This is a genomic window from Streptosporangium sp. NBC_01755 (genome assembly GCF_035917995.1).
GTDB lineage: Bacteria > Actinomycetota > Actinomycetes > Streptosporangiales > Streptosporangiaceae > Streptosporangium.
In genome coordinates this window covers 2,053,513-2,110,222 of the sequence record NZ_CP109131.1, presented here as the reverse complement: position 1 = coordinate 2,110,222, position 56,710 = coordinate 2,053,513, and the positions used below count along the sequence as shown (strand labels likewise).

The 56,710-nt window shown below is 69.0% G+C and carries 54 protein-coding genes and 1 pseudogene (1 of these 55 cut by a window edge); 32 read left to right on the top strand and 23 right to left on the bottom strand.

From position 1 onward, the window contains the following. Window positions 1–111: 111 nt before the first annotated feature. The 4 genes from OG884_RS09565 to OG884_RS09550 all read right to left on the bottom strand — a co-directional run bounded on the left by OG884_RS09565 (window position 112) and on the right by OG884_RS09550 (window position 4,926). Window positions 112–282 (bottom strand): VOC family protein, encoded by a 171-nt coding sequence (locus OG884_RS09565; protein ID WP_326644206.1) that lies wholly within the window; start codon window positions 280–282, stop codon window positions 112–114. Window positions 283–498: 216 nt separating this feature from the next. Further along, window positions 499–2,709, bottom strand: a complete 2,211-nt coding sequence (gene glgB / locus OG884_RS09560) for a 1,4-alpha-glucan branching protein GlgB (protein ID WP_326644204.1) — start codon at window positions 2,707–2,709, stop codon at window positions 499–501. A gap of 300 nt (window positions 2,710–3,009) precedes the next feature. Next, a complete protein-coding gene (locus OG884_RS09555; RefSeq protein WP_326644203.1) occupies window positions 3,010–4,248 on the bottom strand; it encodes a copper amine oxidase in 1,239 nt (412 codons plus the stop codon). Between the two features lie 3 nt (window positions 4,249–4,251). Continuing rightward, window positions 4,252–4,926 (bottom strand): hypothetical protein, encoded by a 675-nt coding sequence (locus OG884_RS09550; RefSeq protein ID WP_326644201.1) that lies wholly within the window; start codon window positions 4,924–4,926, stop codon window positions 4,252–4,254. Window positions 4,927–5,424: 498 nt separating this feature from the next. Between OG884_RS09550 and OG884_RS09545 the strand changes: the two genes are divergently transcribed. Together OG884_RS09545 and OG884_RS09540 are read left to right on the top strand one after the other, a co-directional pair. After that, window positions 5,425–7,872, top strand: coding sequence for a M14 family metallopeptidase (locus tag OG884_RS09545; RefSeq protein ID WP_326644200.1), 2,448 nt, complete (start codon window positions 5,425–5,427; stop codon window positions 7,870–7,872). Window positions 7,873–7,903: 31 nt separating this feature from the next. Continuing rightward, a complete protein-coding gene (locus tag OG884_RS09540; RefSeq protein ID WP_326646886.1) occupies window positions 7,904–8,062 on the top strand; it encodes an N-acetyltransferase in 159 nt (52 codons plus the stop codon). A gap of 139 nt (window positions 8,063–8,201) precedes the next feature. Here the strand turns inward: OG884_RS09540 and OG884_RS09535 are convergent, their stop codons facing one another. Then, on the bottom strand, window positions 8,202–8,654 hold the full coding sequence (locus tag OG884_RS09535) for a GNAT family N-acetyltransferase (protein ID WP_326644198.1): 453 nt from the start codon (window positions 8,652–8,654) through the stop codon (window positions 8,202–8,204). Window positions 8,655–8,799: 145 nt separating this feature from the next. On the opposite strand from OG884_RS09535, the gene OG884_RS09530 reads away from it, so the two are divergent. Both OG884_RS09530 and OG884_RS09525 read left to right on the top strand, forming a co-directional pair. Continuing rightward, a complete protein-coding gene (locus OG884_RS09530) occupies window positions 8,800–9,174 on the top strand; it encodes a hypothetical protein (protein WP_326644197.1) in 375 nt (124 codons plus the stop codon). 353 nt (window positions 9,175–9,527) lie between these two features. Continuing rightward, complete coding sequence (locus OG884_RS09525) at window positions 9,528–9,863, top strand: TraR/DksA family transcriptional regulator (protein ID WP_326644195.1); 336 nt, start codon at window positions 9,528–9,530, stop codon at window positions 9,861–9,863. A gap of 109 nt (window positions 9,864–9,972) precedes the next feature. Here the strand turns inward: OG884_RS09525 and OG884_RS09520 are convergent, their stop codons facing one another. The 3 genes from OG884_RS09520 to OG884_RS09510 are packed head-to-tail and all read right to left on the bottom strand — an operon-like array spanning window position 9,973 to window position 13,642. Then, complete coding sequence (locus tag OG884_RS09520; protein ID WP_326644193.1) at window positions 9,973–11,145, bottom strand: MSMEG_0565 family glycosyltransferase; 1,173 nt, start codon at window positions 11,143–11,145, stop codon at window positions 9,973–9,975. Beyond that, a complete protein-coding gene (locus OG884_RS09515) occupies window positions 11,142–12,689 on the bottom strand; it encodes an FdrA family protein (RefSeq protein WP_326644191.1) in 1,548 nt (515 codons plus the stop codon). The genes OG884_RS09520 and OG884_RS09515 overlap by 4 nt, the downstream gene beginning before the upstream one ends. Next, entirely contained in the window at window positions 12,686–13,642 is a 957-nt protein-coding gene (locus OG884_RS09510; protein ID WP_326644189.1) for a carbamate kinase, read from the bottom strand. Before OG884_RS09510 ends, OG884_RS09515 begins: the two co-directional genes overlap by 4 nt. A gap of 72 nt (window positions 13,643–13,714) precedes the next feature. Between OG884_RS09510 and OG884_RS09505 the strand changes: the two genes are divergently transcribed. From OG884_RS09505 to OG884_RS09495, 3 genes are all read left to right on the top strand, one after another. Then, a complete protein-coding gene (locus tag OG884_RS09505; RefSeq protein ID WP_326644188.1) occupies window positions 13,715–14,398 on the top strand; it encodes a hypothetical protein in 684 nt (227 codons plus the stop codon). Between the two features lie 124 nt (window positions 14,399–14,522). Next, the gene (locus OG884_RS09500) at window positions 14,523–15,683 is read left to right on the top strand and encodes an MSMEG_0568 family radical SAM protein (protein WP_326644186.1); all 1,161 of its coding nucleotides are present in this window, start codon (window positions 14,523–14,525) and stop codon (window positions 15,681–15,683) included. Beyond that, window positions 15,652–16,149, top strand: a complete 498-nt coding sequence (locus OG884_RS09495) for an MSMEG_0567/Sll0786 family nitrogen starvation N-acetyltransferase (protein WP_326644184.1) — start codon at window positions 15,652–15,654, stop codon at window positions 16,147–16,149. Before OG884_RS09500 ends, OG884_RS09495 begins: the two co-directional genes overlap by 32 nt. A 32-nt stretch (window positions 16,150–16,181) precedes the next feature. Here the strand turns inward: OG884_RS09495 and OG884_RS09490 are convergent, their stop codons facing one another. Further along, window positions 16,182–17,141, bottom strand: a complete 960-nt coding sequence (locus OG884_RS09490) for an AIR synthase related protein (protein ID WP_326644182.1) — start codon at window positions 17,139–17,141, stop codon at window positions 16,182–16,184. 84 nt (window positions 17,142–17,225) lie between these two features. On the opposite strand from OG884_RS09490, the gene OG884_RS09485 reads away from it, so the two are divergent. The 6 genes from OG884_RS09485 to OG884_RS09460 are packed head-to-tail and all read left to right on the top strand — an operon-like array spanning window position 17,226 to window position 24,152. After that, complete coding sequence (locus OG884_RS09485) at window positions 17,226–18,068, top strand: phosphosulfolactate synthase (RefSeq protein ID WP_326644181.1); 843 nt, start codon at window positions 17,226–17,228, stop codon at window positions 18,066–18,068. Next, entirely contained in the window at window positions 18,065–19,000 is a 936-nt protein-coding gene (locus tag OG884_RS09480; protein WP_326644179.1) for a DUF7714 family protein, read from the top strand. Before OG884_RS09485 ends, OG884_RS09480 begins: the two co-directional genes overlap by 4 nt. Then, entirely contained in the window at window positions 18,997–20,220 is a 1,224-nt protein-coding gene (locus OG884_RS09475; protein WP_326644177.1) for a class-II fumarase/aspartase family protein, read from the top strand. Before OG884_RS09480 ends, OG884_RS09475 begins: the two co-directional genes overlap by 4 nt. After that, complete coding sequence (locus OG884_RS09470) at window positions 20,190–21,176, top strand: 1-aminocyclopropane-1-carboxylate deaminase/D-cysteine desulfhydrase (RefSeq protein WP_326644175.1); 987 nt, start codon at window positions 20,190–20,192, stop codon at window positions 21,174–21,176. The genes OG884_RS09475 and OG884_RS09470 overlap by 31 nt, the downstream gene beginning before the upstream one ends. Then, window positions 21,173–22,726, top strand: a complete 1,554-nt coding sequence (locus OG884_RS09465) for an argininosuccinate lyase (protein ID WP_326644173.1) — start codon at window positions 21,173–21,175, stop codon at window positions 22,724–22,726. Before OG884_RS09470 ends, OG884_RS09465 begins: the two co-directional genes overlap by 4 nt. Continuing rightward, a complete protein-coding gene (locus tag OG884_RS09460; RefSeq protein ID WP_326644171.1) occupies window positions 22,713–24,152 on the top strand; it encodes a DUF1116 domain-containing protein in 1,440 nt (479 codons plus the stop codon). The genes OG884_RS09465 and OG884_RS09460 overlap by 14 nt, the downstream gene beginning before the upstream one ends. Window positions 24,153–24,196: 44 nt before the next feature. On the opposite strand, the gene OG884_RS09455 is transcribed toward OG884_RS09460, so the two are convergent. The 5 genes from OG884_RS09455 to OG884_RS09435 form a co-directional block, all read right to left on the bottom strand. Next, window positions 24,197–24,610: an OsmC family protein gene (locus tag OG884_RS09455; protein ID WP_326644169.1), complete on the bottom strand. Its 414-nt coding sequence runs from the start codon at window positions 24,608–24,610 to the stop codon at window positions 24,197–24,199. A gap of 131 nt (window positions 24,611–24,741) precedes the next feature. After that, window positions 24,742–25,575, bottom strand: coding sequence for an amidohydrolase family protein (locus tag OG884_RS09450; RefSeq protein ID WP_326644167.1), 834 nt, complete (start codon window positions 25,573–25,575; stop codon window positions 24,742–24,744). Beyond that, on the bottom strand, window positions 25,575–26,066 hold the full coding sequence (locus OG884_RS09445; RefSeq protein WP_326644165.1) for an MSMEG_0572/Sll0783 family nitrogen starvation response protein: 492 nt from the start codon (window positions 26,064–26,066) through the stop codon (window positions 25,575–25,577). Before OG884_RS09445 ends, OG884_RS09450 begins: the two co-directional genes overlap by 1 nt. Before the next feature lie 65 nt (window positions 26,067–26,131). Then, window positions 26,132–26,386: a hypothetical protein gene (locus OG884_RS09440; protein WP_326644163.1), complete on the bottom strand. Its 255-nt coding sequence runs from the start codon at window positions 26,384–26,386 to the stop codon at window positions 26,132–26,134. Between the two features lies 1 nt (window position 26,387). Beyond that, window positions 26,388–27,725: an FAD-dependent oxidoreductase gene (locus tag OG884_RS09435; RefSeq protein ID WP_326644161.1), complete on the bottom strand. Its 1,338-nt coding sequence runs from the start codon at window positions 27,723–27,725 to the stop codon at window positions 26,388–26,390. Window positions 27,726–27,876: 151 nt separating this feature from the next. Here OG884_RS09435 and OG884_RS09430 point away from each other — a divergent pair, with 151 nt between their 5' ends. After that, entirely contained in the window at window positions 27,877–28,452 is a 576-nt protein-coding gene (locus OG884_RS09430) for a helix-turn-helix domain-containing protein (RefSeq protein WP_326644160.1), read from the top strand. 172 nt (window positions 28,453–28,624) lie between these two features. Here the strand turns inward: OG884_RS09430 and OG884_RS09425 are convergent, their stop codons facing one another. Next, a complete protein-coding gene (locus OG884_RS09425; protein ID WP_326644158.1) occupies window positions 28,625–28,942 on the bottom strand; it encodes a winged helix-turn-helix transcriptional regulator in 318 nt (105 codons plus the stop codon). Between the two features lie 2 nt (window positions 28,943–28,944). Here OG884_RS09425 and OG884_RS09420 point away from each other — a divergent pair. Further along, a pseudogene (locus OG884_RS09420) lies at window positions 28,945–29,082 on the top strand (Scr1 family TA system antitoxin-like transcriptional regulator); the annotation flags it as partial. Window positions 29,083–29,327: 245 nt separating this feature from the next. Beyond that, window positions 29,328–30,269 (top strand): DUF5996 family protein, encoded by a 942-nt coding sequence (locus OG884_RS09415; RefSeq protein ID WP_326644156.1) that lies wholly within the window; start codon window positions 29,328–29,330, stop codon window positions 30,267–30,269. Window positions 30,270–30,416: 147 nt separating this feature from the next. Here OG884_RS09415 and OG884_RS09410 read toward each other — a convergent pair whose 3' ends face one another. The 3 genes from OG884_RS09410 to OG884_RS09400 all read right to left on the bottom strand — a co-directional run bounded on the left by OG884_RS09410 (window position 30,417) and on the right by OG884_RS09400 (window position 32,939). Further along, on the bottom strand, window positions 30,417–30,935 hold the full coding sequence (locus tag OG884_RS09410) for a nitroreductase family protein (RefSeq protein WP_326644155.1): 519 nt from the start codon (window positions 30,933–30,935) through the stop codon (window positions 30,417–30,419). A 757-nt stretch (window positions 30,936–31,692) separates the two neighbouring features. Next, entirely contained in the window at window positions 31,693–32,520 is an 828-nt protein-coding gene (locus OG884_RS09405; RefSeq protein ID WP_326644154.1) for an ATP-binding protein, read from the bottom strand. Beyond that, window positions 32,517–32,939, bottom strand: coding sequence for a hypothetical protein (locus OG884_RS09400; RefSeq protein WP_326644152.1), 423 nt, complete (start codon window positions 32,937–32,939; stop codon window positions 32,517–32,519). The genes OG884_RS09405 and OG884_RS09400 overlap by 4 nt, the downstream gene beginning before the upstream one ends. 458 nt (window positions 32,940–33,397) lie before the next feature. On the opposite strand from OG884_RS09400, the gene OG884_RS37445 reads away from it, so the two are divergent. The 6 genes from OG884_RS37445 (at window position 33,398) to OG884_RS09380 (ending at window position 37,138) form a co-directional block, all read left to right on the top strand. Continuing rightward, the gene (locus OG884_RS37445; RefSeq protein WP_442811657.1) at window positions 33,398–33,976 is read left to right on the top strand and encodes a Scr1 family TA system antitoxin-like transcriptional regulator; all 579 of its coding nucleotides are present in this window, start codon (window positions 33,398–33,400) and stop codon (window positions 33,974–33,976) included. Beyond that, a complete protein-coding gene (locus OG884_RS09395; RefSeq protein WP_326635026.1) occupies window positions 33,864–34,877 on the top strand; it encodes an IS630 family transposase in 1,014 nt (337 codons plus the stop codon). The genes OG884_RS37445 and OG884_RS09395 overlap by 113 nt, the downstream gene beginning before the upstream one ends. A 34-nt stretch (window positions 34,878–34,911) precedes the next feature. Beyond that, window positions 34,912–35,343, top strand: coding sequence for a DUF5753 domain-containing protein (locus OG884_RS37440; RefSeq protein WP_442811719.1), 432 nt, complete (start codon window positions 34,912–34,914; stop codon window positions 35,341–35,343). Next, the gene (locus OG884_RS09390; protein WP_326644150.1) at window positions 35,334–35,546 is read left to right on the top strand and encodes a DUF397 domain-containing protein; all 213 of its coding nucleotides are present in this window, start codon (window positions 35,334–35,336) and stop codon (window positions 35,544–35,546) included. The genes OG884_RS37440 and OG884_RS09390 overlap by 10 nt, the downstream gene beginning before the upstream one ends. A gap of 161 nt (window positions 35,547–35,707) precedes the next feature. Then, complete coding sequence (locus OG884_RS09385; RefSeq protein WP_326644149.1) at window positions 35,708–35,845, top strand: hypothetical protein; 138 nt, start codon at window positions 35,708–35,710, stop codon at window positions 35,843–35,845. A gap of 360 nt (window positions 35,846–36,205) precedes the next feature. Continuing rightward, entirely contained in the window at window positions 36,206–37,138 is a 933-nt protein-coding gene (locus tag OG884_RS09380) for an HNH endonuclease (RefSeq protein WP_326644148.1), read from the top strand. A gap of 41 nt (window positions 37,139–37,179) precedes the next feature. On the opposite strand, the gene OG884_RS09375 is transcribed toward OG884_RS09380, so the two are convergent. Continuing rightward, a complete protein-coding gene (locus OG884_RS09375; protein WP_326644146.1) occupies window positions 37,180–38,994 on the bottom strand; it encodes an NERD domain-containing protein in 1,815 nt (604 codons plus the stop codon). Window positions 38,995–39,454: 460 nt separating this feature from the next. Here OG884_RS09375 and OG884_RS09370 point away from each other — a divergent pair, with 460 nt between their 5' ends. Next, on the top strand, window positions 39,455–40,138 hold the full coding sequence (locus tag OG884_RS09370; protein ID WP_326644144.1) for a hypothetical protein: 684 nt from the start codon (window positions 39,455–39,457) through the stop codon (window positions 40,136–40,138). Then, the gene (locus OG884_RS09365) at window positions 40,135–40,419 is read left to right on the top strand and encodes a hypothetical protein (protein WP_326644142.1); all 285 of its coding nucleotides are present in this window, start codon (window positions 40,135–40,137) and stop codon (window positions 40,417–40,419) included. Before OG884_RS09370 ends, OG884_RS09365 begins: the two co-directional genes overlap by 4 nt. Before the next feature lie 125 nt (window positions 40,420–40,544). Here the strand turns inward: OG884_RS09365 and OG884_RS09360 are convergent, their stop codons facing one another. From OG884_RS09360 to OG884_RS09345, 4 genes are read right to left on the bottom strand one after another with little or no spacing between them, the layout of a single operon-like run. Continuing rightward, on the bottom strand, window positions 40,545–40,913 hold the full coding sequence (locus OG884_RS09360; RefSeq protein WP_326644140.1) for a hypothetical protein: 369 nt from the start codon (window positions 40,911–40,913) through the stop codon (window positions 40,545–40,547). A 53-nt stretch (window positions 40,914–40,966) separates the two neighbouring features. After that, on the bottom strand, window positions 40,967–42,286 hold the full coding sequence (locus tag OG884_RS09355; protein WP_326644138.1) for a maltokinase N-terminal cap-like domain-containing protein: 1,320 nt from the start codon (window positions 42,284–42,286) through the stop codon (window positions 40,967–40,969). Between the two features lie 4 nt (window positions 42,287–42,290). Beyond that, window positions 42,291–43,994 carry a maltose alpha-D-glucosyltransferase gene (gene treS, locus OG884_RS09350; protein ID WP_326644136.1) on the bottom strand — a complete coding sequence of 568 codons (1,704 nt, stop codon included), beginning with the start codon at window positions 43,992–43,994 and terminating at the stop codon, window positions 42,291–42,293. A 46-nt stretch (window positions 43,995–44,040) separates the two neighbouring features. Then, window positions 44,041–46,161 (bottom strand): alpha-1,4-glucan--maltose-1-phosphate maltosyltransferase, encoded by a 2,121-nt coding sequence (locus OG884_RS09345; RefSeq protein ID WP_326644135.1) that lies wholly within the window; start codon window positions 46,159–46,161, stop codon window positions 44,041–44,043. Window positions 46,162–46,511: 350 nt separating this feature from the next. On the opposite strand from OG884_RS09345, the gene glgP reads away from it, so the two are divergent. From glgP to OG884_RS09305, 8 genes are all read left to right on the top strand, one after another. Continuing rightward, window positions 46,512–49,091: an alpha-glucan family phosphorylase gene (gene glgP, locus OG884_RS09340; RefSeq protein WP_326644133.1), complete on the top strand. Its 2,580-nt coding sequence runs from the start codon at window positions 46,512–46,514 to the stop codon at window positions 49,089–49,091. A gap of 308 nt (window positions 49,092–49,399) precedes the next feature. Next, window positions 49,400–51,520, top strand: coding sequence for an amylo-alpha-1,6-glucosidase (locus OG884_RS09335; protein WP_326644131.1), 2,121 nt, complete (start codon window positions 49,400–49,402; stop codon window positions 51,518–51,520). Window positions 51,521–51,552: 32 nt separating this feature from the next. After that, on the top strand, window positions 51,553–52,719 hold the full coding sequence (locus OG884_RS09330) for a glycosyltransferase family 4 protein (protein ID WP_326644129.1): 1,167 nt from the start codon (window positions 51,553–51,555) through the stop codon (window positions 52,717–52,719). Between the two features lie 75 nt (window positions 52,720–52,794). Next, on the top strand, window positions 52,795–53,565 hold the full coding sequence (locus tag OG884_RS09325) for an enoyl-CoA hydratase/isomerase family protein (protein WP_326644126.1): 771 nt from the start codon (window positions 52,795–52,797) through the stop codon (window positions 53,563–53,565). 77 nt (window positions 53,566–53,642) lie between these two features. Beyond that, the gene (locus tag OG884_RS09320; protein WP_326644124.1) at window positions 53,643–54,035 is read left to right on the top strand and encodes a hypothetical protein; all 393 of its coding nucleotides are present in this window, start codon (window positions 53,643–53,645) and stop codon (window positions 54,033–54,035) included. Window positions 54,036–54,037: 2 nt separating this feature from the next. Continuing rightward, window positions 54,038–55,255 (top strand): DUF6395 domain-containing protein, encoded by a 1,218-nt coding sequence (locus OG884_RS09315; protein WP_326644120.1) that lies wholly within the window; start codon window positions 54,038–54,040, stop codon window positions 55,253–55,255. Further along, window positions 55,252–56,094: a M55 family metallopeptidase gene (locus OG884_RS09310; protein WP_326644118.1), complete on the top strand. Its 843-nt coding sequence runs from the start codon at window positions 55,252–55,254 to the stop codon at window positions 56,092–56,094. The genes OG884_RS09315 and OG884_RS09310 overlap by 4 nt, the downstream gene beginning before the upstream one ends. 200 nt (window positions 56,095–56,294) lie before the next feature. Continuing rightward, on the top strand, window positions 56,295–56,710 hold the 5' end (the start) of the coding sequence (locus OG884_RS09305) for a flavin monoamine oxidase family protein (RefSeq protein ID WP_326644116.1). The gene runs 1,183 nt beyond the window's last position; 416 of the gene's 1,599 nt are visible here — the first part of the coding sequence; its start codon is at window positions 56,295–56,297; its stop codon lies beyond the right edge, outside the window.

Here is a 56,710-nt window from a genome sequence, read left to right as displayed (position 1 = left end):
CGTTCACGGATATAAGGCCGATTTAAGGTTTCGGGGAAGCGGGTGGTGAACAGGGGGCTGAGTCCGCGGCGGTCTTCTGGAGTGAGCCGCTCAGCCCCCTGCTGCTGGGGCTCACGCCAGGGTGGGAGGAGAGAACACCCCGAACAGGTTGCCGGCGGGGTCGCGTAGATAGGCGTTCGCAGGTCCATCGCCGGAGGCCGCTTGCTGGAGCACCACCGTGCCGCCGAGCCGTTCGACCGCCGCGCACACGGCCGCCACGTCGCGCACCGCGATCGAGAACACGGCGTGCCCCGAGGTTGCGCTGCCGACACCCAGGATGCCCCCGGCCGGTGCGCCGCCGTGCCCGGTGGTGAATCGCAGACATCGGCGAGGCTTCGGAAGCCGGGGGTTCGGCGGGGCCGGATGTTGAGCTCGGCTATCTTGCCGGTCGCGGCCGGAACTTCGGAAGATGATCTCTAGTAGTGCGGATGGTGAGAAATTTCTCACCATCCGCACTGGTCAGAGCGTTTCGTCGGCGGCCTGAACGATCTCCACCGCGGGCTCCGCCGTGGACTCCGGTGCGCCGGGGTGGCGCAGCCAGAGGGCGCCCAGCGGCGGGACACGCAGCGTGGTGGAGTACGGCAGGCCGTGGCGCTGCTCCTCGACGGCCTCGACGGCGCCGAGGTTGCCCACGCCGCTGCCCGCGTAGTCGTAGGCGTCGGTGTTGAGCACCTCCTCCCACTGGCCGGGGAAGGGCAGGCCGAGGTGGTAGTCATCGTGCGGGGCGCCGGAGAAGTTGGCCACGCAGGCCACCGCCGAGCCGTCCTCGGCGTAGCGGAGGAAGGAGAACACGTTGCCCAGCGCGTCGTCGGCGTCGATCCAGCGGAACCCTGCCGGGGAGGCGTCCACGCTCCACAGGGCGGGAGAGTCCTTGTAGACCCGGTTGAGGTCGCGGACCAGCCGCTGCACCCCCTTGTGCCCGTCGAAGCCGAGCATCCACCAGTCGAGCCCGCGCTCCTCCGACCACTCCGAGCCCTGGCCGAACTCACCGCCCATGAACAGCAGCTGCTTGCCGGGGTGGGCCCACATGAAGGCGAACAGCGTGCGCAGGTTCGCGAACCGCTGCCACTCGTCGCCGGGCATCTTGCCGAGCAGTGACCCCTTGCCGTGCACCACCTCGTCGTGCGACAGCGGCAGCATGAAGTTCTCCGAGTACGCGTACATCAGCGAGAACGTCATCTGGTGGTGGTGATACTGGCGGAAGACCGGCTCGTGCTTGAGATAGGCGAGCGTGTCGTGCATCCAGCCCATGTTCCACTTGAACCCGAAGCCGAGCCCGCCCAGGTGCACCGGGCGTGAGACGCCCGGCCACGCGGTCGACTCCTCGGCGACGGTGACGATGCCCGGCGCCTCGCGGTAGACGACCGCGTTCATCTCCTTGAGGAACTCGACCGCGTCGAGGTTCTCCCTGCCGCCGTACTCGTTCGGCGTCCACTCGCCCTCGCGCCGCGAGTAGTCCAGGTAGAGCATCGAGGCCACCGCGTCGACGCGCAGCCCGTCGACGTGGAACTCGCGCAGCCAGTACACCGCGTTGGCGACCAGGAAGTTGCGCACCTCCCTGCGGCCGAAGTCGAAGATGTAGGTGCCCCACTCCGGGTGCTCGCCCCGCGCGGGGTCGGCGTGTTCGTACAGCGGGGTGCCGTCGAACCTGGCCAGCGCCCAGTCGTCCATCGGGAAGTGCGCGGGCACCCAGTCGACCAGCACTCCGATGCCCGCCTCGTGCAGGCTGTCGACCAGGTGGCGGAAGTCGTCGGGGGAGCCGAAACGGGCGGTCGGCGCGTAGTAGGACGTCACCTGGTAGCCCCAGGAGCCGCCGAACGGATGCTCGGCCACCGGCATGAACTCCACGTGCGTGAAGCCCATGTCCACCACGTAGTCGACCAGCTCGACGGCCAGCTCCCGGTACGACAGGCCGGGCCGCCACGAGCCGAGGTGCACCTCGTAGACGCTCATCGGCTCCCGCACCGCGACGCTGTCCGCGCGGCGCCGCATCCACTCCTCGTCCCGCCAGGTGTACTCCGACTTGTCGATCACCGACGCGGTCGCGGGCGGCGTCTCGGTACGCCGGGCCATCGGGTCGGCCTTGGCCCGCCAGATCCCGTCCGCGCCGAGGATGCTGAACTTGTAACGGTCGCCGGGGCCGAGGCCGGGGATGAACAGCTCCCACACGCCCGACCTGCCGAGCGAGCGCATGGGGTACGCGCCGCCGTCCCAGAGGTTGAAGTCGCCGATGACCCGGACGCCGCGGGCGTTGGGCGCCCACACGGCGAAGGCCGTGCCATCGGTGTCCTCGTGCCGGATGACCCGCGCGCCGAGGGTCTCCCAGAGCCGCTCGTGGCGCCCCTCGCCGATGAGGTGCAGGTCCACCTCGCCCAGCGTGGGCCAGTGCCGGTAGGGGTCGGTCGTCTCGTAGGGCTCGGCACCGGGGTAGGTGATCCGGAGCCGGTAGTCGGGAATCTTGTCGCGGCCGGGGAGCGTCACCGCGAAAACGCCGTGGGCCACGTGCCTCATGTTGTGGGCCTCGCCGTCCACGAGCGCCTCGACCTGCTGCGCCAGCGGGCGCAGCGTCCTTATCGTCACACCCTCGGGCTCCTGGTGCGCCCCGAGGATCGAGTGCGGATCGTGGTGCGCTCCGCCCGCGAGTCGGTCCAGATCCAAGTGCGCGTTCATGGCTACTCCTGTAGATCGATAGCCCCTACCTTGCCCTATTCGGGTGTCCCAACCCATGCCCATGTCCGCTATCACCATGCGTGTCGGGAAAACGTGCAGATCTGGGTGAGATAAAAGTAGCGATTTGTCGGTTATATGGGTAGGTCGGAACGCGCTCCGCCGACCGTTTCCAGCCATCGGAGGCGCCGGGCACGGACCCTTGGCGGTGCCCGGCACGGGCTTTTGAAGGTGCCGGGCACGGGTTCTCGGTGGTGCCGGGCGCGGGCTTTTGAAGGTGCCGGGCGGAGGTTCTCGGCGGCGTCAGTACGGGTTCTTGGCGGTGACGTCGCGGGGGGTGATGCGGAAGCCCTGCCAGTGGCTCGGCATGGGGTCGGCGTCCTCGTCGCGGGGGACGTGGTGGTAGCCGACGTTGACCCACAGGACCGGGTCGGTCAGTCGCTCGCCGTTGGTGTAGCGGTCGACGGACTTGGCACACTGGGGGGTCGGGTTGACGCTCGCCAGGCGCTCGCAGGAGCGGTAGTCGGTGACGTAGAGATCGGCCCGGGTGAAGGCCTCGTCGGCGGGGCCCCGGTACTGGGCGCTGTCGGAGTTGTTGATCTCCCAGGAGACGCGGTGCCCGTCGGCGTTGCGCACCTTGCGGTCCACCACCCGCCACCAGCGCATCGGCCTGCTGACGGCCTTGGCCTCGGTGGTGAACGTCGTCCGCTCGATCCGCCGGCTCGCGGTGCCCGAGCCGCTGAAGTCGTACTGCTCCACGACGTCGTCGGCCCGGCCCGCCACGTCGAAGTCCAGGCGCCAGAAGATGTTGTGCGTGTGGCTCGCCTCGAACTTGTCGTCGCCCACCCCGATGGGCCAGCCGTGCTCCGGCGTGGTGGTGAATCCGGCGAGTGACCCGGTGGCCCCCACCCGCGGGGTGATCGTGCCGTCGTCGGAGAAGGCCCATTCGGCCAGGTAGGTGTACCAGCCGACCTGGAAGGCGGCGAACACCACCAGGTCACGCCCCTGGGCGGTCAGGTTCGGCTGGTCGGGGACCGACTTCAGGTACGCGTGGCCGCGGGCCCTGGTCGTCACGCAGACGAACTGCTCGCGACGCTCGCCGAGCGGGCAGTCGGCCGCCCGCAGCGGGACGGCGGTGTAGCCCAGCGATCCGATGTCGTGGTAGCGCGGCCGGCCCCTGTCGTAGGGCACGTGGATCTGGGCCAGCGAGGTGCTGCGCAGCACGGCGATCGCCCGCTGGTTCCTCGGCGTGTAGACGACCCTGGTCAGGGTCAGCCCCTCGACGTTGCGCATCTCCCAGCACAGCTGCCAGCGCGCCCCGTTGGGCAGGGTCTTGTCGATCCGGTACGGCGCGTTGCACGGTGCCGTCGCGGGCTGCGTGGCGGCCGCCCCAGCCGGAGCGCCGGAGGGGGCGCCGGACAGTGCGCCGGACGGAGCGCCGGAGGGGGCGCCGGGTGCGGGGATCGGCGGTATCGGTGCGTACCGCGGTGCGGTGAGGGCTCCGGCGAGCAGGGCGCAGGAGAGGGCGAGGCGGAGGAACACTGATTACCACTCCAGGGTGTGGATCTTCTTGGCGGACAGGTCGACGACGAGCCGGCTGGTGTCCAGCCAGGTGCCGTCGGGCAGCCGGACGAACAGCCGCAGGCACCGGTGGACCTCACATCGCCTGGCCGGTCCCTTCTCGCCGGACGGGGTGAAGATCAGCCCGCGCAGCCCCAGGTCCGCCGCCGACCCCAGCCGCCCGCCCCCCGCCCTGGCGTACGCCTCGCGCGCGACCTTGCCGTATCCGGGGTGGGCCAGCAGGAGCCCGGCGGCCGTCGTCTCCTCCTCCTTCGACGGCGGCGGCTGCACCCCCCGCGCCACGGTCTCCCGCACGACGGTGCCCTGGCCGAGGTCGACGGTCCGCACGATGAGCCTGTCGCTGCCGTAGTCGTAGAGGTACGCGTCGGCGCGTCGGCGGTCCGAGATGTCCTTGTCGTCGTCGCGCTCCACGTAGAGCAGCTTGATCCGCCCTGCGGCCATGTGCGATCTGGAGCCCGCCGACGCGATCGTGGTGGCCCGGGCGACCTCCTGACCGGTCAGCGGATCCTCTCGCGCGGGCATCTGCGGGACGGACCTCGCCGCCTGCGACCCCTGCTCGCCGGAGACGAACAGCAGTGCGCCGGCGACGACGGCCACCCCCGCCCCCGCGATCGCCGTCACGATCAACCTTCGCCCCATGAACGTCCTCTTTACTCACCGTTGACTTTTAATTGCGAAGGGTAGCGATCGAGGAGGGGGGTGGCGGGTCTAAAGGCGTATTGCGTTTTTGGTGGGTGTTACTGAGGTTTGTGGAACTTTGATGGCCTTCTTGTGCTGCGAGGGCCTTGGGGGCCGCCCCGGCCGCTCGGGGCGCCTCGCCGATCGCTGGGAGCGCGTCCGGTCGCGATAGCGACATTCGGCTACTAAAGGCTATAAACCGCCTGGTCAGCCATCAATTACGTGATGTACTTACTTGACAGGCTATTGATCTTTGCTATATACCACAGCCCCGGACTGAATGGCATAAGTCATATATAACCTTCATGTGAATATTTGCTTACAGCATTTAAGTGTGCCTGGTATGACCTTTTGGGGCCTTGGTGAATATTTGGCCTCTGGTGAGGATTCTTGCCAATTGCGCACTTCATTCCAGAATGACCAACTACCTGGGGTGTGCGCGAACTGGAGGAATCTTTCATGAGGAGCCCCCTCAACGGGAGGAGAGTCGGTCGCGCCGCGGCCGTACTCGCCCTGCCCCTTGCCTTCAGCCTCAGCGCGATGCCCGTGCTGGCCGACCCGGCCCCGCAGGCCAGTGAGGTGGCACCCGACCGGGAGTCCAGCACAGAGCAGAACGGTGTGGCGCTGCTGCGCGTCCTCGTCCCCGACCAGGAGGCCGTCGACCGGCTCAACACCATGGGCGTCGACCTCGCGGAGTACAAGAGACCCGTCGACGAGGGGCTGGAGGTGCACGCCGTACTGAGCCCCGAGGAGGCTCAGGAACTACGCGTCCTCGGCTTCGACGTGCGCGGTGCCATCTCCGACCAGACCGATGTGGCCGAGAACCGGGCCACGCGGCAGGAGGCGCTCACGAAGGCGGCGGAGGCGGCGGCGGACGTCGACAGGCTCACCCCGCTCCGCGCCGAGTGGTTCACCAGCCTCGACGGCAAGCACTTCCTCTCGGTGGAGGTGAAGTCGAGCGCCACCGACGCGCAGACCGTGCTCACCGCCACCTGGGACAGCGGAAAGAAGACCGCCCCCGACTCGGGCGGCACCACGACGATGTCGCGCTTCACCGACGCCGGCCAGTACATGTACCACCGGTTCAACTCGCCTCTCGCCCTCACCGCGGTTCCCACCAAGGTCACGATCACCGGCAACCGGGGCGGCTCGGTCACGGTCCCGGTGACCAAGTGGCTGGGGGAGAGGCGCAAGGCTCCGAGCAAGCACTACGTCGCGGACTTCGTCGACCGCTACATGGACCCCACCGAGCTCACCAACCGGATCACCGCCCTGGCCGCGGAGTTCCCGAAGATCAGCCAGATCGTCGACCTGCCCAACAAGACGAACGGCTACCGCCGACCGGCGCAGGCCCAGTTCGGCACGGTCGCGGCGAGCACGTTCTACGTGAGCTCGAAGGCCTACGGGCACCAGGGCGGCAACGACATCAGCGTCGCCCTGGTGAAACCGGACGCCGCCTCGGTCGCGCCGAGCGTCTCGGTGAGCGGCAAGGACGTCCTGGTCAACCTCGGCACCGACGCGTCCGGTGCGATCAACAGCACCGCCGTCCAGGTGGTCACGGCGCTCAACGCCGACGCCGCGGCGTCGGCGCTGCTGACCGCCGCCACCTACCGGGGCAACGCCGGCACCGGCCTCGTCGCCGCCGCCGCGGTGACGAAGCTGACCGACAACCTCAAGGCGCCGGCCACCGTCTCGCGTGATCCGTTCCAGATGAAGGCGCTGCGCATCGGCAAGAAGCGCGACGGTTCGAAGACCGGCGTGTTCCTCTACTGCCAGGAGCACGCCCGCGAATGGGTGACCCCGCTGGTCTGCCTGGAGACCGCCGAGCGGCTGCTGCGCAACTACGCCGGTGACGGGCAGACCAGGAAGCTGGTCGACGACCTCGACATCTTCATCGTGCCCACGTCCAACCCCGACGGCGGGCACTACAGCATGTACGACTACAACATGCAGCGCCGCAACATGTTCAACCACTGCGACGTGACCAATGGCGACCCGGCGCGGCGCAACTCCTGGGGCGTGGACCTGAACCGTAACTTCTCGGTCGGTTCGGTGTTCGACGGCTACAGCGGCGCCTCGACCACCTGTACCAGCGACACCTTCGCCGGCCCGGCCGAGCTGTCCGAGCCTGAGGCGCGCAACCAGGTCTGGCTCACCACCCGGTTCCCGAACATCAAGTTCGCGATGAACACGCACTCCTACGGCGGCTACTTCATGTGGCCTCCGGGTGCCTACAAGGCCGCCGGGCGCGAGCTGCTGCCGAGGGTCGACTACGGCATGGAGAACTTCTTCTGGAAGGCCTCCGACCGCATCCTCTCCGCGGTCCAGTCCTGGCGTGGTACGGCGATCTGGCCGGGGCGCACCGGCCCGGTGCCGGACGTGCTGTACTCCGCGGCCGGTAACAGCGCCGACGAGCACTGGTACAACCGGGGCATCATCGGCTGGGACTTCGAGGTCGGCGCGGACATCTACCACCCGGAGACCAAGCGCTTCCAGGCGGTCGGCTTCCAGCCGCCGTTCACCGAGGGCCACGAGGAGGCGATGGAGTTCGCCGCCGGTCAGATCGGCATCCTGGAGGTCGCCGGCTCCTTCTCCGACGACAACGAGCAGCCGAAGTCGGAGCTGAGCGTGACGGGGCGGACCAGCACCTCGGCCACCTTCACTTTCAAGACCGACGAGCCCGCCAACGTGTACTACACGCTGGACGGCAGCCGCCCGACGCTGAGCTCCACCAAGCTCGCCGCCGCGGGAATGCGCGAGGGCGCACAGCAGATCACGGTCGACAAGACCACCGAGGTGCGCTGGTTCGCCGTCGACATCGCCGGCAACGTCGAGAACGGCTACAAGCCTGACGGCAAGGGCGACAACTTCCGCAAGGAGAAGTTGAAGGTCCGCGACGCTCGCTGACCCCGTCTGACGTTCGCACGGCCGCCGGTTCATCGACCGGCGGCCGTCGCTCGTTCGCGTCTCCCCGGACGCGGCGCGGGAGGCGGGGCTGAGTGTGCCGGCCGTCTGCCCCTTCTACCTGGCCTGGATCAGCCGCCACCCGGAGTACGCCGATCTCCTCTTCCAGAACCGCAGCCGGGTCAGCGACTGAACAACCGGAACAAGGCGGCGAAGGAGGCCGGCACGAGGGGCGGACCCGGGGCGGGCCGACCGGCAAACCACATCCGGCGGTGGATCCTCGGTGGAACCTTGCCGCCCTGGTCCGGCTCTCATGACTCACCGGACAGGCCTCAGGGCGCGTCGGGCAGGAGATCCCACTCCTGCCAGGAGATCTCCCTGCCAGGCCAGCGGACCGAGGCGTACGGCCACGCCTCGCGCAACCAGGTGCGGATCACCGGATCCAGTTCCTCCTCCAGGCCCGTGCCCTCCTCGTCGGCCCGTACCCAGAACGACACGTCGGCGTCGGCCCCCCGCTTCTCCGGGGGATCGATGTAGACGCACCCGAGCAGGCGAGATCCCTCCGGGCTCATCACCGCGTAGTTGAACGACCTGCGCAGCAGTGCCTCCTTCTGGTGCCAGGCCAGATCGATCAGGTTGTCCTCCAGCGTCATGTCGTCGAGCGGCCAGCCGCCCCACAGCGGGAAGTGCTCCCGCAGCCGGGCGGCGCTGCTCATCACGGCGTCGAAGTCGCGCACCGTGTCGTGCACCGTGATGGGCCGGATGTGGAACCGCTCATGTTTCACGCCCGAGGGGATCTTGTGGGTTCTCGGTAGGAATGACATACGGAACAGCCTGACGCGTCCGCCTTGGCACCTGCTGAACTCCCGCTTGCCCGAGCACCGGGCTGGGCATGTGCCTGTTTCCCCTGGTTGGGCTATGGTCAGCATCATGGCGACCTCGTGGCGAACCCCACGTGAGTCCACCGCCCTGTCCGTGGTGGTGGGCTTGGTTCTGGCCGCCCTCCTGCTCGCCGCCCTGGCTCCGGCCTCGTACGGCAGCGGTCCCGCCCAGCGGTCCGCCGGAGTGATCGGCGATGTCTGGGAGCCAGGGAACTGGCTGGAACAGTCGTCGACCATGCCGCGGGCATCCGCCGGCGCCTTCGAGCACATGCCGGCCTTCCGGCGGCTGTACCAGCGGTCCGCCTCCGATCTGGCGAACCTGCTACCGCTCCTGTCCCCCGCGTGGCGGGATCCGGACATGGTACGCAGCCCACAGCTGGCCACCCACCGGACCTCGGGCTCGCGCAGCCCGCCCCTGAGCTAGCCGATCCATTCCCCTTCACCACCTGCCGGGCCACGCGCTCGACCGGAGGGTGGCGTACGCGCGCCGGTGTTCACCGAACATCCCGGTGCGCGCTCTGCCGCCCGCCGTGTCCTTGTGTCCCCGTGTCCCCGTGTCCCCGTGTCCTTGTGTCACCGGACAGAGCCGCGGAACGGCCGCGGCTTCGCGAACGCCGCCATTGAGGCCGACACCCCCGCAGGTTCCATCGGGCCGTACCCCGGCCCGTTTCACGCCATGCCCGCAGGGCCGCGACCAGGCCCCGGCGGGCGGACTCGACGACGAGCGCGGTCACATGCGCCGCTTGGCGTTCTCAGCTTTGGAAAGGACTTCCGATCATGTCAGTCAGTAGTGAGGGCACCCGCCTCAGCAGCGTGCAGGTCCGGATCATCCGCGAGGAGCTGGACGAGCAGCTCCTGTGGCGTACCACCCGGTTGAACGAGCTCGAAGCCTCTGTGGAGGATGAGGAGGTCTCGTCCCGGCAGGATGTGCTTGTCGCCATCGCCGTCGCCGGCCGGGATCTCGCGGAGACCAGGCGTGCCCTGGAGAGCCTCGCCGCCGACACCTACGGCCGGTGCGTCGGCTGCGACGCGGACATTCCCTTCGAGAGACTGAAGATCCGTCCGCTCGCCCGGTACTGCATCGCCTGCCAGCGGCGCCACGAGGCCCGCTGACCTCCTGGCGGTCCCGCCCGGTGTCCACCCCACCGGACGGGGGCGGGGCCGCCACACCGGCGGGGAGACCGGTCCGGTGCCCGGCAGTAGAAGAAGACCGGGCAACGGGTCAGGGCGCGACCGGGGGAATCTCCGCGTATATCTTGAGGTGTCGCCGGGCGCTCGCCGTCCAGGTGTACCTGTCCGCCAGTCGCAGTGCCGCGGCACGTAGCCGGGTGCGCAGGTCCTGGTCGTCCAGGGCGTCCGAGAGGGCGTCCGCCAGTGCCTCGGGGTCACCGAGGGGGACCAGAAGGGCGTCGCGGCCGGGAACCAGCCACTCGCGGAACACGGGGAGGTCGCTGGTGACCACGGGAACGCCGGCCGCCATCGCCTCCAGCGCGGCCAGGCCGAACCCCTCCTTCACCGAGGGGAACGCCAGCACGTCAGCTGCCGCGTACCAGGCCGCCATCTCGTCCTCGGGGACGGTGCCGAGCTCGATGATGTCCTTGCCCAGGGTCAGATCGAGGGCGTCGAGGCTCGCCAGTACCCTGTCCCGGTAGGCACGGTGGTCCTGGAAGGAGTGGCCGCCGAGCACCGTGAGCACCGGTGCCGGGGTGCGCTTCTTGACCAGCCTGGACAGGGCGGCCACCAGGGTGTCCGTGCCCTTGCGCGGCTCGATCCCGCCGACGGCCAGCAGCATCGGACGGTCGCTCGCGCCGACGCGGGCGCGTAGCCGCGCCACCAGTTCCGGTGAGGCCTGACGGTATCGGCGAGTGTCCACCCCGTTGGGCACGACGTCCGCGCGGACACCGTACTCCTGCCGCAGGATGTGTTCCCAGATCCGGGTCACCACGAGGATCCGGTCCGGTTCGAGGATGGCCCGGGTCTGGCAGTCCATCAGGGACTCGCTGTCGAAGTCGTCGACATGGTGGACTGTGCGGACGACCCTGCTGGGAATCCCGGCGTCTCGCACCCGCGCCGCCGCACGCGCCGAGATGCAGTCCTGCGTGTGCAGGATGGGGTGCGTGGGGGCGATGTCCGTCAGGGCGGTCTCGAGCGCGTCGATGTTCGCCGCCACCTTCTCCTCAAGCCCCCCGAGGGTGGTGGGAGCGGGGACGACATGGGTCGGGGCGGCGACCGGCCGGAAGAATCCCTGCTCCGGGTCCCCGAGGCCGACGATCAGAACCTCCTGGCCGAGAGCGTGCAGAGCCTCGCCCAGCGCGAGCGTGTGTGCGACTCCGCCCCGCGGCTTCGTGCTGTAGGTGACCAGGGCGACGGGCGGCAGACTGGGGCTCTCGGTCACCGGTGCACCTCTGCGATCTCGGGTCGGCGGCTCGCGATCGCCGCCGCGGCGTATGCGGCGCGTGCCGCGGTCTCGGTCACCAGACAGCCGATCCGCTCAAGTGCGGCGCGTTGCCCGGCGTAGCCCTGTGGATCGGCGCCGGAGCCGAGGACGTAGGCGACGACACGGGGGCCGCCCTCCGCCATGATCTCCTGGAGGACCGGTGCCAGCTGTCCTGCCGGGTCCTCGTGCGAGCCGTAGCCGAGCACGACGTCGAGCAGTACCACCGCGACATCCGGGTCGCGAGCCTCGCGGCGCATGATCTCCAGACGGGTACTGGGATCGATCATCGGGTGGGGCCGGCCGACGGTGTACTCCTCCGCGCCGAGGTCGAGCAGCACGTGCGTGTGGGGGGGAGCCGGAAGCGTATGGCCGGGCAGGAGCGGCTCGTTGGAGTACACGTTCCCGAGCAGCTCTCCGATGATCAGTTGGGCCTCGTAGCACAGCGTTCCGCCGGAGTAGTACCCGCGGATGGTGCGCCGCTCGTCGCTCAGCCCGGCGAGCCTGTCCTCCACCTGCCTGCGCACCCCCTCCGACGTCGTCGCCGGCGTCGTGCCCACCAGCTGTGCGGCGGCGAGCGCGCCCTCCTCCAGCGTCCGTGCCATCTTCACGCCGGGGGGCGTCTCCAGCTCGGTGAGACCGAGGAAGGTGGCCACCGCCGGGGTGGACGTGCACTGGCTCAGCACGTCGCGGGCGACCGCCTCGCTGGGCGGCTTGGACACCAGCAGGATCGCCTTGGTGGCGGGGTCCTCGTCGAGAGCGCGTACGGCCGCCCTCGCCATCCGCCCGCCGATGCTCTCCGACAGGTCACGGCCACCGACGCCGATCACGTGTGAGACGCCGACGCCCCAGCGATCGAGCAGTGCCGAGACCTCCTGTGCCCCGGTACCCGCGGCCGCGACGACGCCGACCGGCCCCCGGCGTACCGCGTTCGCGAAGCCGAGGCCGACACCCGAGATCACCGCGGTGCCGGCGCCGGGCCCCATCACCAGCAGGCCGAGCTCGTTCGCGCGTTTCTTGAGCTCCGCCTCCTCTTCGACCGGCACGTTGTCGCTGAACAGCAGGACGTGCAGCCCTTCGGAGAGCGCGTGGTGAGCTTCCAGCGCCGCGTAGTCCCCCGGCACGGAGATGATCGCCACGGAGGCGTCCGGCATCTGCTCCACGGCTCGCGCCGTGGACCGGGGCGCGGCGACGGCGCCACCCTGCTCGGCCGATGCCTCCGCGTACGCGCTCTCGGCGCCGGAGTCGAGAGCGGCCTCCGCCGCGGTCTCATCGCTCGCGCGCACGGCGAGAACGAGGTCGTTGGAGCCGACGGCACCGGTGACCTCCTCGCCGAACCCCTCGGCGGCGAGGCTCTCGCGCCCCGAGGGGGTGGCCATGACCGCGCCGGCCCAGGAGACGTCCTTACCTTCGGACATGACCGAGGTGGCGACGAGCAGGCGTAGCGAGTCGCAGTACGTGCCGCGGACGACGCGGACTCGGGCGATGTGGTTCGTTGTGTTCATGCGATGCTCATAGCTGTCTCGGGAAGAATGCGGGTGCCGACCTTGCCCGCCGGATCCAGTGCTTGGAGCATGTGCTCCGCGGATGTGATGACGGCCGCCTCGCCGCCGTCACGGACGAAGTCGATCCCCGCCCGCACCTTCGGTCCCATGCTGCCGGCGGGGAACTGGCCTTCCGCCAGGTACTTCTCCGCGAGGGCGAGGGGCAGCTCGTGGATCACCCGGGCCTGTGGGGTCCCGAAGTCGATGGAGACCGCGTCGACCCCGGTCACCAGGATCATCACCGCGGCCTTGACGGACCGGGCGAGGCGGACGGCCGCCGAGTCCTTGTCGATCACGGCGTCGACGCCCCGGTAGCGTCCGCCGTCCTCACGCGATACGGCGATGCCGCCACCTCCGGCGGCCAGCACGACCTTGCCGGCCGTGAGCAGGGTCTCGATGGAGGACGACTCCAGCATCTCCAGGGGGCGAGGAGAGGCGACCACCCGCCGGTATCCGCGTCCGGCGTCCTCCTGCATGTTCCATCCACGCTCCTCGGCCAGGGTGAATGCCTGCGCCTTGGTGAAGAACGGGCCGATGGGCTTGGTCGGCGTCTCGAATGCCGGGTCCTTGGAGTCCACGGTCATGTGTGAGATGAGGGCGACCGCCGTGTCGGCGCCCCGGATGGAGTCGATCGCGCGTACCAGGACGCTGCCCAGCTGCCCCTGGGACATCGCGTTCAGGGCGTGCAACGGCTGGGGCGGCACGAGATCGGCTCCTCCCTCCTGCTGGATGGACAGGTTGCCGACCTGGGGGCCATTACCATGAACGACGACCACTCTCCATCCCGCATCGCATAGATTTGCGATCCCCTCAGCCATCTGGGCGGCATTGTCCTCGATCTGTTCGGGGGTGCCCTCCTGATCTGCTCGGGTCAGGGCGTTCCCGCCAACTGCCACCACAGCGACATCGCTCACGAGTCGTCCCGTCTCAGTATCCGATACTAGATGAATTGTTTACTATAGTGAACCTTACGGGAGGAATTATCAATGTCAGAGCCTGATCCGAGATCCACGGCGGAGTCCCGGAAGGCCGCCGAAGACCTCTCCCGCCTGTGGACCGCGGCCTCCGAGCGGGCGTTTCCCGCGAGCATCCATCAGCCGGAGATCTACCTCCGGACCACGCGGCTGGTCGGTGCGGTGGCGCAGGAGCTTCGCGGGAGCGGGCGAGGTGTCGACCCCCTGCTGGAGGCGTGGTCCGAGCGCGGTGACCTGGTCCGCAGGGTGGCCGACTCCGACGACCTGCTGACCGTCGACGGCCTGGACGTCGAGGTGGTCGCGGGCGTCGCGTTCGCGATGCGTTACCGGGAGGTCCTTGAGGAGGTCGCGCTCGACGATCGGCTGGCCGCCTTCGCGGCGGCCCCGCCGGGCGCGGGCTGGCTGGTGCTGGAGGAGTCCGGCTATCGCCCCGGGGATCCGTTCGTTCCCTACCGGCGGCTGGAGGCCGATGCCCGCAGCGGACGCGCGCTGCTCGTGACGACGCGGCCGGACGAGACGCTCACCGCCTGTGTTCACGTTGTAGAGCAGGGGTTCATCGACCTTGAGACCGGGCGGCTCGTCGCGCGCGATCCCGACGACCCCGGGCGGGGAACCCGGGAGGTGCGTTCCGGTGAGGAGCGAGAAGCGCTGGTCGAACGGCTCAAGTGTCTACCCGAAGGTGATGGCTCCGACTGAACGGCGGAGCAAACTGTTGCCACTATGTGGGCCTTTACTATAGGAATTTCCTATAGTAGATGAAAAGTCTCAAGATGGTGCAGGACAGGCACCGTCACGAGTAGGCCCGACAAGGAGCCACATCATGACCGAGGCGAACGACCGTGTACTCGATGCGACCGGGCTCGCTGAGCTGATCACCAAGCTGCAGAGCCTCGGGTTGCGGACCGATGTCTCAATCGGGGCGCGCAACGGGGGCGCCGGTCCCGCCGACGCGGGAATGCTGTGGATCGATGGCGCGCCTGCCACCGTCCCGACCACGGCCGCCTATGTGCAGGATTCGCCGTACACGCTGCGGCAGGAGGACAACGGATTCGGCATCTACGAGGGCTCGCTCCGGCTGGCGGACGCGTCGCCGGCACCGCGGCCGAAGTACTACGACATGGAGACCGCGGACGGCGTCCCGTACTGGAAGATCGCCCTGATGCACCTCGACTCCATGGCGAGTACGGTCCTGCAGACCTGCGCCTACTGGGGGAACTCCGATCAGTGCAAGTTCTGCGGCATCGGGGTCTCCCTCGACGCCGAGCGCACCATCGCGAAGAAGACGCCCGAGATGCTGGCGGAGGTGTCGGTGGCGGCACGGGATCTCGACGGCGCCGTCGACGCGACGCTGACGACCGGTAGCACCGCCACTCCGGACCGCGGCGCGCTCTACGTGGGCAGGTGCGCCCAGGCCGTGAAGGAGGCGTCGGGACTGCCGGTGCAGGTCCAGTTCGAGCCCCCCGCCGACCTCGACGTGATCAACCGCGTCCGCGACATGGGCGTGGACTCCGTCGGCATCCATGTGGAGACCTTCGACGCCAAGGTGCTCGCGGAGATCGCGCCGGGTAAGGCGCGTTGGGGCATCGAAGCGTACTTCGCGGCGTGGGAACGCGCCGTCGAGGTCTTCGGCGCGGGCCAGGTGTCCACCTACGTCATCCTGGGGATGGGCGAGGACCCCAAGGTCACGGTCGATCTGTGCAGGCGCGCGGTGGACATCGGCGTCTACCCGTTCATCGTCCCGCTGCGTCCGGTGCCCGGCAGCCTGATGGAGGACGTGCGTCCCCCGTCCGCCGAATACGTCGAGAAGATCTACCGGCAGGTCGTCCCGCACATGCTGCGGCGTGGGCTCACCGCCACCGGGGTCATGGCCGGCTGCGCACGTTGTCAGGCATGCTCCGGGGTGGCGGCCCTGGAACGTGCCGGTTCGGCTTCGGAGAAGGGGCTTCCTGATGGGCGCGTATCCCTCCCGCTCCTCGTCTGACGTGATCGCACCGACCCTGACCTGTCGTTCGGTGGTGTCGGCCGGCGAACTCGCGCAGCATGCCCGGATCCGGCACTCGGTCTTCGTCGAGGAGCAGGGGTTGTTCGAGCGGACCGACCAGGACGAGTTCGATCACGACCCCACGACCCACCACGTGGTCGGGTACGCGGAGGGCGTTCCGGTCGGCACGGTGCGGCTGTACCGGGTGCCCTCGCCGGACGGCGACGAGGCGCTGTGGCAGGGGGATCGGCTTGCGGTCCTGTCCGGCCACCGGCACCTGATGCTGGGCGGTCCGCTGGTCAGGTACGCGACCGAGACCGCGGCCGCGGCGGGCGGTGACCGTATGATCGCCTTCGTGCAGCCGGCCAACGTGACCTTCTTCCGGCGGCTCGGCTGGTCGCCGGTCGGCGGGCCGGTCGCCTACGTGGGCGTGCCTCACCAGCAGATGAGCATCGACCTCACGTGATGATCTCGTACAACGGGCAGGCCCGGGTCACCTCAGCGACCCAGCCGGGTCACCGACTCCCGCTTCAGGTCGAAGACGACCGCCGACCCCGAGGCGTCGCCGATGCGCACCTCACCGGTGTCGTCCAGCGTGCCGATTCGCTGAGCGGTGAGGCCGCGGGAGGTGAATGCCTCGACGCATTCCCCGACCTTCTCGGCCGGCGTCGTGAGCAGGAAGGCGAAGCAGGGGAAGCAGGACAGCCAGTCCACGATGGGCACCCCCGCGGGCACCGGGAGCACGTCCAGGTCCACCTGGACGCCGAGCTTGCGCGCCTCCAGAAGCATGGCCAGCGAGCCGATCATCCCGGCCATGCTGACATCCTTGGCGGCCACCGCGGCGCCCCGCTCGGCCACGTCGGCCAGGACGCGTACGTCACCGGCGAGGCGCTCACCTCGCTCCTCGAACGACGGGTAGAACAAGAAGTCCTCCCGCATCCTGCCGTCGAGACAGCAGGCGAGCACCAGTGCCTGGCCGGGCGCGGCGTGCGTCGCCGAAAGCACGAGCTCGGCGGCGCCCAGTCCGAACGCCGACAGGCTGGGCGGGCCGTCCGTCTCGGTGAGGTGCCCGCCGACGATCGGCACCTGGTACGCCTCGCCGGCCCACTTCAGGCCCTTCAGGACCTCCTTGACGACGCTGCGCGGGCCGGTCACCGTGTCGACGAGCGCGAGCGGCCGGGCGCCCATGGCGGCGAGGTCGTTCACGTTCGCGAGGACGGCCGCCACACCCGCGCCGTACGGGTCCTGTTCCACGAAGGCGGGCAGCATCGCCTCCCCTCCGACGATCAGAGTGCGTCCCCGGTCGTGCACGACGGCTCCGTCGTCACCGGGACCGGACCACCAGTCCCCGCCGCCGAACACATCGGCGACCACACCGATGGAGCTCTTGGCCGTGACGCCGGGAAGGCTCCGCAGTCTGCGCGCCAGTTCTTCGAGGTCGTGGGTGTTTTCGGGCATGGTGAACTCCCTTGTGTTCGGGGGGGTCCGGCAGACGTACCAGCCGTTGACGGCGTCATCCTAGCCAGTGAGGAATCCGTTTCCGTGACAGGACAACCTAGTCGTGACCGTACCTTCCCCCTGGACCTGACCGCGGCGGAGCCCGACTTCCTCACGCTTCCGCCTCGCACGGAGAAGCCTCGCCGGCACGGCGTCTCCCATGTCCTGGACAACGGCATGTCCGTGGCCGAGGTCGAGCAGCGGCTGAAGGCCGCCGCCGCGAGCATCGACCTGTGGAAGTTCGGGTGGGGGACCGCCTACATCGACTCGTCGCTCGGCGAGAAGCTCGAACTGCTGGCCGAGCACCAGGTGCTGGCCTGCACCGGCGGCACGCTGCTGGAGATCTCCTGGCAGCGGGGCGTGGTGGACAGGTTCATGGATTGGGCCGAGTCCGTGGGATTCCCGTGCGTCGAGGTGTCCTGCGGCTCGGTGGAGATGTCGCGCGCCGACAAGGACAAGATCATTGACATGGCGGCCTCCCGGTTCGTCGTCCTGTCCGAGATCGGGCTCAAGGATCCCGACGTGGCCCCGTCGGCCGGGAAGTGGGCCGCCGACGCGCGGGCCGACCTGCGGGCTGGCGCCCACTGGGTGGTGACCGAGGGGCGTGAGAGCGGCACCGTCGGGCTGTTCAACGCCGAGGGCAGGGTACGCGCGGACATCGTGGACGCCGTCGTCTCCGCCGTCGGCCTGGAGGCCACCTTGTTCGAGGCCCCGCGCAGAGCGCAGCAGGCGTGGCTCATCCGGCGCTACGGCGCGAACGTGAACCTCGGCAACATCCAGCCCGCCGAGGCACTGGCCGTCGAGACGCTCCGGCTGGGTCTGCGTTCCGACACCATCGGGACGTTCTCCCAACTGGGAGAGGTGTACGCAGGAGTGGAGAGACCATGATGATCCCGTATCAGTATCGAACCGTGGCGTTCACCGACGTCGTGGTGGATCTCGACGGCGACTCCCTGCGGAAGTTCTTCCTCAGCCGGCAGGTCTACCGCAGGACTCGCTTCGTCGTGGCCCGCAACCAGGACAGGTACGCCGTTGTCGAACTGACCAAGGCCGACGAGGTCGAGCTGTTCGTCGACGTCACCGACGTGCGCGTGCTGGCCGGGCCGCACGAGACGCTTTTCGTCGACCGGCCCGACATCGACACCGCCGTGCCCAGCCAGTTGCTCCGCGCGGCACACGACATCGCCGCGGCACACGACATCGCCGACGCGCCGCGCTGCGTGGTCGTGCGCGGGCGCTACGAGCACGTCAACTTCATCCTGGACGCCGCCCCGCACCGGGTCCACGTGCTCGACGTCGGGCCGCCCTGGCCGGCGAAGCTGAACGACCAGGTCCAGCGCGTCGTCGACACCGCCGAGGAGCTTCCCGCGACGGAGTACGTGCCGCAGGTCGTCGACCTGGAGGAGATCGCCGCCGGCGAGCCGGCCGGGCACTACCTGCTTCCCTGTCGCGGAGGCGGCATGTCGGTCCCGGGCGCCGAGATCTCCTATCTCGACGAGGTGCCGCCGCAGGCGGACTGGGTCCTGCTCGGATGCGCTCGCTCGCGTGCGATCCACGACCACTTCTATCCGGAGAAGGCATCGAGCGTGCGCCAGGTCGACACCTGCCCGGCAGCCCTGGCGACCCGGATGCCACTTCCCCCCGGCGAGGCCCGCCTCACCAAATGCTGCCTGCTGGAGGAGAGCATCGAGACCCGCGGCGACACGGTGGTCGTGCCCTGGGGAGCGTCGTTCACGCTGGTCGCGGAAGGTCTGGCCGCGGCGTCCGAGCTGGCCGGGAGGCTCCGGTCCGGCACGGAGCGGGACGGGGGCACGGCATGAGCGCGCGCATCGCGGACTCATCGGCCTACGCCCACCTGTGGGGCACGGACGAGCTGCGGCAGATCTTCGAGGAGAGGGCCCGGCTGCAAGGGTGGCTCGACGTCCTCGCCGCACTGGCCAGGGCACAGGCGGCGGAGGGGTTCATACCCGCCGACGCCGCTTCGATCATCACCGACGCACTGCGTGTCGACCGGCTCGACCTGGACCGGATCGCGCGGGGAACCCGCGAGACGGGGCACTCGACGCTGGGCCTGATCCACGAGTTGCGTCGCATGCTGCCCGAAGCGGCACGCGAGCACGTCTACGCCGGGGCGACCGTGCAGGACGTCACCGACACCTGGACCTCGCTGGCGATGCGCGCGGTCGGCGGCATCGTCTGGCGTGACCTGCGCCGCATCGAGGAGCGGCTCCTCACCCTGGCCGTCGAGCATCGCGAAACGCCGATCGCCGGCCGGACCCACGGCCAGCCGGGAGCGCCGGCGACCTTCGGCTGGAAGGCGGCGTCCTGGGCGGACGAGATCCGGCGGCATCTCGACCGGCTGCGCGAAGGCGCTCCGCGATGGCTCGTGGCACAGCTCGGCGGGGGCATCGGCACCCTGGTCGCCTACGGTGACCGCGGACTGGCCATCCGGGCGCGCTTCGCCGCGGAGCTCGGGCTCGACGACCCCGTCATCTCGTGGTTGAGCGCACGTGACCGGATCGCGGAGTTCGGGAACGTGCTGGCCCTGGTCACCGGCACGCTCGCCCGGGTCGGCGAGGAGGTCTACGAGCTCCAGCGCCCGGAGATCGGGGAGCTCGGCGAGCCACGACCGGCCGGAGTGGTCGGCAGCATCACGATGCACCACAAGCGCAACCCGGAGGGCAGCGAGCACCTGAACACGCTCGCCCGTCTGGTCCGCGCCCACGCCGGCGTTCTCATGGAGTCGGTCGTCAGCCAGCATGAGCGCGACGGGCGGGCCTGGAAGGCGGAATGGGTCGCCCTGCCGGAGGTCTGCCTGCTGTCCGGTACGGCGCTGGCGCTCGGCGTCGGGCTGGTCGAGGGGCTTGAGGTGCACTCCGATCGGATGGCGGCCAACGTGCGCACCTACCTCGGCGACACGCAGAACCCGTCCGACACCGGTTCCGCCACCGGCATGGTCGACCTGGTCGTGGCACGCGCCCGGCGTATCAGAACCGAGGAGCCGCACTCATGGCCGTCACACCGGATCACCCGGGAATGACCCTTCCCCGCGCCGAGCTCGGCGTGCTGCCCACCCCCCTTCATGCGGCTCCGAAGCTGGCGGAGGCACTCGGCGTTCGCGGCCGGCTACTGCTGAAGCGCGACGACCTGAGCGGCTTCGCGGTCGCCGGCAACAAGACACGCCCGTTGGAGATGCTCATCGCCGGCGCGTGGGCATCCGGTGCCCGATTCCTGGTGACCGGGGGGACCCCCGGTTCGAACTTCTGCCAGGCGGCGGCCGCGGCCGCCGCCTGGGCGGGCCTGCGGTGCGTGCTCGTCTACGCCGGCTCTCCCTCGCCGGTCCGGCACCCCAACGAGGCCGCCGCGATCCACTGGGGCGCCCGGATACGGTGGACGCACGACCCGGACCGCGCCTCGGTGGACGCCGCGATCGAGAAGACGGCGGCCGAGCTGACCGAGGAGGGCCAGACCGCCTTCCCGGTGCCGCGCGGCGGTGCCACCCCGCTCGGCGCCACCGGGTTCCATCTGGCCGCGCTCGAACTCGATGCCCAGCTCGACGGCCCCGCCACGGTCGTCGTGGGCACCGGTTCCGGAGGGACGCTGGCCGGTCTCGTCTCCGGGGCGGTGGCACTGGGACGACGGCTGCGGATGCGGGGGGCGTCGGTCAGCCGGCCACCGGAGGAGACCGCTCGGCGGGTTCTCGAACTCAGCAGGGGGTGCGCCCGGCTGATGGGAACAGAGCCTCCCCGGGAGGCGGACGTCGTCCTCGACGACGCTCGCGGCCCCGGGCACGGGCGCCCGTCCGAGGAGGGCGAGCGCGCGGCGCGGCTCGCGCTGCGCGCCTCGGGAGTCGTCCTCGACCCGGTGTACTCGGCGAAGGCGCTGGGCGCCCTCGCACGGATCCTCGGGGACCGGCGCGCCGACCCTGACCTCACAACAGTCTTCTGGCATACCGGCGGCCTGCTCGACGCCGTCGCGGGATGGGAGTCACGATGATCGATAATGGACTGCCGTCCGCCCCTTCGGCACACCATCGGGGCGGGCTCGACCGGCTGGGGCCACCGATGGGAGGTCCGGCCCAGGAACTGATCGACAGCGGGTTCGCACTCGAGAACGCCGACGCGCCGCTACTGCACACCGGCCTCAACCTCGCCGACATCGCGCATGTCATCGATCTTCACGAGCGCGGGGTGATCCCCCACGCCGCCGCCGAACAGCTCATGCGGGTGCTGCTGAAGGCGGTGCGCACCTCCGCCGAGGACTTCCCGTACGACCCCGCGTTCGGCGAGCCGTACAACTCGCGGGAGCGGTACTTCACCGCGCAGATCGGGAGCGACGCGGGCTGGCTGCACGCCGGGCGGCCCCGGCGGGAGGCCGTACGCATCGCTCTTCGCCTGCACGTGCGCAGCGTCCTGGAGGATCTGGTCGAGGACGCGGCGGAGCTCGCGCACGCCATCGCGACGGTGGCGGCAGAGCACAGCAGGACCTGGCTGCCCGACCAGACCTATCTCCAGCATGCGCAGCCCTCCACGTTCGGCCACTACCTGGTGAGCTTCGCCTACCCGGTTCTGCGGGACGCGGAGCGGCTCATGGACGCCTTCGAATGGGTCAACACGAGCCCGGGCGGGGCGGGCTGCGTCAACGGGAGCCGGCTGCTGGCCGACAGGAGCAGGGTCGCCTCGCTGCTGGGATTCGAGGGCTTCATCGAGCACACCCGCGACGCCATGTGGCAGATCGACGGTCTCATCGCGGCGCTCTCGCACGCCTCCAGCCTGCTCACCACGCAGAGCAAGCTGGCCGAGGACCTGGAGATCTGGGCGAGCAACGAGTTCGACTACGTGACCATCGCCGACGGGTTCAGCCGCTCCAGCGTGCTCATGCCGCAGAAGCGCAACCCGTACGCCCTGTCCATCATCCGTGGTGCCGCCGGCACGCTGATCGGCCGCCTCACCGGGTTCCTCGCGGTCAGCAAGAGCCCGTCGGCGCGGAGCGACAACCTGATCTACGCGTACGGCGAGATCCCCCGCGCGCTGGACCTGGCCCGCCGCACGACGCGGCTGACCAGCGGGGTCGTCCGCAGCCTCACGGTCAACGCCGACCAGATGTGGGCCGCCCTCGAGTCCGGTTTCAGCCAGGCGACGGACCTGGCGGAGTTCGTCATGCAGACCTGCCACCTCGACTACAGGACCGCGTACCAGGTGGTCGGCATCGCCGTTCGCGAGGCGAGCCGGGAGGGACTGCGCGGAATCGATCTCGACGGGGCCCGGCTGGAGGCCGCGGCCCAGCAGCACGCGGGGATCTCCCTGGGGCTGGAAGGCCAGGACCTCAGCGACATTCTCGATCCGCGGCACATCGTGGAGACGCGGACGCTGGCCGGCGGGGCGGCGCCGCCCGTGGTCGAGACGATGGCCGCGGAGTGCGTCAAGAAAGCGAAATCGCTCCGGGACCGTGCGAGAGCCCAGCGCACTTCGTTCGAACAAGCCGAAGCCGCACTGGTCGCCGAAGCGGGCGACTTCATCGAAGGAGAGAGTGATGACCGCAGTTGAGACCGCCGCCTTGGTGCGCCTTCCGGAGGAGGTCAACGTCCTCAACCTCGGCCTGCCGCTGTTCGCCGAGGCGATCGGCCGGCAGGGACGCCCGGTGGTCCAGGTGGACTGGCGCATCCCCGGCGGCGGAGATCTCGCCGTGGTCGCCGCCCTCCGGCGTCTGTACGGCCCGCACGCGCGCACGGTCGACGCCGCCAACCAGGAGGTCTTCCGGCGGCTGGACCGTGGGACACCCCACCTGGTCGCCGTGCGGACCGCCGCCGACGTGATCCCGGTGTTCGCGCAGGGGAGGGTCCTGCTGCACTGCGGGCCGCGCATCTCGATCGAGAGAACCACGGACCCGCTGCGTCGTTCGATGCGTGCCGCCGTCTGCGCCGAGGGTTGGGCGGGAACGCCCGAGGAGGCGGACGCCCTGCTCCGGGACGGCACGGTTCGCCTGGAGCCGGCCAACGAGCATGGCGCGGTGGTCCCGATGGCGACGGCGATGGGGCCGCGCACGCCTGTCTGGGTGGTCGAGCTCGCCGACGCGGGCATCCGCACGTACGCTCCGGTCGGGCAGGGGTCGGGGGATGTAGCGTGGTTCGGCCGGGACACCCCGGGCGCGATCGCGCGTCTCGTCCTGCTGCGGGAGGCGGTCGGTCCGGTGCTGGCCGCCGCCGTGCAGGAGTACGGGCCGGTCGACGTGATGTCCCTCGCGGCGCAGGCGATCGCGATGGGGGACGATGTCCACGTCCGGACCCAGGCCGCGACCAACCTGCTGTTGCGCAACCTGCTGCCCGCGCTGGTGGCGGGCGACCATCCACGCCGGCACGAGGCGGCGACCTTCCTGTCCGGCAACCACCTGCTGTTCCTCAGCCTGGCCATGGCGGCCGCGCGAGCCCTGACCACCTGGGCCGCCCAGGTCGAGAACAGCTCGGTCGTGACCGGCATGGCCCGTAACGGCACCGACTTCGCCGCCTGGCTCGCCGGACCCTCTTCCGAGTGGTTCATCACCCCCGCGCCGATGGTGGGGCGGGCGCTCTACCAGCCCGGCCGCGGCCAGGCCGACGCCGCCCCGGACATCGGGGACAGCTCGGTGCTGGAGCTGGTCGGGCTCGGAGGCGCGGCCGCGGCCGGGTCGCCGGCGGTGGCGCAGCTGGTCGGTGGCACCATGGCGCACGCCGCCGAGCTGACCGCGCAACTGGACGAGGTGTGCGTCGGCAACTCCAGCCGCTTCATGATCCCGACCTGGGGGATGAAGGGTTCTCCGGTGGGCGTCGACGTGCGCAAGGTGGTCGAGCTGGGCATCACTCCGCAGGTGACGACCGGCATCCTGCACAACGCCGACGGCAGTGGCCAGGTCGGTGCCGGAGTGGCCGAGGCGCCGATCCAGGTGTTCGTCGACGCGTTGCTGGCGCTGGACGCGAAACTGACCGGCGAGGCCTGACCGAGCGGTGAGGGCCCGGTGAACCGTTCAGGTTCACCGGGCCCTCACCCATCGGCGTCGTTCCTGTTCACCTCGACCCGGGGCGAGCGGGCCAGCGTGTTGGAGACATAGCAGGCCCGGGAGGCCGGAGCGAGCAGCGGTTCGAGCTTCTCCGCGGGGAGGCTGGAGCTCACGCGCAGCCGGATCCCGCTGAAGCTCGGGCCGTCATACTCCCCGATCGCCGAGACCGACAGGTCGGGTAGCTCGATCCCTCGCTTGCGCGCACACCACGCCAGCGCCAGTGCGTAACAGGAGGCGGCCGATCCCAGGAGGTACTCGGTCGGCATCGGACCGGTGAAGGTTCCGCCGACCTCCTCGGGCTCGTCCACCGCGAACGAGAACGGTCCGGCGGTGACGGTCGCGCGCCAGCCGCCCTCCCACCGCGCGACGACTTCGTTCGAGTCTCCCGACCTTGCCAAAGCTCGCTCCCTTCGATGTTCGGTCGCTTCGACGTTTGGTCGTTTCGACGTTTGGTCGTTTCGACGTTTGGTCGCTTCGACCGCAGACAGCACGGGTCCCAGGCCGACCGGCCTGGGACCCGTGCCTTCGATCAGCCGTAGAGCCGGTCGAAGTTTTCGTGGAAGACCATCTCGGTCAGCTCTCCGCCACCCGTGGCCTCGACCAGGCGGTGGTACTCACCGGCGAATTCGCCCCACGGCTGGTCAGAGGCGAACAGCACACGGTCGCCGCCGATGCCGCGCCGGTCGATCTCGCGGGCGAGCCACTGCGGCGCGAAGCCCACGGACCAGGTCAGGTCCGTGTAGACCTTCTTGCCGGACTCGATCCAGTCGAAGAACCGCGTGCCGATGAGCTTGATGTGGCCGCTCACCCCGCCACCGAAGTGGACGAGATGGATCGGCGTCTCATCCGCGTAGCGCTCCACCAGCAGGCCGACCTTGTCGATGTCCGATGCCGCACCCGGTGAGGTGTGCACGTGGACGATGAGGTCGTTGGCCTTCGCGGCGGCGAAGATCTTGTCGAGATGGATCAGGCACTCGGGGTCCTCGGCGGATCCGCCGAGAAGAAAGCTGATCTTGAGGGCCTTCACCCCGCTTTCGGACGCGAGCGCCAGCGCCTTGTCGGTGAACTCGGCGTCCTGCGGTCGCGGTGACGCCCAGAGTGCGGCGCTGAGGCGGTCGCTCCGGCCGGCCGCCTCAATGACGAGCTCGTTGAGCGCGAACGAGTGGCTGGGGTCGGGGACCCCGTAGTTCGGGATCACCAGGGCCCGCTCGGTGCCCTCCCTGTCCATGTCGGCGATCAGCTCGTCGATCGTGGCACGGGCGTTCACATCCGGGTTGACCGGCGGTCCGCCGTAGAACGGGAATGCGGGCAGCACGCCGATATGGCGGTGAGCGTCGACGTGCCGGGAGGGTGCCTTGGCCATCACATGGTCCAGGTGTTGAGCTGGAAGTGGCCCTCCCGCCAGGCGGTCAGCGCGGAGTCGAGCACGTCCAGCGGGTTGAAGGCCTTGACGCCCGGGATCAGGTCGTCCTCACGCATGCCGTACAGGGCGCCCATGGCGAAGCGGCAGGCGTAGATCGTGGCACCCTCGTCGAGGAGGACCTTGAGCTGCTTGTTGACGGACAGGTTGCCGGGGAAGCCCTCGGTGCCGACGGCCGGGTAACCGCGGCCGGCGGCGGCCAGCAGCACGGCGGGTCCGTAAAGGACGATCGTCAGCTTGAACCCCTTGCGCTGGAGGCGCGTGGAGGTCATCAGGTTGACGAGAGAGACCGATCCCTCGAACGGCACCGAGTGGATGAAGACCGTCGCCTTCTGTCCCTCGTGGGCCCGGATGTCGTCGAACACCTTCTCACTGGTGTCCCACAGAACGTCCCCTGCCTGCGGCGTGGCAACGGTTACAGTCTTGGTGGACATGTCACTCCTTTGTGGCGTTTGCTGGTCCGGTAGGGGACCTGCGACGTATCAGATCCCGCGTCGTGTCAGATCGCGGGACCCTTGGACGGCGGCTGTGGCTTCCAGGGTTTCCGGTGGCTTCCCGGCATGCGGGCGATGACCGACTGGCGCAGCCTCAGGGGCAGCCGGTGGAAGATCGGGACATAGACCCGGCGCCAGAAGATCTCGGCTCCACGCGGTGGCCTGGGGCGCCCGGCACCGAGGCGGGCGCCCACCTTGTCCTGTGCGTCGATCATCAGATAGTGCTCGGATCTTTCGCGAACCCAGCGCGTCAGGCCCATCTCAAGCTCCCACCTTCGTGAGCGCGTTCTGGGCCGCGAGTGCGATGGGCTCGTTGAGCGCGCCGATCGGCGGACTGTAGACGTTCTCCATGGTCGCCAGGTCGTTGAGCGTGATCCCGGTGCGCACGGCCATGGCGAGGAAGTCTGCGCGTTCCTTGATGCCCTCGCCGCCGACGAGCTGGGCCCCGATCAGCCGGAGGTGCTCGGGTTCGGCGAGGAGCTTGACCTTCACCGGTTTCACGTCGGGGTAGTAGCGCGCCCGGGAGATGCCCTGCGCGTTGCCCACGATGAAGGGGATGCCGAGCGCGGTGGCCAGCGTCTCGCTGAAGGACACACCGCCGATCATCCACTTGCCGGCGACCATGCCCCAGGGGACGTAGACGGCGCGGTACTCGCGGGTACCGCCTGCGGCGTTCACACCGGCGACCTTGCCCTGGGAGTAGGCATGGCTGCCGGAGAGCCCCTGGATCGGGACGTTGGAGACGCCGTGCGGGATCTCGGTGCAGTCGCCCGCCGCGTACACATCGGGGGCCGAGGTGCGCATCCGCCCGTCGACGATGAGGCCGCCGCTCATGCCGGTCTTGAGGCCGGCCGCGGTGGCGAGTGCGGTGTTGGGCGTCTTCTTCGTGGCCACCACGGCCAGATCCGCCGTGATGTTCCCCTGCGAGGTGGCGACCTCACGGAGCTTGCCGCTCTCCCCGATGAACCCGGTGACCTTGGTGTTGAAGTGCAGCTTGGCGCCCATCTCGATCCAGGAGTCCTCGACCGGCTTGATGATGTCGGGATCGGTCGCGGATGACATGGCCCAGGGTGCGGGGTCGACCAGGTGGGTCTCGATGCCGCGATGCGCGAGCGCGGTGACCATCTCGGCGCCCAGCGGCGTGGCCTCGTCGACGACCGCGGTCTTCACCGTGTCCAGGACCTTGTCCCACTCCATCGCCTGGCGAATGTTCTTGACGTAGTAGATGCCGCCGAGGTCGCCCCCCGGTACCCCCGGGTCGGCATAGGTGAACCCGGTCGCCAGCACCAGCGAGTCGTAACGCTCGACGGTCCCGTCGGTCGTGGTCACCGTCTTGGCCTTCACATCGATGCCGGCCACGGTCGTCTCATAGCGGATGTCGATGCCCTGCTCGACGTAGTGCTGCTTGGTCGCCATGAACAGGGACTCGAAACTGGAGATCTCCCTGCCGTGGACGTAGGGGATCCCACAGGGGCTGTAAGCCGCGTCCTCATAGTCGGTGAAGACGATGACCTCGGCGTCGGGGTCGGTACCCTTCGCGGCACCGGCGGCACCCATCCCTGCGGCTCCGCCGCCTATCACTATGATTCGCCTGGTCATCTCGACTTCGATCTCCTCAGGAAGCTTCGATCGCATTGAGCATGCGCAAAGTTCTATTGAGCATACTTGACGTACCTGTTGGGCGACGTCAAGGTATAAATGAGTGCACCTTACGAAGTGCGAACCTCGATACCCCCATCGGAGGCGCGGCGTGAGCACGCGAGTAGCCGCAGTCGTCTCTGGCATCGGCCCCAAGATCAAGGCCCTTCGCAAGCAGAACGGCTATTCGCTGCAGTCGCTCGCGGAGCGTGCCGACGTCTCCGCGGCCACGATTCACAAGATCGAGCAGGCCGACATGGTGCCCACGATCACGACCCTGCTCAAGATCGCCGTGGCTCTGGAGCGCCCCGTGTCGTACTTCGTGGAGGACGACGACGAGCAGTATCCGACGGTGTTCATACCGGCCGAGAACAGGCGCCCGATCTACACCTCACACGCGGGGATAGACCTCGCTGGGATCAGCGGCCCCTACGGCGACTTCCTGGTCGCCGCAGCCATGGCGACGGTGATCCCGGGAGCGAGCAGCGGCAGCAAGCCGATGCAGCACCTCGGCGAGGAGCTCGTCTATCTGGTAGCGGGCAGGCTCGAGTTCGAGGTCGGTGGCGTGGTGCACGTACTCAACCCCGGTGACTCCCTCCACTTCCGCACGCAGCAGCCGCACTCCTGGCGCAACCCCGCCGACGAGGACGCCTCGGCGATCTGGATGGCGCTGCGCCCGCAACAGTGAGCCGTCCACGGCGATGGGCGCACCCTCCCGTGACCCCACCTTGCCGCCGTGTAGATCGACATGAAGATGGGCGCGTTGGACGAGCAGAGCCGACGGCTGTGGTCGGTGATCGCACGGTGGAGCGATGGGGATGGGGCTCAGAGCGATGGGGATGGGGCTCAGCCGGTGGGGCTCAGCCGGTGCGGCCGAACCCGGAGGCAGGGGGTTCGTAGGCTTCGCGGGCGTCGAGCAACTCGTCCCAGTGCCTCTCCGCCCAGGTGCACACGACCGCCATCGGCCCCAGCAGGCTGCGGCCGAGCGGGGTCAGCTCGTACTCGACCCGCTGCACGGCCCCACCGGAGGCGGCACGCGAGACGAGGCCGTCCCGTTCGAGCCTCCGGAGCGACTGGGTGAGCACCTTCGCGGTGATGCCGCGCAGGGGAATCCGCAGCTCGGAGAAGCGCCGAGGTGTGGTCGGCGTACGGAAAATCACCCGGCAGGTTCTTGTCATGGATGCTGAAGTTCTTCAGGCGTGCCACCCCACCGCTGTTCCGTGCGGTACTGGACGAAGGCGTTCTGCATCGTCTGGTCGGCAGCAAGGAAGTCATGCGTCGGCAACTCGAACGCCTTGTGGAGGCGGTAGAGTCCCCGCGAAGTAGAGTCCCCGCGAATCGGCATCCAGGTCATCCCCGCGACGCTGGGGGTGATGACGGGAATTCTCGGCGGCTTCGTGATCGCACAGCTTTCAGGGAGTCCGGATACGGCGTATATCCAGTCCGCAAAACATTGAATTCGACCGGCTTTCCATGCCGGCCGGCGGAGAGACCGATGAAGATCTTGCTGTCCGTGGTGTCGGCCGGGTCTTTGATGCGTACGCTGAGGGAATGGTGGTGTCCATGGAGCTGTTCGCCCCGATACCGCTGGCCGAGTGGCGGGATACCAAGGCCACGCTGCACCGGTTCTGCCAGGTGGTGGGCAAGATCCGGCTCGCCGCCGGGGTCCGGCGCAACCACTGGTGGAGCGTGCCGTTCCATCTCACCGGCCGAGGGCTCACCACCCGGCCGATGGGGCAGGCGGACGGCAACCCGATCTTCACGATCGACTTCGACTTCGTCGGCCACCAACTGCTCGTCACCGCGCTGGACGGCCGGGCGGTGTCGTTCCCGCTCTACGGGCAGTCGGTGGCGTCCTTCTATCAGAGAGTCATGCTGACGCTGGCGGAGCTGGACGTGCAGGTGGACCTGGACATACCGTGGCCGTTCGACCTGCCGGACTCCGGCCGGCCGTTCGTCGAGGACACCGAGCACGCGGCCTACGACTTCGCCATGGTCACGCGCTACTGGCAGGTTCTGAGCCAGGTGAACCTGATGCTGGAGGAGTTCGCCGCGGGCTTCTCGGGAAAGATCAGCCCGGTGCACCATTTCTGGCACACCTTCGACATCGCCTGCACCCGCTTCTCCGAACGCCAGGTCGACCAGCCGCCCTCGGTCGACTCAGTGACGCGGGAGGCCTACTCGCAGGAGGTGATCAGCTCCGGCTTCTGGTTCGGTGACGACTCCTTTCCCGAGCCCGCCTTCTACTCCTACACCGCTCCCGAGCCCGAAGGGCTGGAGAACGAACCACTGCGGCCCGAGGCCGCGGAGTGGGTCGCGCAGCGAGGCAGTCACCTGGCCGTGCTGCGCTACGCCGACGCCCGCGCCGCAGCCGACCCGCACGCCGCCGTACTGGCCTTCTATGAGAGTGCCTACCAGGCCGGAGCCCGGCGTGCCGGTTGGGACATCGCCCGGCTCGCCTGCCCGGGCGGGATCACCGATCCGCAACAGAGAGCCGGAACCTGACAGGCGGCGCGCGCCGGACCAGGCCATCGCCGCGGACACTTCCCGTGGACGTCGCGCAGCATTCGGTGAGTAACCGCGGACACTTCCCGTGGACGTCGCGCAGCATTCGGTGAGTCACTTCGGACCGGTCGGCGAGGGAGCATCCCCTCAGGAGCCGATCCAGCGGACCAGATCATCCAGCGGCAGGCGTCCCGAGGGAATCGCGGACCTGCCACGAGGCGCGGGCGCGGGGTAGCCGAGGGAGATGGCGGTCCGGACCTTCCACGGAGCCTCGACGCCGACCATCCGGCCGGCCTGCTCGGCATTGGGGGAGGGGAAGAACGAGGCCGGGCAGCTTCCCAGGCCAAGGTCGTGCGCGGCGAGCATGAGGCTCTGGGCGGCCCGGCCCGCGTCGAACTCCGCGTCCTCGCCCCCTGTTCCGTGGTCCACCGCGAGCAGAACGACCACGGGAGCGGCGGCCAGGTGAGCCGCGTAGCCTCCCAGCAGGCTCAACCTCTTCTGCAGGCCGCGGTCCCTGACCACGACGAATCTCCAGGGCTGGCGGTTGCGCGCCGACCCGGTCCAGCGAGCCGCCTCCAGCGCCCGCACGATGTCGCGCGTCGGTACCGGCGCGTCGGCGAACCAACGTGTGGCCCGCAACGGCTCGCCCACCTGCCCCATGCTCATCTCCCCGATCCGCTCGTGTCGCCTCGCGCCCCATCATCCCGAAGGCCGGCAAGGTGCCCGCACAGCGGGGAGCCCGAGGTGGCTCAGTCCCAAGGGCGGAGCCCACCCCGGACGCCTTGGTCTTGCCTCCCGCCGTGGGCGCGAGCAGCAGGGCGTCCTGTCCCGAGGCGAGCGGCCCCAGCGCCCGCTGCTGTAGGGGGCGCAGCGACGGCCACCCGAGCGTGTTGACGACATGGTGCGCCAGAGTGGGGTGCAGATGCGCAGGGTCGCTCACAGATCTGTTTCCATGTCGGTCGGCTCCGAGGGTGCCAGAGGGGGATGCGCCGGATCGTTCACAGCCCTCGCTTGTTTACCTGTGGATGGGGATTTCTTGAACTCCTCAAAATAGCTCCGAGGGAACGGCAAGGGAACGATCTCTCGGATGTTCACGACCTGCCGGGCCGCTTTTCACTACCCGCGGCTTCTGACGGAGCAGCAGGTCGTCACGATGACGGCGACGGGGGCCTCCAGCGAGCTGCTTCCCCAGTATCGACTGACCGACCTGGACGGTCGTGGTCGGTCGGGAGCATCTCACCCTGGAGACGACCCGCTAGGTGACCTGGACATCGTTCAGGCAGAGGGTAGAAGCCGCACTCGCCGCCGCCGGCGACATCACAAATATTCGCGTTTGAGAATGTGTCGGTCTTCGATATATCAATCGCATCGCACATCGCTGATTTCGGACGCCTGCGCGAACGCGCCGAGCGGCTCCTGAGGTTCAGGACGATGCCCGGGTAGCCGCGGTTTGACGGGGAAGACGCCAGCGGGCCCAGACGGTTTTGCCGGGGCGGTGGGGGAGGGGGGTTACGCCGGTGTCGTGGGCGAGGGCCTTGACGATGGTCAGTCCGCGGCCGTGCAGGGACTCGGGGTCGAGGGTGAGGTGGCGTGGCTGTCCGGGGCCTCGGTCGGTGACCTGGACCTGGAACTCGTCGGCGTCGGCCCACAGGGAGAGCCTGACCACGGGCTCGCCGTGAATGATCGCGTTGGCGAGCAGTTCGCCGATCACCAGGACGACGTCGTCGACGAGCTGGTGCAGCGCCCAGGCGACGAGGGTCTCGCGCACCATGGCGCGAGCCTTGCCGACAATCGGCAGGTCGTGCGGCAGATCCCAGCAGACGGTGCGCGGATCGTCCGGGGGGTGCGGGTCGTACGAGGTCTGTGGGTGGTCCCCAGTCTGGGAGGGGGTCAGGGGGTGGGGGTCGTGCGGGGGCTGCGGGTGGTTCGGGGGGTGCGGTGTGTCAGGGGTCTCGGGCATGGTCCCTCCTTGGGGTGGTGGTGTGCTGTGTTCGGCCTCGCGCATCAGGGTGCGTAGCTCGTCGGCGGTGCGGGCCCGCACGCTCAGGGGTACGGGAGTGGGCCAGACTGCGACGGCGTGGAAGCGCCGGGTGCCGGGGCCGTACCAGACGGTCCAGGCGGGCTCGACCTGGTCGAGCTGCTCGGCGGCGGCCCGTTCGGCCGGGTCCCAGGGCTGGGAGCCGACCTGCTCGGTGACGGTCCCGCGCCGGTGCCGCCCGCTCTGCCGGGGCTGGGGCTCGCGTCCGTTCATACCGTCGCCCCCTGCCGGTACGGGGTGTGCTTGCCGGGGGTACGGGGACCCGGCGGCCGTCCTCGCCGGTACGGCACGGCGGCCGTGACCCCGGACTGCTCCGGCCGCCGGTGCCGGCCGGGGGAGACCTCCGGGAGTCGCACCGGGGAAACGACAGGAGGTGTGGGGCAGGGGATCGAACGGATGGGCGGCGCGACCGGTGGGTGGCCGGAGAGGCCGAGGCGGCGGCGGGAGGTCATCCGGGCGTGGACCTGGGCGGGGGTGGGCTGCTCCCAGTGGTGGTGGGGGCGGTGCGGCAGGCTGGCGGCCTCGTGCGCGTACGGGGGATGACCGCACCAGCGGCAACCGAGCGGCATCGGCGGCCGGTCGGCGTGCCAACGGACCCTGATGGGCCGGGGGTTTCCTCTAGGGTGATGCATCAGATCGGACCTCCAGTGTCCGGTCGAGGGGCTTGTCATGGCGTGCCGCGCCGTGGCAGGCCCCGCTTTGTTTGGGGTATTAGGGACGACAGAGCGAAGTATTTCCGTCTTGCGCGAAGTGGCTTCCGGGCACCTCGGAGGACTTACTTGGCGGTGACAGGTGTGTGTCCGGCAGAGGCACGAGGCGTGACCAAAAGTGCGTTTTTCAATGGATCGAAGGACATTTCCACCCCCCTTGTCCGGACATGCGCGGTATTTTTTCGACGGCTTTTGATGAGTGCTCTCTACGTGCGTGAGAGGGCCGCTCCGGTGGCGTTTCCGCCGCTCCGGACTACTTCACAGAATGCACCCGGGCGACTACTTTGGGTATCGAAACCGTCAGTACATTGCTGCACAGCTTGTATTGAAACTGTGCTTTTGTGCTGACGGAGTAGCCTTCCCCGCCGGACGGAGCTGAAATGTCCGTAACCCCCACACCTGGACCATTCGTGAGACCATTGGTTGCTTTCGGCGCCGAGCTACGTAAACGTCGGAAAGCAGCTGGCCTGTCTCAGGATCGGCTAGCGGAAATCACCCAATTTAGCCAGAGCCTGATCGGCTTCATAGAACGGGGCGAGCGCACCCCAAGCCGGAACTTCGCCCAGCGCTGCGATGATGCGTTGGAAGCAGGCGGGGAAGTCATCCGGCTGTGGGAACACATCACTCGGGGGGCAAGTCCTCGGTGGTTCAGAGGATGGCTGGATGTTGAACCGGCGGCGCACACACTGCATACCTGGCAGCCGCTTGTTGTGCCCGGTCTTCTTCAGACTGAGGCTTATGCGCGAGCGGTTATTCGCGGAGAGCCAGGTACTGAGCCGATCGTAAGTTTTGGTACGTGTTGGGTAGCGGTGGGAGATCGAGTTCCGGCAGGCGCATGCTGGGGGTATGGCGAGAAAAGGTCGCAGAGCGACGTTCGAGGAGAAGGTTTTCGCCCTCCGGTTGCTGGAGGAGGGCATGTCACCGGATCGGGTGGCCGAGGCGCTGGGGGTGGGCCGTGAGTCGGTGTTTCGGTGGAAACGCCAGGCCCGGGCAGGTGGTGACGAGGCGCTGCGGATCAAGAAGGCGCCGGGTCGGCCGCGGCGGCTGACGCCTGGGCAGGAGCAGAGCGTCAAGGCGGTGGTGCGTGATGTCACCCCCCGTCAGGTACTGGGGACGGCGGTGGCATTGTGGACGCGGGCGCTGGTGGCGTTGGTGATCGCGGCCTGGTTCGGGATCGGTTTGTCGGTGGCGGCGGCCGGGAGGTTGCTGCGCGGGCTGGGCCTGTCGCCGCAACGCCCGGCCTATCGGGCATGGCGGCGTGATCCGGCGGCCGTCACCCGGTGGACGACGGTGCTGTTGCCGCAGATCTGTCGCCTGGCCCGGGCACGGGGGGCGCTGGTGTTGTTCGCCGATGAGATGAGCATGCGCGTCGATCACCGCGCCGGGACCACCTGGGGACTGATCGGACAGACCCCGGTGGTGTGCGCCGGGGCGCAGCGCCGGTCGGTGAAGATGTTCTCGGCGGTCGCCGCGGACGGCACGCTGCGCTACCGGCTGTGGCACGGCTCGATGGACCGCTGGGCGTTTCTCGGGTTCTGCGCGCAGCTGCTGCGCACCGTCATCGGGCCGATCTTCCTGGTCGTCGACGGCTCCTCGATCCACACCGCCGCCGCGGTGCGTGATTTCATCGCACGTACCGGCGGCCGGTTGCGCTTGTTCTTCCTGCCCGCCTACGCCCCCGATCTCAACCCTGATGAGTGGGTCAACCAAAACATCAAGGCCCGGGTGGCTCGTGAGGCGGTCGCCGATGAACACGAACTGGCCGCGGCCATGCACAGCGGCATGCACCGGCTACAGAAACGCCCCGACATCGTCCGGGCCTTCTTCACCGACCCGCACCTGACCTACATCGGCGCATAACGCCGATAGTCCCAAAACTTATGATCGGCTCAGTATAGTCGACGAGCAGGTAGAAAAGGCTGTCGCAGCTCGCATGGAGAGACAGAGGATCCTGTCCCAGTCCGTTCCGCCAATGCTCTGGGTTATCCTCGACGAAGGAGTTTTTCACCGCCCAATTGGGGGCAAAGAGGTCATGCGACACCAACTCCAGCATCTTCTGGAAATGGTTGATCGACCTCGAATCGGTATCCAGATTGTTCCTTTGGCGCTTGGGTCGGCCACGGGAACCTCGGGTGGCTTCGTGATCGCTCAGCTTCCAGAAAGTCCAGATATGGTATATGTCGAGTCTGTAACGCACGGGCATGTGACAAATCGGCCAGAAGATGTCGGGGCTGTCTGCGCCCGATACGACACCATCCGAGCTGAGGCAAGCCCTCAGTATGTCTCGATCGAGTTGATCAGAGAGGCAGAGAAGCTGTGGATCTGAGTGATGAGCTGAAGACTGCGGCCTGGCGTAAGGCATCCAAGAGCGCGTCCAACCAGGGTGATTGCCTGGAGGTGGCCCCGCTGTCGGGTGGTCGGGTGGGGCTGCGGGACACCGAGGCTCCGGAGAGGGCGCCGTTCGTGGTGAGTGAGAGCGTGTGGGATGCCTTCGTGGACGGGGCGAAGAAGGGCGAGTTCGACTTCTAGCCCACCTGCGGAACCTGGGAGGGCTCTCGGCCACGGCCGGGGGCTTTCTCGTACCCATGAGGCTGCGGAAGTGGCTTAGCGAGAAGCCGCTCCCTTCAGGGAGCGGAGGAGTCACCCCTACTGGAAGAGTGAGCTTCCCCCCGTAGCACGGCCACCCGGCCTTGATCCTGCGTACGGGCGGCGAGATCGACACCGTCCTGGCGGTACGCCTCGAAGGCAGCCTCATCGCCGGGCTCTACGCCGTCCGCAACCCCGAGAAGCTGTCACGCATCGACCGGGAGACCGCAGTGGGCCGCTGATCCCGAACCGATCCGCCTCGGGCGACCTGGACTGGTTCAGGCAGGTGCCGGTCTCGACCGCACCTCATTTGCGGATGGGCTCACTTGAACCCAGGATTGGGCAGCGACACGGCGGTGGGTGAGGTCGCCGTGTCGCCTCACCGCTCCCCCCGTCGCGGGCGTGCCGCCGAGGTGAGCGGGATCGAGGGGTCAGCGCACGCCGGGGCGCTGGTCCGGGGACGTGTACGACGATCGTGCAGGACCGGGCTCACCTCAACGCCATGGCGATCCATTAGACGGGTCCTTCTTTCCGGCGATCCAGAAAACGCGTAATCCGTTTTCGGTGTAGAGCATGGTCATCGGGATACACAATATTGACCTATGAAGACGTATGTCGGGGTAACGGATGGCGAGTGGCATCATTTTCTGGCGGCCCGTCCCGCGCTGACCGAGGCCAACTTTTGGCGTCCCTCCGGTGGCGGGTTCAAGGCCCTGCGTTCCGGTGAGCCGTTTTTCTTCAAGACGCACCATCCGCACAACCGGGTGGTGGGCGGGGGATTCTTCAACGGGTTCGAGAGGCTGCGCATCTCCGAGGCGTGGGACATCTTCCGGGAGGCGAACGGCGCCACGAGCCTCCAGCAGATGCGTACGAGGGTGAGCCGGTATCGCAAGCAGCCGATCGCTCCCGGAGAGGATCCGATCATCGGGTGCGTCCTGCTGCGGGACACCTGCTTCTTCCCTCTCGACGCACCGGCGGAGCAGCCGCCGGACTTCGCCCCGAACCTCGTACAGGGCAAGAGCTATGACCTCGCCTCTCACCCGCAGGCGGACTACTTCCGCGAGCTGCTCCCCCGATTGCTCGGGGCCGTTGTCGAGATCGATCTGTCCAGACCATGGCATCGGGACGGACCGACCTACGGCGATCCCCGGCTGACCCCACAGCGGCTCGGCCAGCAGGCGTTTCAGGCCGTCGTGCTGAATGCCTACGACCGGCGCTGTGCCATCACCGGCGACAAGATCCGTCCTGTCCTGCAGGCCGCCCATATCCGTCCGCTCTCCGCCGGAGGCGAGCACCGTCTGGACAACGGGCTGCTGCTGCGTTCGGACATTCACACCCTGTTCGATCGCGGTTACCTGGCCGTCGATCCCGAGTATCGGCTGAGGGTCAGCCCGCGTCTCCGTGAGGAGTTCGGCAACGGCGAGCAGTTCTACCGGCGTGCCGGAAGCCAGATCGCCGTTCCCCAGCACCGACATGACCGGCCAGCTCACGAGACTCTCGAATGGCATCTCGATGAGGTGTTCCTGGCGTCCTGACTCACGCGACCCCGGAGCTTCCCATCAGGCGAGCTAAGCGATCATCTACTCGTGCGCCCCGACTTCTGCGGCAAGCCAGTCCATCGCCGCCGACTTCTCAGTCTCCGACCGCACAGGTAACCCTGCGATTCGGCGCCGCTTTCGAGCCTGGCCGCCTTCTCGTCCGACAGGGCGACCTTGAGCACCTCCGGCCTCCCGCTCCGCAGGTTCGTCACCAGCAGGGCGCGGGAGGTGGAGCCGGTGCCGAGCCGCTTCTCCACTCGCCACTCGCCGCCGATCACGTCGCCCTGCCTGGCCTCCAGCGGATCGAGGTCGTCTCCCGGCTGCTCGTCGGCGGGGTGGACCGACTCGGGGGCGGTCGCCTCGTCCTCGACGGCCTCCAGCATCTCCAGGAACTCGGCCACGCTGGTCAGCCGCTGTACGGGCACCGGCGCGGTGGCGGCCTGGACCAGCTCGTCCATGAACCCGGTCACCGAGTCGTCGACCGTCGAGGGACGCAGGCCGTTCTCCTTCGCCAGGCGGGCGAGGAGGTCGGCCCGCCGGTCACTCGGGGGCAGGCCGGTGAGCAGCAGGTAGGACAGGGTGCCCAGGCCGAACACGTCGAGCGCCACCGGGTCGGGGCTCGGCGTGTTCAGCTCCGGGGCCAGGTACGCCTGGGCGGACGCCTCCATGTGCTGGCCGACGTGGCTGCTGGAACTCATCCCCGGGGTCGTGCCGTCGGTGCCCTCACCTCGGGTGGCGGTCTGCCAGTCGCTGATCTGGAGCTGCGGGTTGAGCCAGCCCTGCTCCCGCGCGCCCTTGGGAGCGCGGCCCGGCGTGACCAGCACGCTGCGCGCCGACAGCGCCCGGTGATGCAGGTGCCGCCCGTGGGCGTACGACACCGCCTCGACGAGTTGGCGGATCAGGTTGAGCCGGGTGAGCAGGTCGAGGCGCGGGCCGTACTCGCCGATGTAGTGGTCCAGGCGCATGGCGCGCGGGTCGTGCCGGAAGATGAGCGCCGGGCCCATCTCGTGCTGCTCCAGGGTGTCGACCCGCACGATGCCCGGGTGGCTGATGCCGTGCAGGGCCAGCACCTCGCGGCGGGCCGCCCGGCCCATGCTGGCCCGCATGTCCTCGTCGGCGTTGCGTTCGACCAGGTAGATGCGGATGCGGCGTTTCTCGGTGTCGATGTCGCGGTGCGTGGCCAGGTGGTCTTCCCAGGTGGGCCCGGCGTCGAACGGGCGCGGCTCCAGCTCCCAGGCTCCCACCTGGAGGTGGGCGCGGCTCTTGGCGATCCCCACCTTGCGCAGCCAGCCGCCGAGTGGCCGGGAGATCTCCGGGGTGATGCGGCGGCGCTGGTCGCGGGGTGCCACCGTGAGCAGGTCCGACAGGATCTTCAGTAGCCGGCCGTTCTCGGGCCCGTAGACCCCGGTGAGGTGCTGGTCCGGCAGCCCCACCTCCAGCGAGGGCACGGAGAGGAAGACCGCGGCGTGGATGTAGGGGATCCGCACCCGGGGTCCGGCGGCCTGCTGCAGCAGCGACTTGAGCTGCTTGGCCTTGGAATCGGCCAGGTGTAGCGGGTTGTCGAAATAACGGGTGCGGTTGCCGGTCGTCTGCACCCAGTTGGCGCCGCTCGCGCCGAGCCGCCCGTGCAGGCTCTTGATCTCGATGAGGAAGAGCCCGGCGGGCGCGGCCACGAACAGGTCGACCTCGCGGACGTGCCCGGTGTTGGCGGTGAAGGTGAAGTTCGACCAGGCACGGTACGGCTCCGCGTCGGGCAGTCCCGAGCGGACGTGTTCCAGGGCCTCGCGCTGGCTTCTGCCGTTGTACGAGCCATGCCACGGTGTATTCGACGTCGCCGAAGTCGGCCGCCGCACGAAGCCGTCCGACGAGGGCCTCGACGTAGGAACGCAGGGTCGCCACCTCGACGCGGTCGACCTCCCCGGTGTTCGGCGGAAGAAGTTCCGTCGTGGCGGGCTGGATTCTTCTCTGAATACCATTTGTTTGCTGACTCGAAAATGGCTGCCGCGTTTTTCTCTTTGGCGTATGGGTATTTCCGATTTAAATCATTGGCAATGATAAAAAGTCGGATTCTCGCCACAAAGGGATATAAGTTGACTCCTTATGAGAACGGAATAATTGGGAGACTTGTCGGTCGTCGCTTCTTGACGCACGCGGTGGTCCTGGCCATGGTGGGGGCGATGCTGCCGGGCCAGGTATCGGCGAGTGCGGAGATCGGGCCCGCGCCGGGGACGTATGTCGGAGTGGTGGTAGAGGGGAATGCTTCCTTCGGGTCCGCCCAGCGGGGGGAGTGCCGCCACGGACCGTGCCGTCGTTGTGGCCGTTCGTGCCACCGGTGCCGCGGATTCTGCGAGCGCGGAAGGAGGGGCCCCAGAGGGATACAGGGTATTCCGGGACGCCGAGGCCCGGAAGGACCGGAGGGGCCGGAGGGGGAGCGGGGCCCGATGGGTTTTCCGGGACTGCACGGTAAACCTGGGCCTCAGGGTGAGAAGGGTGCTCAGGGCGGCCTGGGTCCGGTGGGTCCTCAGGGTGAGAAGGGTGATCCCGGTCTGCAGGGGCTGCCAGGTGAGAAGGGTGCCCAAGGTGACTCAGGTCCGGCGGGTCCTCAAGGCGAGAAGGGTGCCCAAGGTGACTCAGGTCCGGCGGGTCCTCAAGGCGAGAAGGGTGCCCAAGGTGACTCAGGTCCGGCGGGTCCTCAAGGCGAGAAGGGTGCCCAAGGTGACTCAGGTCCGGCGGGTCCTCAAGGCGAGAAGGGTGCCCAAGGTGACTCAGGTCCGGCGGGTCCTCAAGGGGAGAAGGGTGAGAAGGGTGATCTGGGACCGGCGGGTCCCCAAGGTGAGAGGGGTGTCCGGGGGCCGGCGGGTGCGGGAGGGCCAAGAGTCGGGGTCGCCTCGGTTTTCCGGGGTAATACGCAATATATCGCTTATGTCCTCTGCGATGGCCGTACCTTCATCAGGGATCCGGAAACCACTCCGCGCTGGCACAATCTCTCGTCCGTGACCGGTTATCCCGGCCAGGCGGTGAGTGCCACCCTGTCGACGCTGGGAAGTCGCCTGTACATCACCGTGGTGAACATCGCCGAGAGGGTGGCGCAGACCTCGTGCAAGGTCGGTCCGGCCCCCGGCGGTGGGGGTAACCCGGCATGGCCCGGCAACTGCGATGATTTCGTCGATCTGACACCGCCTTCCGGACGGAGTGCCGTGTCGGGGGTCACCTGGAACGTCAACGACGAGAACGGGGCCGGGGTGCAGCCGAACGCGTGCGCGATACGGATTCCCTGACCTCGCGGGCGGATGATCACGAATGATCATCCGCCCTTCCGGTCAACGGGACGAGAGGTCCCAAGGCCGCCGAGAGCGGGCGGGGTCAGTCGGCAGGGCCTACGAGGTCGGCAGCCGGGAAGGCCTCAGTCGTGCTCTCGGCGGTGTCGCAGCAGGTGCCGGACGAGAAGTGTGAGGGCCAGTACGACCAGGCCGATGAGCAGGTAGCCGAAGTAGCGGGCGATCTCGTCGTACACCTCGCCGATGTAGGTGCCCACGGTGTACCCCAGCACCGTGGGCACCGGGACCCACAGCGCCGCGCCGAGGGTGTTGAACGCCAGGAAGCTGACCCCGCTCCGCGCCGAGTGGTTCTCCAGCCTCGACAGCCGGAACTTCCTGTCGGTGGAGGTGAAGTCGAGCGCGACCGACGCGGCGACGGTGCTCACCGTCGCCTGGGACAGCGGCGCGGGGACGCCCCCGGACTCCGGCGGCACCGCGACGATGTCGCGCTTCACCGACCGGCGGCCGTCTGACGTCTTGGTGGCCTCTTCGCGCGGCGGGCGGGCGCCTAATGGCCGGTTTCGAAGGCGGCCATCGGGATGTGCAGCCAGCTCGGGCGGTTGCGGGCCTCGTAGACGATCTCGTAGGCGGCCTTGTCGAGTTCCAGGGCGCGGAGCAGGACGGCGTCCTCGGCGCGCAGGTGGCCGCCTCCGGCGGAGTAGCCGGCCAGGAAGGCGGAGCGGTTGAGCTCGGCCCACTCGACCGCGCGGGGGCGCAGCTCGTCGGCGTCGGCCTCGGCGTGGTCGGCCAGCAGGTGGCGGGCCGCGTAGTCGAAGGAGCGGAGCATCCCGGCCACGTCACGCAGCGGCGAGGACAGGGCCCGGCGCTCGGCGATGGGCTGTCCGGGCTCGCCCTCGAAGTCGAGGATGACCCAGTCCGTGGTGGTCCGCATCACCTGGCCGAGGTGGTAGTCGCCGTGGACGCGCTGGACCGGCATCTCCTTGGCCACCTCGGAGACCCGCTGGTACGCCTGCTCGGCGACGTGGACGTGCTCGCGGAGTTCGGGCACCTCGGCGACCGCGGCGGCCAGGCGGCGGCCGAACTCCTCGACCATCCGTTTGACCTCCTGCGACTCGATCACGTCGACGGGGAAGGCGGCGGCCATCTCGTGGTGGACCTGGGCGGTGGCCACACCGAGGCGGAAGGCCTCGGCGCTGAAGTCGCCGCCCGCCTCCGAGGCCGAGGGCTCCAGGGCGCCGTAGAGGTCGCGGACGCTGGCCAGCGCCAGCGCCCAGCCGTCGTTGGAGTTCGACAGGAACTCCTGGGTCATCGCCAGCGTGGTGGGTTCGTCGTCGAGTTCGGTCTCGATCCAGCCGTACGGCTGCGCGATGTGGGTGCCGTCACGGAGGGCCAGGGCGGTGACGATCTCCAGTTCCGGGTTGACCCCGGGGGTCAGGCGGCGGAACAGCTTGCAGATGTAGGTGTCGCCGTACACGAGGGAGGTGTTGGACTGCTCGGCGTTGAGCACCAGGCTCCGCAGGGAGGTGTCGATCTCCACTCCGTCGAGGTGGCGGAAGCGGAGCGGGCCGATATCGCGGTCTTCCGCCATGCCGGTCAGCAGGGTGCAGGTGAGGTCGGCGTCGTAGGCGGCGTCGTAGTAGCCCTCGCCGATGTGGGCCGGCTTGAAGCGGTACTCCTCGGGCGCGTCGGTGCCGAGCAGCAGCTGGTAGCGGTCGCGCGCCCCGGCCTGGTGAACCGAGATGATCAGATGGCGCAGGCGTGGTGAGAGTTCCAGGTCCGAGTCGACGACGAGATCGTCGATCGGGCGCCCCTTACCGGCGAACCATCGTTGATGGGTGATCCAACCGGTAAGGAGCTCCGTCAACACGGCTTTACGCCTCCTGGGATGCGGGTGGCAGGGTGAACCAATAGAACCCATGCCCAGGAAGTGTCAAAAGATACGGAAGCTCGCCAACTGGTGGGAAAGGAACCCCGCCCATCGTCTCCACCGGAATCGACCCCTCGAAGCGGCGGAGGTCCAGTTCCACCGGCTGAGGGAACCTGGAGAGGTTGTTGACGCACAGGATCCGGTCGTCGCCGAGCTCCCTTACGTAGGCCAGGACGCTCGGGTTGGAGGAGTTCAGCTCGGTGAACGCGCCGAGGCCGAAGACCGGATGACGCTTGCGGATGTCGATCATCCGCTTGGTCCAGTGCAGCAGCGAGCCCGCGCTCCGCTGCTGGGCCTCGACGTTGAGCGCCTGGTAGCCGTAGATCGGGTCCATGATGACCGGGAGGTACAGACGGCCGGGGTCGCAGTCGGAGAATCCCGCGTTCCGGTCGGGGCTCCACTGCATCGGGGTGCGGACACCGTCGCGGTCGCCCAGCCAGATGTTGTCCCCCATCCCGATCTCGTCGCCGTAGTACAGCACGGGAGAACCGGGCAGGGAGAGCAGCAACGCCGTGAACAGCTCGATCTGATTGCGGTCGTTCTCCAGTAGCGGCGCCAGCCGCCGCCGGATGCCGACGTTGGCGCGCATCCGGGGATCCTTGGCGTACTCCGAGTACATGTAGTCGCGCTCGTCGTCCGTCACCATCTCAAGCGTGAGCTCGTCGTGGTTGCGAAGGAAGATGCCCCACTGGCAGTTCTCCGGGATCTTCGGCGTCTGGGCCATGATCTCCGAGATCGGGTAACGCGACTCCCTCCTGACCGCCATGAAGATGCGCGGCATCAGCGGGAAGTGGAACGCCATGTGGCACTCGTCGCCCCCGGTGGCGGGGTCGCCGAAGTACTCGACCACGTCGGCGGGCCACTGGTTGGCCTCGGCCAGCAGCACCCGGTCGGGGTAGAGCCGGTCGACCTCCGACCTGACCCGCTTCAGGTACTCGTGGGTCCTGGGCAGGTTCTCGCAGTTGGTGCCGTCCTGCTCGAACAGGTACGGGATGGCGTCCATCCGGAACCCGTCGATGCCGAGGTCCAGCCAGAAGCGGAGCACCTCCAGCATCGCGTCCTGCACGTCGGGGTTCTCGTAGTTGAGGTCCGGCTGGTGCGAGAAGAAGCGGTGCCAGTAGTACTGCCCCCGGACCGGGTCGTGCGACCAGTTGGACGTCTCGGTGTCCACGAAGATGATCCGGGCGTCCTGGTAGAGCTCGTCGTGGTCGTTCCAGACGTAGAAGTCGCCGAAAGGACCCTCGGGGTCGTGCCGGGAGGCCTGGAACCACGGGTGCTGGTCGCTGGTGTGGTTCATCACCAGGTCGGCGATGACCCGCATGCCGCGCTTGTGCGCCTCGTCGACGAGCTTCACGAAATCTCCGAGATCCCCGAAGTCGGGAAGGATCTTCATGAAGTCGGCGATGTCGTATCCGCCGTCGCGCAGCGGCGATTCGTACAGCGGCAGCAGCCAGAGGCAGTCGACGCCGAGCCACTGGAGGTAGTCCAGTTTCTGGATGAGACCGCGGATGTCCCCGGTGCCGTCGCCGTTGGAGTCGGCGAAGCCCCGGATGAGAACCTCGTAGAACACGGCGCGCTTGAACCAGTAGGGATCGCGCGGTTCTTCCTCGTCGAAGGTGTTCGGAATTGGCTCGTGTAGCTGACTCACCAGTGGACTCCCCGCTGTTCTGCCGGTATAGGCGTACCCGGCCGGCTCACCGCTGGTTCGCCGCCGCGGCACGCAGAGTGAAGACGTGCGCTGGGTGGATGTGGGGATCGAGGCGCACGTAGTTGTCCTGCCGCCAGTGATACGACTCGCCCGACAGCTCGTCGTCCACGACGAACTCGGCTTGCCAGTCGAGACCGAGGGCGGGCATGTCCAGTGACACCGTCGCCTCATGGGTGTTGTGCGGATCCAGGTTCACGACCACGAGGACCACGTCGCCCAGGCCGTGCCGTCGTGTGGCCGTGTCGTAGGCGCCGGGCAGCCGCTTGGAGAAGCAGACCATGTCCGGATGGTTAACGCTGTGAAACCGTAGATTACGCAGTTCCTGGAGCGCCGGGTGTGCTCTTCGGAACAAGTTGAGTTGCGTGATGAACGGGGCAAGGCTACGGCCTTCTCGCTCGGACCCTACCCAATCACGGGGTTTGTATTGATATTTCTCACTATCTAGATATTCCTCACTGCCCGGTCGAACCGGTACATTCTCCGCAAGTTCATAACCCGCGTAGACGCCCCAGGTTGGCATCGCCGTCGCCGCGAGCACTGCTCTGATATGAAATGCCGGGACTCCCCCATGCTGAAGATACTCGTGGAGAATGTCAGGGGTGTTAACAAACACGTTCGGTCGCATGTAGGACGACGTCTCGTGGGAGAGTTCGCTCAGGTACTCCTCGACATCCGGGCGCGAGTTCTTCCAGGTGAAGTACGTGTACGACTGGTGGAAGCCGACCTTGGCCAGTGTCCGCATCATCGCCGGCCGGGTGAACGCCTCGGCCAGGAACAGCACGTCCGGGTCCGTGGCGTTGATGTCGGCCAGCAGCTTCTCCCAGAAGGCCACCGGCTTGGTGTGCGGATTATCCACCCGGAAGATCCGTACGCCGTGATCCATCCAGATCCGTACCACTCGCCTGATCTCCTCGTAGATCCCCCGGGGGTCCTTGTCGAAGTTCAGCGGGTAGATGTCCTGGTATTTCTTCGGCGGATTCTCCGCGTACGCGATCGAGCCGTCGGCGCGAATGTTGAACCATTCCGGGTGCTCGGTGACCCACGGGTGGTCGGGCGCGCACTGCAGGGCCAGGTCGATGGCGACCTCCATGCCCAACTCGCGGGTCTGCGCCACGAAGGCGTCGAAGTCCTCGAAGGTGCCCAGGTCGGGGTGGATGGCGTCGTGGCCGCCCTGCTGCGAGCCGATCGCCCAGGGCGAGCCGGGGTCGTACGGTTCGGGGGTCAGGGTGTTGTTGCGCCCCTTGCGGAAGCTCTGCCCGATCGGGTGGATCGGCGGCAGGTAGACGACGTCGAAGCCCATCTTCGCGACGGCCGGCAACCGCTTCGCGGCAGTCAGGAAATTTCCGGACTTGGGGGCCGTGTCCCGCTCGATGATCGCGCCCTCGGATCGCGGGAAGAGCTCGTACCACGACCCGAACAGCGCCCTGCGGCGGTGGACCACCACCGAGCGCGGGGCCGACCTCGTGACCAGTTCCCGCAGCGGGTGCGCGCGCAGCAGCGCCGCCGTCTCCGGAAGCTGGGCGACGGTGAACCGGGCGCGCGGGTCGATCCGGGTGTCGCGGAGCCTGGCCGCCACCGCCTGGAGCGCGGCGCGGTGCCCGCACGCGTGTGCCTGCGTGACCTTGCCCCGCCGTGCCGTCCTCGCCGCGGGGGGCCTGCCGCTCACCGGCCTGCCGGTCGCGACGGTATCGGTCGCCGGCCCGCAGTCGGCGGCCCGTACGGCTCTCGCCGCGCGGTCGAAGAGCCGGGCACCTTCCTCGCACATCAGGTCGGCGTCCAGGTCACGCGGGATCTTGATGCCCGCGTCGTGCAGCCAGGTGGCCAGGGGATCGCCCCAGGCCTCCACCCGGAAGCGCCACCCGCCCTCGGTGGGCAGGGTCACCTCCACGCCCCAGCGGTCGCTGCCGGGCCCGAGCTCGGCCATGGGCAGCAGCGGCCCGCGCACGCCGTCGGGGCCGGTGAACACGACCCCTGCGGCGACCGCGTCGTGTCCCTCGCGGAACACGGTCGCGGAGATCTCGAAGGTCTCACCCGCAGCGGCCTTCGCGGGGTAGCGCCCGCATTCGACCGTGGGGTGGATGTCCAGGATTGGGATTCGTCCGATCATCGCTTCTCAAGGTAGCGGCGGCACGCCCGGTACCGCCGGGGAAGTCAGCAAGGAAAGATCTTCGATTTTCAAGCGCCCCCGGGCCGCTCTGAGGGCAAGGCGGAACCTTGCCCTGCCGGGACGGCCGGCTCCCGAGGGCAGTGCGTTCTGGCTCGTATGTCCGGTGCCCTAATAGTCCATCTTCATGCGTGCCGGTGGATAGAGTGCGGGACCTCTTACTCTTCGGCGAGTTGTCCTAATAGTAGATCGCCTACCTTTGATGTGTTTGAGGGGGATTGATAACGGTGAGAGGGATGACGCGTGAGTGTTCGAGTCGCCCTCGTGGCGCTGAGTAACTAGGGTTTGGCACCGTGAGAGCTATTCGCAGGTTTACCGTCCGCACCGTCCTGCCCCCCGAGCTGGCCCCGCTCGGGGAGCTCGTGCTGAATTTGCGCTGGTCGTGGCACCCGGAGACATTGGACCTGTTCGGCGAGGTCGATCCGGCGATCTGGGGACGCGTCGGGTACGACCCCGTCGCCCTGCTGGGTGCCGTGGAGGCCGACAGGCTCCGTGAGCTCGCCGCCGACCGCCGTTTCCTGCGGCGGTTGGCCGACGCGGCCGACGACCTCCGCGAATACATGACCGCTCCCCGGTGGTACCAGAGCATCTCCGACGCTCCCCAGGGCATCGCCTACTTCTCGCCGGAGTACGGCATCGCCGCCGCCCTGCCGCAGTACTCCGGCGGGCTCGGCATCCTGGCCGGGGACCACCTCAAGGCGGCCAGCGACCTCGGCGTGCCCATCCTGGCGGTGGGCCTGCTCTACCGGCACGGCTACTTCACCCAGTCCCTCTCGCCCGAGGGCTGGCAGCTTGAGCACTACCCCTCCCTCGACCCGGGCGGCCTGCCGCTGACCCTCCTGAAGGAGGAGGACGGCACCCCCGTACGGATCAAGATCAGCCTGCCCGAGCAGCGCACGCTGCACGCCCAGGTCTGGGTGCTCCAGGTCGGCAGGGTGCCGCTGCTGCTGCTCGACTCCGACGTGGCCGAGAACGACACCGCGGCCCGCGACGTCACCGACCGTCTGTACGGCGGCGGCACCGACCACCGCCTGCTCCAGGAACTGCTGCTCGGCGTCGGCGGCGTCCGCGCCATCCGGGCCTACTGCCGGGTCACCGGCCACGCCGAGCCCGAGGTGTTCCACACGAACGAGGGGCACGCCGGCTTCCTCGGCCTGGAGCGCATCCGCGAGCTCACCGAGGCCAGGCTCTCCTTCGAAGAGGCACTGGAGGCGGTGCGAGCCGGCACCGTCTTCACCACGCACACCCCGGTGCCCGCCGGGATCGACCGCTTCCCCGCGGAGATGATCGCCCGCCAGTTCGGCGGCGACAACGCGTGGCCCACGGTACCGACCGACCGCATCCTCGCGCTCGGCGCCGAGGACGAGCCCGGCAAGTTCAACATGGCCGCGATGGGCATGCGGCTGGCCCAGCGCGTCAACGGCGTCTCCGAGCTGCACGGTGCCGTGAGCCGGGAGATGTTCCAGTGGCTCTGGCCCGGCTTCGACGCCGACGAGGTCCCGATCGGGTTCATCACCAACGGCGTGCACGCGCCCACCTGGGTCGGCCGCGAGATCATGGAGCTGGCCGGCCAGGAGCTGTCCACGCTCGTCGAGCAGGCACAGGGCTGGGAGAGCATCACCAAGATCTCCGATGGCGACGTCTGGGGCATCCGGGGGCGGCTGCGCGAGAAACTGGTCAGGGCGGCCCGCGCCAGGCTCCGCCAGTCGTGGCTCAACCGGGGCGCCTCCCCGCCAGAGCTCGGCTGGATCGACGACGCCCTCGACCCCGAGGTGCTGACCATCGGCTTCGCCCGCCGGGTGCCCTCGTACAAGCGGCTCACCCTGATGCTGTCCGACCCCGACAGGCTCCGCGCGCTGCTGCTCGACCCGGTCAAGCCGGTCCAGATCGTGATCGCGGGCAAGGCGCACCCGGCCGACGAGGGCGGCAAGAAGCTCATCCAGCAGATCGTGAAGTTCGCCGACGCAGAGGACGTGCGGCACCGCATCGTCTTCCTGCCCGACTACGACATGGCCCTGGGCCAGCTGCTCGTCCAGGGCTGCGACGTGTGGATGAACAACCCGCTCCGCCCGCTGGAGGCGTGCGGCACGTCCGGCATGAAGGCGGCGCTCAACGGCGGGCTCAACCTGTCCATCCGCGACGGCTGGTGGGACGAGTGGTACGACGGTACCAACGGCTGGGCCATTCCCACCGCCGACGGCGTCGCCGACCCCGACCGCCGCGACGAGCTGGAGGCCACCGCCCTCTACGACCTGATCGAGCACGAGGTGGCCGACCGGTTCTACGACCGTGCGGACGGCCTGCCCCGGCGCTGGCTGGAGATGGTCAGGCACACCCTGGCCTCGCTCGGCCCCAAGGTGCTCGCCGGGCGGATGCTCCGCGACTACGTGGTCGGCCTCTACACCCCCGCGGCCCTCTCCGCGCGCGCCCTGTCCGCCGAGGGGTACGAGCAGGCCAGGAGCTTCGCGGCGTGGAAGCTCAGGGTCGGAAAGGCCTGGCCGGGCGTGCGGGTCGAGCATGTGGAGACCTCTGGTCTTGGAGACACCCCCGAGCTCGGGTCGTCCCTGGGGCTGAGGGCCACCATCGCCCTCGGCGAACTGGAGCCCGGTGACATCCGGGTCCAGGCGGCATACGGGCGGGTCGGGGACCACGACGACCTGGTCGCCCCCGCCTACACCGACCTGACGGTCGAGAACGAGGGCGACGACGGCAGGGCCGTCTTCGGCGGGACCGTTCCCCTCGACCGCACCGGTCCCTTCGGCTACACGGTCCGGGTCGTTCCCCACCACCCCCTGGTGGCGTCGCCCGCGGAGCTCGGCCTGGTCGAGGTGCCGGAGGAGCCCGTGGGCATGACCAACGGCACCCTGCGCTGACGAGCGCACGTCCACCCGGCGCGCGCTCATCGGCGCCGGGTGGACGTGCGGCCTGCGGAGATCAGCACTTGGGTGGACGTGCGGCCCGCGCTCATCAGCACTGGGCGGATGCGCGGCCCGCGGAGATCAGCACTGGGGGGACGTGCGGCCCGCGGAGATCAGCACCGCAGGCCGAAAATATCATCTCCAGGCGGACGAAAGCCCTTTTATCGGGCAAAACGTGACAATGGACGTCTTTTGTGTAGTTCTTTCTCCTTTGGTGCGGGAATGGCTAGATAGCCGATATATCGCACAAACTGGAGCGAGCATTGGACGCATGGACGTTCGAGGGCCAGCCGGGCCCGCTGGGCGACACCACGGTCACCCTGGTCGAGGGCGGTTCCTTCTGCGTGTGCGCGCGCAACGGCGACATCCGGCCCGGCGGGGCGCAGGGCGTCTACCACGCCGACACCCGGCTGCTGTCGCGCTGGGAGCTCAGGGTGGACGAGACGGCGGTGGAGCCCCTCAGGGTGCTGCCGGCCGAGCCGTACCACGCGACGTTCCTCGGCAGGACCGGCCCCCGTCCGGGGCGGGCCGAGAGCAGCCTGCTCGTGATCAGGGACCGCTACGTCGGCGGCGGCCTCCGTGAGGACGTGACCCTGCGCAACCTGGCCGACGAGCCCGCCGGATGCGTCGTCGACATCCACGTCGCCTCCGATGTGGCGGACCTGTTCGAGGTGAAGGCGGGCCGGGTCAGGCACGTGGCCGACGTGGAGATGACGGCCGACAGATCGGGGCTGCTGATCATCTCCACCTGCCGCTCGCGCGGCACCAGGGTGGTGGCCGAACCGGCGCCGTTCGCCGTGCCGGGCATGCTCATCTTCAGGGTCGTGGTGCCCACCCGGGGCGAGTGGACCGTCAGCCTGCAGGTCAACCCGATCCTGGAGGGTGAGGAGTCGCCGGCCTGGTTCTCCACGCGCTATCCCCTGGAGCACGCGGAGCCCGCCAGGCGCCGGGCCGACTGGGAGCGCCTCAGCCCGGTCGTCGTCACCTCCGACCGGCTCCTGTCAAAGGTGCTGGAACGCTCCAAGGAGGATCTCGGCGCGCTCCGGCTCTTCGAATCCGACAGGCCGGAGGAACCGCCGACCATCGCCGCGGGCGCGCCGTGGTTCATGACCCTGTTCGGCCGCGACTCGCTGCTGACCTCGTGGATGGCGCTCCAGATGGACCAGTGCCTGGCGCTGGGCACCCTGCGCCGTCTGGCCAGGCTCCAGGGCACCGTCACCGACCCGCTCACCGAGGAGGAGCCGGGCAAGATCCTGCACGAGCTTCGCTTCGGGACCCAGATCGGCGCCTCGCCGCAGGCCGGCCGCGCCTACTACGGCTCGGTGGACTCGACCCCGCTGTTCGTGATGGTCCTGGGCGAGCTACGCCGATGGGGCATGCACCGGGAGGCCGTCGAGGAACTCATGCCGCACGCCGATGCCGCCCTCGACTGGATCAACAGGTGCGCCGACCCGTTCCTGTCCTACCGGCGCAAGACCGACCACGGACTGATCAACCAGGGATGGAAGGACTCCTTTGACGGCATCAACTTCGCCGACGGCACCCTCGCCCGCCCGCCCATCGCCCTGGCGGAGGTCCAGGGCTACGTCTACGCCGCCTACATCGCCCGCGCCCACTTCGCCCACGAGGTCGGCGACACGGCCCTGGAGGAGCAGTGGACGGCCCGCGCGAGCCGGATCAGGGACGCCTTCAACGAGCGCTTCTGGCTGCCGGACCGGGGCTACTACGCCGTCGGTCTCGACGGCGCCGGACGCGCCATCGACAGTCTCGCCTCCAACATGGGGCACTGCCTGTGGGCCGGCATCGTCGACGAGGACCGGGCCGCCCAGGTCGCCGAGCGACTGCTCTCGCCGGAGATGTTCACCGGGTACGGGGTGCGGACCCTCGCCTCCACCATGGGCGCCTACAACCCGATGAGCTACCACAACGGCTCGGTCTGGCCGCACGACAACGCCCTGATCGCGGCCGGTCTGATGCGCTACGGCTTCACACGGGACGCGCAGCGGATCGCCTACGGCCTGCTGGACGCGGCCGAGGCCTTCGGCTGGCGGCTGCCCGAGCTGTTCTGCGGATTCGACCGGGCCGAGTTCACCTGGCCCGTGCCGTACCCCACCTCCTGCTCCCCGCAGGCGTGGGCCGCGGCGAGCCCCATCCAGCTGGTCAGGAGCCTGCTGCGCTTCGAGCCGTGGGTCCCCTACGGGCGGGTGTGGCTGGATCCGGTCGGGCTGGAGGGCCTGCGGATCCGAGGGCTGCCGCTCGCGGACTCCAGGGTCACCATCGAGGTCGGCGCGTCCGGCGCCACCATCAGCGGGCTGCCGGACGGGATCACCCTGATCAACGCGCCGCGCAGCCCGCTGACCGCCGCCCTGAGGCAGGTGCACTGACCGTTTCCTTCGTCTCTCCAGGTGAGGTCGCCATGGTTTCTTCCAGAGCTGTCCCGGAGTGGTCCGACGGCATGCGCATCCTGATGGTCGCGCCGCCCTGGTACGACGTACCGCCCCACGGCTACGGGGGCATCGAGTCGATGGTGGCGGGCCTCGTCGCCGGGCTGACCCGGCGCGGGCACGACGTCACGATGATCGGGGCGGGCACGGCGGGGACGCCGGCGCGCTTCCTGGCCACCTACGGGCGGGCGCCGTCCGAGCGGATCGGCGAGGCGCTGCCCGAGGTCCTGCACGCCGCCAGGGCGTACGCGATGAGCTCGAAGCTCGTCGTGGACGTGATCCACGACCACTCCCTGGCCGGTCCGCTGACCGCGCCCGCGCAGGCCGTGCCGACCGTGGTCACCTGCCACGGGGAGGTGGGGGGCGAGTTCGGCGAGTACTACCGGGTGCTCGGCGCGGGCATGTCCATGGTCGCCATCTCCGAGGCCCAGCGGCGCATCGCCCCCGACCTGAACTGGGCGGGGGTCGTCCACAACGCCGTCGACGTCATGGCCTTTCCCTTCAGGGAGCACAAGGAGAACTGGGCGCTCTGGCTGGGCAGGTTCAGCGAGGACAAGGGGGCCCACCTGGCCATCGACGCCGCCCGCGCGGCCGGGCGGCGCATCCTGCTGGCCGGCAAGCTCACCGAGAAGACCGAGCACGACTACTTCGACGCCCAGGTCAGGCCACGCCTGGGCCCCGACGCCGTATACGTCGGCGAGGCCGGCAACGCCAGCAAGCGCGAGCTGCTGGCCGCGGCCAGGTGCCTGCTCTTCCCGGTCGTCTGGGAGGAGCCGTTCGGGATGGTGATGATCGAGGCCATGGCCTGCGGTACGCCCGTGGTCGCCTTGGGCAGGGGCGCGGTGCCCGAGGTGGTCGTGGACGGGGTCACCGGATTCATCCGGAGCTCCCCCTCGGAGCTCTCCGCCGCCATCGAGGCGGCCGGCACGCTCGACCCGTACGCCTGTCGCTCCCGGGCGGAGCGCTTCTTCGGGGTGGAGACGATGGCCCGCGCGTACGAGGCGATCTACCGCAGGGTGATCGCCGGGCCGTCGAGGCGGGCAGGAGAGCGCGTCGCGGCGAGCGCGACGGCGAGCGCGACGGAGAGTGCGACGGCGAGCGCGGGGGAGGACAGGGACCTGGCCATGCCCGTCAACTGAGCGGCGCTCTATGTTGGATCACGGCGCGGCCGGCACCGGACCGGTCGCGTTGTGAATCTTGACGGAAGGACGTCCATGGGTGAGTTCGTGCGGGTGGAGAAGGCCGACGGGGTCGCGACGATCAGGCTCGACCGGCCGAAGATGAACGCGCTCAACCGGCAGGTCCAGTTGGAGATCGCCGAGTGCGCCCGGCAGGTGGACGCCGACGGGGACGTGAGCGCCGTGGTCGTCTACGGCGGACGGGTCTTCGCGGCCGGTGCCGACATCAAGGAGATGGCCGACATGTCGTACGCGGACATGGCGGTCCACTCGCGGACCCTGCAGGACTGCTTCACCGCCGTCGCGAGGGTCGGCAAGCCCGTCGTCGCGGCCGTGACCGGCTACGCGCTCGGCGGTGGCTGCGAGCTGGCCCTGTGCGCCGACATCAGGATCGCGGGGGAGTCGGCCAAACTGGGCCAGCCCGAGGTCCTGCTCGGCCTCATCCCCGGCGCGGGGGGCACCCAGCGGTTGCCCAGGCTCATCGGCCCGGCCAAGGCCAAGGACCTCATCTTCACCGGACGCCACGTGGCCGCCGACGAGGCGCTGGCCATCGGCCTGGTGGACCGGGTGGTCCCCGACGATGACGTGTACACCGAGGCCCTCGCGTACGCGGCCCAGTTCGCCGGAGGGCCGGCCCTGGCGCTGCGCGCCGCCAAGCAGGCGGTCGACCACGGCCTGGAGACCGATCTGGCCACCGGTCTGGAGATCGAACGCCTGCAGTTCTCCGGCATGTTCGCCACCGCCGACGCCGGGATCGGCATGCGCGCCTTCTCCGGGAGGTCGAAGGCCGAGTTCACCGGACGCTGAGGCATTCACCGGGCTTGCTGGGATCGGTCATGGGTGATTAAAAATTGCCGGTATCGTGCCGGATTATGGTGCGGTTGGTGAAGCGTGCGCTGGTGCCCGCCCCGCTGCGGCGGGCGGTCCTCGGCTGGTTCGACTCCCGGTACATCTCCAGGGCGGATTACCGGCAGGACGTCAAGGACGCGCTCTGGGAGGTCCAGACGCTGGCCAGGGAGGTCACCTCGCTGCGCGCGGAGGTCGTCGAGCTCCGTGCGCGGGTGGCCGGGGTCACCCTCGACCCCGTGCGGGCCGGGCGCTGGGACGACGCCCACCGGCTGGCCCAGGAGACCGCGGTCGCGCTGGACGGGGTCCTCCAGAACGAGGTGCTGCTCTGGCAGGCCGTGGACCGCGCCGCGGGAGAGAGCACGGGCCGGGCGGCACTCCCCGGGGTGTGCGGGAGCGTTCCGGACAGGGCAGCCGGGGGCACCGTGTGAGAGTGACCTGGAGTGCGGACGGCGGTACCTGGCATCTGGCGTTCCGGCTGGACCCCGAGGACGACGTCACCGGTCTCTGCGCCGACGGTCAGCCGTTGAAACTGGCCACGAACTCGTTCCGGGTCGAACTGCCGCGGGCCCCGCGCGACATCCACCCCGACCTGCTCGCCCTCGCCGCGTGGACCGTGGTCGCGCCGTGGACCCGGCGCCGCGTCACCTTCGACCGGCCGATCTCACCGGAGCTCGCGGGGGCGATCGGCGACGGCTGGGGGATCGAGGCCGGTCCCGAAGGCGGTCGGGCGCGGTCGGGTGACAGGCTGGCGATCTCCTACAGCGGCGGGGCGGACTCGGTCGCGGTGGCCGCGATGCTGCCCGACGCGCCCCTCGTGCACTTCCAGAGGGTCTCCCACCCGCGTGTGCCCAACCGGTGGACCCACTACCGTGCCGACGTGCTGGCCTCGCTGGCCGCCAAGACCGGGCGTGAGCTGACCGTCGTCCGCTCCGACCTGGAGTTCACGCTCGCCGAGCCGCGCCCCGGTTATCCCGAGCACCACGCGGTCGCCGCCGGCGCGCTGCTGCTGGCGGACGAGCTCGGCCTGGGGGGGCTGGCCTTCGGCTACGAGCTGGGCTCGCGCTGGCTGGGAGGCGACCGCTACCTGCTCCGCCACACACCCGACAACCCGATGTGGGCGCCGCACGGCGCCTGGGGCCGGGCGTTCGCCGCGGCCGGCCTGCACATCGTGCTCCCGGTGGGCGGGGTGAGCGAGGCCGTCACGATGCGGCTCGCCCTCGGCTCCGAGCTGCGCGGGCAGGTCCGCTGGTGCCTGCGCGGGGTGAGCGGCCCCTGCGGGACCTGCGGAAAGTGCCTGTACAAGGAGCTCATCCACGCCGCCGTCGAGCGCCGCCCGCTCCGCACCACGATCACCGCGGGCCGCCCGGTCGCCCGCAGATGGCAGCGGCCGCCACCGTACGGCGGCCAGGAGATGATCGAGTACGGCTGCGCCAGGGTGCCCGGCATCGAGGACACGGTCTTCGGCGCGGCGGCCGGATACCTGCGCGCGAGCGAGTCCTCCACCGCCTGGCTGGACCGCTGCTACCGGCCCGCGATCGCGGAGATTCCCGAACCGTGGCGTAAGCGGGTTCACGACTTCATGGATGGGGAGGTCGGTTTCATGAGCGAGGACGAGGCGCGGCGCGTCGAGACATGGGGGACGGCGTGAAGGTCTACCTCTCGGTCGACATGGAGGGTGTCACCGGTCTGACCGACCCCGAGGAGATGCGTGCCGGAGGGCGGGGCTACGAGCGCGGCTGTGAGCTGATGACCGGCGACGCCAACGCGGTCGTCGAGGGGGCGTTCGACGCGGGCGCCACCGCGGTGCGCGTCAACGACGCCCATGGCTCGACCAAGAACCTCAGGATCGACCTGCTCGACGAGCGGGCGACCCTGCTCAGGGGGCCCGGCAAGCCGATGCGGATGGGTCAGGGACTCGACGCGAGCTACCGGGCGGCCTGCTTCGTCGGCTACCACGCGCGGGCCGGCGTCCAGCACGGCGTCCTCAACCACACCTGGATGGGCAGGGAGATCCAGAACCTCTACCTCAACGACGAGATCTGCGGCGAGACCCGTCTCGTCGCCTCCTTCGCGGGGGCGCTCGGCGTGCCGGTGGCCCTGGTGACCGGGGACGAGGCGGTCTGCGAGGAGGCCAGGGAACTGCTCGGCGACGTGGAGACCGTCGCGGTCAAGAAGGGGATCGACAGGTTCGCCGCCGAGCTCCTGCCACCCGCCGTCGCCCACGCCCGCATCCGCGAGGCCGCCGCCCGCGCGCTCGACCGGGTGTCCGACTTCCGCCTCTGCGCCCCCGAGCCGCCGTTCACCCTCGGTGTCGAGTGGAACTCCACGGCCATCGCCGCCGGATGCGCGATCATCCCCGGTGTGAAGGCGGTGGGCCCCCGGCACACGGAGTTCACCACGGACGACTTCTCGCAGATCATGGCCCTGATGGGGATCTTCGCCATGATCGGCGGCCAGGTCGCCTGCGGCAGCGGCATCTACGGCTGATCCCCCCGATGTCTCCCGTGATGTCCCCTGTGATGTCTCCCCCGATGTCTCCCCCGATGTCTCCCGGTCTCCCCCCGATGTCCCCTGCGATGTCTCCCGGTCTCCCCCCACGATGTCCCCTGTGATGTCTCCCGGTCTCCCCCCACGATGTCCCCTTCGAACCGACCTCCGACGGTGCCCGATGCCCTTGACGGCCTTCGATGATTGACGAGACGGGGCCTGCCGCCCAGGCCACCCCTGCCAGGGGCGGAGGACTGACGCGCAGGGCGCTGCTGGTCGGGGTGGGCGCGGCAGGGGGGGCCGGGGCCATGTTCGCGGCCATGGGCGCGCTCGGCCTCGCCCCGGAGTCCCAGGAGAGGGACTTCACACCCCCGCAGCCCTCCGACTTCTCCCTCAGCGGCCGCGCGGCGGCCAAGGTGGTCGTCCTCGGCGCCGGCATCGCCGGGCTGACCTGCGCCTACGAGCTGGGCAAGGCCGGATACGACTGCACGCTCCTGGAGGCGTCCGACCGGGTGGGCGGCCGGACCCTCACGCTGCGCGCGGGCGACCGGCTGGACGAGCTGGGCGGCGAGACGCAGACGGCCACGTTCGAGGAGGGCACCTACTTCAACGCGGG

Coding starts and splice junctions, on each gene's coding strand:
- OG884_RS09545 (WP_326644200.1), top strand. CDS start 5,425: ATGAGGAGCCCCCTCAACGGGAGGAGAGTCGGTCGCGCCGCGGCCGTA.
- glgB (WP_326644204.1), bottom strand. CDS start 2,709: ATGAACGCGCACTTGGATCTGGACCGACTCGCGGGCGGAGCGCACCAC.
- OG884_RS09410 (WP_326644155.1), bottom strand. CDS start 30,935: ATGAGCATGGGGCAGGTGGGCGAGCCGTTGCGGGCCACACGTTGGTTC.
- OG884_RS09330 (WP_326644129.1), top strand. CDS start 51,553: ATGGTTTCTTCCAGAGCTGTCCCGGAGTGGTCCGACGGCATGCGCATC.
- OG884_RS09500 (WP_326644186.1), top strand. CDS start 14,523: ATGACCGAGGCGAACGACCGTGTACTCGATGCGACCGGGCTCGCTGAG.
- OG884_RS09445 (WP_326644165.1), bottom strand. CDS start 26,066: ATGTCCACCAAGACTGTAACCGTTGCCACGCCGCAGGCAGGGGACGTT.
- OG884_RS37445 (WP_442811657.1), top strand. CDS start 33,398: ATGTCCGTAACCCCCACACCTGGACCATTCGTGAGACCATTGGTTGCT.
- OG884_RS09325 (WP_326644126.1), top strand. CDS start 52,795: ATGGGTGAGTTCGTGCGGGTGGAGAAGGCCGACGGGGTCGCGACGATC.
- OG884_RS09475 (WP_326644177.1), top strand. CDS start 18,997: ATGAGCGCGCGCATCGCGGACTCATCGGCCTACGCCCACCTGTGGGGC.
- OG884_RS09505 (WP_326644188.1), top strand. CDS start 13,715: ATGTCAGAGCCTGATCCGAGATCCACGGCGGAGTCCCGGAAGGCCGCC.
- OG884_RS09550 (WP_326644201.1), bottom strand. CDS start 4,926: ATGGGGCGAAGGTTGATCGTGACGGCGATCGCGGGGGCGGGGGTGGCC.
- OG884_RS09490 (WP_326644182.1), bottom strand. CDS start 17,141: ATGCCCGAAAACACCCACGACCTCGAAGAACTGGCGCGCAGACTGCGG.
- OG884_RS09400 (WP_326644152.1), bottom strand. CDS start 32,939: ATGCATCACCCTAGAGGAAACCCCCGGCCCATCAGGGTCCGTTGGCAC.
- OG884_RS09465 (WP_326644173.1), top strand. CDS start 21,173: ATGATCGATAATGGACTGCCGTCCGCCCCTTCGGCACACCATCGGGGC.
- OG884_RS09515 (WP_326644191.1), bottom strand. CDS start 12,689: ATGAACACAACGAACCACATCGCCCGAGTCCGCGTCGTCCGCGGCACG.
- OG884_RS09425 (WP_326644158.1), bottom strand. CDS start 28,942: ATGACAAGAACCTGCCGGGTGATTTTCCGTACGCCGACCACACCTCGG.
- OG884_RS09525 (WP_326644195.1), top strand. CDS start 9,528: ATGTCAGTCAGTAGTGAGGGCACCCGCCTCAGCAGCGTGCAGGTCCGG.
- OG884_RS09450 (WP_326644167.1), bottom strand. CDS start 25,575: ATGGCCAAGGCACCCTCCCGGCACGTCGACGCTCACCGCCATATCGGC.
- OG884_RS09415 (WP_326644156.1), top strand. CDS start 29,328: ATGGAGCTGTTCGCCCCGATACCGCTGGCCGAGTGGCGGGATACCAAG.
- OG884_RS09345 (WP_326644135.1), bottom strand. CDS start 46,161: ATGATCGGACGAATCCCAATCCTGGACATCCACCCCACGGTCGAATGC.
- OG884_RS09440 (WP_326644163.1), bottom strand. CDS start 26,386: ATGGGCCTGACGCGCTGGGTTCGCGAAAGATCCGAGCACTATCTGATG.
- OG884_RS09460 (WP_326644171.1), top strand. CDS start 22,713: ATGACCGCAGTTGAGACCGCCGCCTTGGTGCGCCTTCCGGAGGAGGTC.
- OG884_RS09405 (WP_326644154.1), bottom strand. CDS start 32,520: ATGAACGGACGCGAGCCCCAGCCCCGGCAGAGCGGGCGGCACCGGCGC.
- OG884_RS09530 (WP_326644197.1), top strand. CDS start 8,800: ATGGCGACCTCGTGGCGAACCCCACGTGAGTCCACCGCCCTGTCCGTG.
- OG884_RS09495 (WP_326644184.1), top strand. CDS start 15,652: ATGGGCGCGTATCCCTCCCGCTCCTCGTCTGACGTGATCGCACCGACC.
- OG884_RS09380 (WP_326644148.1), top strand. CDS start 36,206: ATGAAGACGTATGTCGGGGTAACGGATGGCGAGTGGCATCATTTTCTG.
- OG884_RS09395 (WP_326635026.1), top strand. CDS start 33,864: ATGGCGAGAAAAGGTCGCAGAGCGACGTTCGAGGAGAAGGTTTTCGCC.
- OG884_RS09435 (WP_326644161.1), bottom strand. CDS start 27,725: ATGACCAGGCGAATCATAGTGATAGGCGGCGGAGCCGCAGGGATGGGT.
- OG884_RS09470 (WP_326644175.1), top strand. CDS start 20,190: ATGGCCGTCACACCGGATCACCCGGGAATGACCCTTCCCCGCGCCGAG.
- OG884_RS09480 (WP_326644179.1), top strand. CDS start 18,065: ATGATGATCCCGTATCAGTATCGAACCGTGGCGTTCACCGACGTCGTG.